We start from the raw sequence: 40,777 nt of genomic DNA, 5'->3' as shown, positions 1-40,777 counted from the left end.
GTAGGACATTTGATTTGTAGCGTTATTTTCATACCTCTATTTTATCAAAAGCCATATTGTTTTTTTCAGCATACTTTTTGAAACACCGCCCAATATTTTAATCATTATTAGACACTGGAATAATGCCTAAACCAAACGATGGTTTTGTCAGTGAGGAGGTCAAAACAACAGAATCCCCCCTTTTTACTCTACCGAACCACAACTTTCGGATTAGAGTTGCCCCACATGGTGTAGACATCTGCCAGCAAAGCGCCATTGTATTCTTCCAAATCACTTTGCTTCACTATTGCGCCCCCTTGTTCGCCAAACAGGACCACTTCATCATTGGCACGAATATCTGGAAAATCAGTAACATCCACCATGGTAGTATTCATCGAGGTGCGCCCGACTACAGGTACTTTATGCCCTCGAATCAGCACATAAGCTTTGTTACTAAAAGCACGTCGATAACCATCTGAATAACCAAGCGGCAAGTTCGCCAATAGTGAATCTCGCTTCAAGGTATACGTTTGGTCATAGCCAACTGTTGTACCTTTCAAATAGGCATTGACTGTTGCCACTTGGGTTTTAAAGGTCATCAGCTTTTTATATTCGACCCGATCTGGAAGGCTGTCACCATAAATCACACCGCCTGCACGTACCATATCTAGGTGTGACTCTGGAACCGTTAAGGTCGCAAAAGAATTTGCGGTATGTAAAGTCAGCGCTTCTCGCTTTAATTTGGCTTTTTTAATTATCCAATCCGTTTGCTGGTTAAAGACAGCCAAACGTTCACGCACATATTTTTCATCTTCCACAGCATAATGCGTCATGATGCCCTCCAACTTTAAATTTGGCAGTTTGGTTATGCGTAGCGCTTGCTGTTTACCTATTGCACTGTCCAGCTCTAAACCGTTTCGATCCATCCCCCCTGCATTTAAACCCAAATGATACGCAAGGGTTAAACCTTGTTGTTTGGCCCATACTGAGAGGCGCTGTGCTTGTTCATAGTTCCCTAACAACTCTTCCATGTTTAAGGAAGCAGCATTTTGGATTTCTTGATCAGTCGCAGCACGTAGTCTTAACAGCCGTCCCTGATAACCAGACTTGCGTACCATCGCGGCTTCGGCATTACTGGTGATACCAACACAGGGTACTTTGAGCTTAATAATACTCGGCATCAACAGTTCAATCCCGTGACCATAAGCATCGGCTTTCATGACCGCGCAAATCTGGCTTTTGTCCTGTAATTGCTGTTGTAAGGTCTGAATATTCTGCTCGAAGGTCTGCACATTAATTTCGACCCATGCATTGGCCAGTGGCGTTACCACTTGTGTCGCTGAAAGATGTGGCGTCAATAACGGTGCGGCAAAACTGCTCTGTATATGTAGTAATCCAGCACCCAACATGCATGCCCAAAGTGTTGCTTTTTTCAAAATAAATCCCTCTGTTTTGCGATAAAAATAAAGGGGGAATATTCCCCCTCTGTTCCTTAATTATTTTCTGGCATTTCATCCTGTTCAATGCGGCGACCATGGGTCAAAATCCAGTTACGCTCTGCATATTTTTTCGTTTTATAGTAATAAGCAATACCCAGTCCAATAAACCAAAGTGGAGAGAACGCCAAAGAAATCATGGTGTCATGATCGAGCGCCAAAATCGCGACCACAAAGATCAAGAACAACAAGGTAAACCATGCCATAAAACGTCCACCTGGCATTTTATACGCCGACTGTTCATGCAGTTCAGGCGCTTTTTTGCGATAAGCCAAGTACGACAAAATAATCATAGCAAAGGTGAAAATACACAAAATCGAAGTGAAGGCTGAAATGATGATAAATGCCGTCATTACATCAGGCACAATGAACAAAATTGAAGTACCTACCACCACACAGAACATCGAGAACATTAAACTCAATACAGGCACTTTGCTTTTCGACAGTCGAGCAAAGCTTTTCGGTGCATCTTTTTCTACCGCTAAACCGAACAACATCCGGCTGGTGGCAAACACCCCACTGTTCGCTGAAGACATGGCAGAGGTGGCCACGACAAAGTTGACAATACTGGCTGCTGCAGGCAAACCAATTAAAGTAAACATTTCAACAAATGGACTTTTGTCTGGAGAAATCTGCGACCAAGAAGTGACTGCGATAATACAAACCAAAGCACCGATATAGAACAATAAAATACGTAATGGAATTGAGTTAATTGCGCGTGGTAAAGCATGATGCGGATCTTTGGTTTCTGCCGCTGTAGTACCCACCAACTCAATACCGACAAAGGCAAATACTGCGATTTGAAAACCAGCTAAGAAGCCCGTTAGACCATAAGGGAACAGCGACTCTTTCTCGACCACATGGGCTAAAGACGCTTTCACACCATCTGGAGAGACAAAACCAATGGTAATCAGATAGACACCGACCAACAGGAACATAATGATCGCTATAATTTTAATTAAAGCAAACCAGAACTCCACTTCACCAAACAGTTTTACCGCAACAAAGTTCAACAAAGTCAAAATGGCAATGGAGGTGAAGGCGGGTATCCATGCGGGGAGATCGGGATACCAAAACTGTGCATAACCTCCAATCACAATCACATCCGCGATTGCGGTGACAATCCAACTGAGCCAGTACGACCAACCTAAAAAGAACCCTGCCCACGGCCCCAAATAAGCCGTTGCAAAGTCTGCAAAAGATTTGTAATTGGTATTAGAAAGCAGTAACTCCCCCATCGCACGCATGACGAAGAAAAAGAAGAAGCCAATAATAAGGTAAGTTAAGATGATCGAAGTACCCGACACAGCGAGTGTCTTGCCCGACCCCATAAAAAGACCTGTACCAATCGCACCACCAATCGCAATCATCTGAATATGACGATTGGTCAGTGAGCGTTGCAGTTGTTCTTCCTCAACTGACTCGTAATGATGTCCACCCAGTAAATCACCTTCTAAAGGCTCTTTTTGTTGATGGGTCTGTTTTCCATTCATCATGTTTTTACTCCAATTTACAACCCAATGGGTGTAAATATGGGACTCAGATTTAGATAATTCCTTATTTCATCTCAGTCCAAAATTAAGCTACATATTATTTTTCAATAACATTAATTTTTATTATTCAGCACCACACTATTTATCTCTTTATGGCGGCAAAATAATACTCACACAGGCTGCAAAACCCATGCCAAATTTAATTATTTAATATTAAAAAACAACAACTTAATAAAAACACAACGCAAAACCATCCATCGATTATAAGTCCCCTTATGATCGAAAGATGAAAATATTGAATTAATATTTTTCTCAATATCCATATATTCAATTCCATTGAAAATTAATTTAACGACTTAAGTTCGATAAACCACCATCATCACATTTAATAAATTGACTGAAATCATCAAGGATGAACCTCAGTTAATATCAGCCCTGCTCTTAATCCCTTTTTCACTTGAGTATTCGGAAATAAAATTCGAACCTGCTCAGGTGCAGTCACATACGGTTTGCCCTGTTGCAGAGCAATCACGGTATCGGTTTCGAACACGGAAAAATTAGGCGCAGAATCTGCCAAATTAAGCTGGAAGTCATCTTCAGTTTTGATGATCGAATCAACGACTCGAAAAGTTTGAATTGCTTGTTTTTGACGTACAGGTAAGGCCTGCTCACTCACCACGGCGCGAAGCACATGATTAATCGCGGCGAAAGCCGCCAAATCATTTTGGCCAAAGGGTTTGGCATGACCAAGTTCGAGTGTCGAACTGGCTGCTTGAAACTGAGCGCTACTAAAGTGCGTAAAGGTACGGCCTACTGCATTGTGATACACCAAGGCATCTAGTTCCGCAGCTTTTAGGCTGTCCAACATCACCGCATCATAGTCATGGATTTGATATGGAAATAAGGCAAAAGTCGGCAACAAAGATGGGCGAATCGCAGTGTGCAAATCGTAATGATAGCGCCTTACTTGAGCTGGACTATCATTAAAAAAAGCGGTGACGATCTGTTCTAAGACTGCCACCCGCTGCGCTTCAACTGTATCGGCAAATTGTTGGTAGGCCCCGCAGAACATGCGGTTCATATCATTTTCAACATAACGTTGCCCTGTGCGAATCGCGATAGGGTTACCTAAAATCAGTAATAATTTAACCTTGGGCTCTAATGCCCCTGCAAACAAATCTTGACTCAGCTGCGCCAACAACTCGATTGGCGCAGTTTCATTGCCATGCACACCCGCGGAAAGCACGACCGCTTTTTCATAAGCCTGTTTCGGTGTAAAAGATAAAACACCTTCAGCCAACCATTCCCAATGAAAATCATGCTGTACGCCATGCACTACAGTCGGGACACGTTGTGCTAAAACATCACCTAGAAAATCTATCATCTGCTTTCCCTGCACGATTGCTTAACGTTGGAAGTGATACACCGAACCTAAGTTCAAAATTTGCGTCAGTTCATCTAATGCAGTACGGCTTTCAATCAGTAATTGCGGATCAGCCAAATCTTGCTGTGCCAATTGGTCGCGGTAGTACTGATCCACCCACGTATTTAAACGGGTAAACAAGGCATCATTCATAAACAGGTTTGGATTGATCGCATTCAGCTCTGCTTCATTCGCTGCTACACGTAAACGTAAACATGCAGGTCCACCGCCATTGCGCATACTTTCACGCAGGTCAAACACCTTAATGTCATCAATCGGTGTGCCCATTTGGATCATGTCGTTTAAATAACCCCATACTGCTGGGTTTTGACGCGATTCTTCAGGCACCACAATGCTCATCCCGCCATCGGCACGCGTGAGCAATTGACTATTGAACAAATAAGTATTCACCGCATCTTTCACAGAAACACGCAGATCAGGCACTTCAATGGACACAAACTCTTGACCCAAACGCGCCATTTTTTCGCGAATTTCTGACAACGCTTCAGATTGATTCAAAAATGCATGCTGATGGTGGAACAGTACGTTTTGGTTACTCACCGCAATCACGTCGTTGTGGAAGACGCCTTGATCAATCACATCGGGATGCTGCTGGACAAACACTGTTTGTTCCGCTTTGAGCTGATGTAAACGTGCCACTGCTTCACTCGCCTCACGCGACTGGCGTGCAGGATAATGTTTCGGACCGATACCACCACCGAGGAACTGCTGACCATAGACAAACACTTGCACGCTGGCTTGATCATAAGCACCGCCTAAACGGTTATGGTTTGCCGCACCTTCATCACCGAACAATGCCACTGGCGGTAAAGCTTCGTGATGGGCAAAGTGACGCTCATCGTTAAACATGGCTGCCATAACACGTGATGTCGTTTCATGCTCAATCGAACGGTGGAATTTGTTGTTCAAATTTGCCGCAGTAAAATGCACACGACCATCTGCACTGTCCGCCGACGGTGAAACCGTTGCCGCATTGGCAGTCCACATACACGATGCAGAACTCAACGCTGACAATAACGCAGGCGAAGTTCGCATGGCTTGTTCAATGACACTGTGATCATCCCCACGGAAACCCAATTTGCGCAAAGTCGGGACATGTGGGCGTTCTTGCGGTGCAAATACACCTTGCTTTAAGCCCATGTCGGCCAAAGCTTTCATCTTTAACAGACCTTGCTTGGCAGCCAACTTCGGGTTGGAAAGATTATTTTGGTTTTTGGTTGATGCTTCGTTTCCGAATGACAATCCCGCATAGTGATGCGTTGGACCGACTAAACCATCAAAATTAATTTCATAGCCTGACATTTCTAAACTCCCTTTTGTCGACTTACAGCACAATGCCTGGCGATAATTTTTCAGGTAAACTTACCTGCTGACTTTCCAGTGATGCCATTGGCCATGCGCAGTAATCTGCGGCATAGAAGGCACTGGCACGATGGTTTCCTGATGCACCAACACCACCAAAGGGTGCAGCACTTGACGCGCCTGTTAATGGTTTATTCCAGTTCACAATACCTGCACGTGCTTCAATCAATAAGCGATCAAACAGTTCACGGTCAGGTGAAACTAGACCCACCGACAAACCGAATCGAGTGCCATTCGCTAGTGCCAAAGCTTCATCGAAATGGTCATAACGATAGATACAGCTCAATGGGCCAAAATATTCTTCATCTGGCACATTGTTAACGCCTGTGACTTCCAATAGACCCGGACTTAATAAACTACTGTTGGCATCTGCTTGAGTGACAGGTAATAACACCTGAGCACCTAAATCGATCAGGCGTTGTTGCGCTTGTAAAATTTGCTGTGCGGCATGTAGTGAAATCACACCGCCCATAAACGGTTGTGGCTGAGCATCCCACTGACCCACAACCAAATTACGGCTGATTTCAACCAAACGTTGAATGAAGGCATCACCTACAGCACCATTTTTAATAATTAAACGGCGTGCACAAGTACAGCGCTGACCCGCTGAAATAAAGGCAGATTGAACGGTTAAATTCACCACGGCATCAATGTCAGTAATCTCATCGATAATTAATGCGTTGTTACCGCCCATTTCTAGCGCGAGAATTTTTTCTGGAGCACCAGCCAATTGTTTATGCAGGTGGTAACCGGTATTGGCACTGCCTGTGAACAACAAGCCATCAATTTCATGCGACTGCGCAAGTGCCTCACCTGTGCTACGACCACCTTGTACCAAGTTCAACACACCCGCAGGCAAGCCTGCTTCTTGCCATAATTTGACTGTTTCTTCTGCGGTCCATGGCGTCAACTCACTTGGTTTAAAGACCAAAGTGTTTCCTGCAATCAGCGCAGGAACGATGTGACCATTCGGTAAGTGACCTGGGAAGTTATACGGGCCGAATACAGCCAACACACCATGCGGACGGTGACGTAAAGACGCTGCACCATCTGGCATTTCCGTCAGACTTTCACCTGTACGCTCGTGATAAGCACGTACCGAAATTGCCACTTTGCCAATCATCGACTGAACTTCAGTCAACGTTTCCCAAATCGGTTTACTGGTTTCACGACTAATAATCGTTGCAAGCTGTTGTTTGTTTTGTTCTAACAAGCTGGCAAATCGTTGAATAATTTCAAGGCGCTCAGCTAAAGGGCGGCGTGCCCAAGCGGCAAATGCTGCACGTGCAGACTGACAAGCCTGTTCAACTTGCTCAGCTGTTGCTTCTGCACCATGCCAAATTGTGTCTTGCGTAACTGGATCGAGTTTGTCCCATGCTGTACCTTGCGCTGGAGACCATGTCCCGTTTATATATAAATTCCCTTGTGACATTATTTTTGCTCCATCTTATCTAAAGGCAGCATACGAATGCTTTGCCCTACTTGCACACCAAGGGCATGCGCTTGTTCTACCGTTAAACTTAAACTGTCTGTCTCAGCCGCATGCTGAATTAAAATCGCGCGATAGTCTTGATAGCGATCATTCGCCACCAAATAACGCCCTGCACCTTCTGGTACGCTATCGACAATTTTGACGGCACAAGTGTGACTTTCTTTGACGGCACGCAGGCTACTGACTTCCGCTTCAAGCGTCGGGCCTGCATCAAAAATATCGACATAACCTTGGTAACACAGCCCTTCCGACTCCAACACACGAGAGGCAGGAACAGTCTGAGGATGCACCTGTGCAATCACTTGTTGCGCGGCCATCGGCAGTAAGTCGATATACACAGGAAAACGTGGCATCAACTCTGCAATAAAGACTTTTTGCCCAATACCGCTGAGATAATCCGCAGTCGAGAAATCCATATTGAAAAAGTGATGGCCTAAGGCATCCCAAAATGGCGAACGACCATTTTCATCCGAATAACCACGCATTTCCGCAATCAGCTTATTTTGAAAAGCCTGTTTGAAAGCTGCGATAAACAGAAAACGGATCTTCGACAGCAGTTTTCCATTTTGGTCTTTGCGATACTCTGGGTCTAAAAACAACGTGCAGAGTTCGCTACAACCGGTATGGTCATTGCTTAAAAACAGCGTATTTAAGGTTTTATAAACATTCAGAGTTTGTGAGGCATGGACTTGTTTGCCCACATGGTAGTTATAGAAAGGCTCAGTTAAACCCACTGAAACTTCAATTGCACTCACGCCAACCACACGTTGTAACTGGGTGTCTTCTAGGACAAATAAATAACCCTGTTCACTCGGTGCAGCTAGCCCCGCTAAGGTCTTTTGCGTGCGTGCAATACGAGCCGATAAGATCTCTTTATTTTGGGGTAAAGAAGTCAGGCCAATGCCAGACTTCCCCGCCAGAATGTAGATATCATCTAAATCTCGATGCTCTGCATGTCTAACAATCATCATAACCAGTGGCCTATCACGCGCCAACAAAGCGCGCGAGCGCACGTTCAAAGCGTTGTAAACCTGCTTCGATATCTGCTTCTGGAATAATTAATGATGGCGTGAAACGAACGACATTTGGACCTGCAACCAGTGCCAATAAGCCTTCTTCGCCCGCTAAAGTCACGATGTCTTTGGCTTTACCTGCATATTCAGCTTTCAGTACACAGCCAATTAATAAACCTTGACCACGGACTTCTTCAAATAGACCATAGCGTGCATTTAACTGATTTAAACCGTTGGCAAAAATTTGCGCACGTGTACGTACACCATTCAACACTTCTGGGGTATTGATCAAACCAAATACGGCATTGGCGACAGCAGACGCCAATGGGTTACCACCATAAGTCGTACCATGGTCACCCACCACAAACATGTTGGCAAACTTATCTGTTGTGATCATGGCACCAATGGGGAAACCGCCGCCGAGTGCTTTGGCTGTGGTTAAAATGTCTGGGGTCACATCCGTATTCATATACGCATATAAAGCACCTGTACGACCAACACCTGTTTGTACTTCATCAAAAATAAGTACCGCACCATGTTGGTCACACAGTTCACGTAAGCCTTTTAAAAATTCAGGGCTTGCCGTAATGACACCACCTTCACCTTGAATCGGCTCAACAATCACCGCACACGTATCTGCATCAATCCCTTCACGTACTGCGTCTAAATCATTGAATGGTAAGTGGTGAATACCTTCTGGAAGCGGTGCAAAGTCTTGTGAATATTTTGGTTGACCACCTGCCGTAACAGTAAATAAAGTACGACCGTGGAAAGCATTTTTAAATGCAATAATTTTATTTTTGCGTGCAGAGCCTGAAAGTAGGCCCACTTTGCGTGCAAGTTTCAAAGCCGCTTCATTGGCTTCTGCACCAGAGTTACAGAAGAACACTTTATCTGCAAAGGTGTTATCAACTAATTGTTTTGCAAGCTCAAGTACAGGCTCATTGGTATAACCATTGCCAATGTGCCAAAGCTTTTGACCTTGTTCGACCAAAGCTTTCACCGCCACAGGGTGAGCATGTCCAAGCGCATTGACCGCAATACCGCCTGCAAAATCGATATATTCCTTACCTTGCTGATCCCATAAACGAGAACCTTCGCCACGCACAGGAATAAACTGAGCGGGTGCAAAAACTGGCACCATGTACTGATTAAAATCTTGGCGATTTGGTTGACTATTCTGGTTCATGGTTTGTTCGTCCTTAATAAATCTGATGTTATTCTTTCTAATAATATGGTGTGCCCCGAAGGGCACGGAACTTCCCCTTAACCTGGGAAAATTCCTCGTTCTTTACGTGCTTTTAAGATACGTTTACACGCCAAGATGTATGCTGCTGTACGTAGGCTGCACTGCTTTTCGCTTGCAGTGAACCAAACGTCTTCAACTGCTGACATCATGAGTTTGTCTAAACGTTGGTTAATTTCTTCTTCTGTCCAGAAGTAGCTCGCCATGTCTTGAACCCATTCGAAGTAACTCACAGTTACACCGCCTGCGTTACACAGTACGTCAGGTACAATCGTGATTTTACGTTCTAACAGAATGTCTTCTGCGTCTGGATACGTTGGACCATTCGCACCTTCCAAGACTAATTTTGCAGTCAATTTTTGCGCACGCTCAGGCGTAATCTGACCTTCTAAAGCCGCTGGAATTAAAATATCCATTTCAACCGACCAGAACGCTTCATCTTCAATTAAAGTGGCATCTGGGAAACCTGCTACACCTTTATGAATCGCAACGTAGTCTTGTAACTGCTTAACGTCCATACCTTCAGCATTAAAGATCGTGCCTGTATGGTCTTGTACACACACCACTTTCGCATTGGCTTTATGGAATAAGTAACCCGCTTCGCTACCCACGTTACCGAAACCTTGGATCGCTACACAGCTGCCTTCAAGTGCGAGATTGATTTTCTTAGCAACTTCTAAACCAGTCACAAATACGCCACGACCTGTTGCACGCACACGGCCTAAAGAACCACCCAAGTGCACAGGCTTACCGGTTACTACACCTGTTACGGTATGACCTTTGATACTTGAATAGGTATCCATCATCCAACCCATGATGTCTGGATTGGTGCCTACATCTGGAGCTGGAATATCGACTTGTGGGCCAATCACTAGGCTAATTTCGCTAGTAAAACGGCGAGTTAATCGTTCAAGTTCACGTGGAGACAATTTGCGAGGGTCTACACGAACGCCTCCTTTGGCGCCGCCATACGGTAAGTTCAATACCGCAGTTTTAATCGTCATCCACGCTGAGAGTGCCATGACTTCATTGAGTTCTACATCTGGATGATAACGAATACCACCTTTACCCGGTCCACGCGACAAATTGTGCTGTACACGATAACCTTCGAAGTGCTGGATCGAACCATCGTCCATCACGATTGGTACATCAACAATCAAAGCGCGCTTAGGACGCTTTAAAGTATTGATGAATGGAACTAAGTCGTCTTCCAGATATGGCGCAACACGGTTAATCTGTGCAAGATAGGTCTGCCAAGCGCCACTATTGTCCATTTCATATGACAAAGACATGATGTTTCCCTTTGAAAATTTGGTGAATCAAATCCATTAAATAGATATGAGACATTACCCGTAGAACACATCGCCTCAGCTCGATGTAACGTTCATGTGAATACTGCTCAATATGCATAGTATGAAAAATCAAACTGCGCCGAAAAAGTTGTAATTTTGATTAAAATGAATTAAATTTCATCAAATTGATAATAGGAAAAATCAAAATGAATGATACGGACAGTCAAATCCTCGGCTTACTGCAAGACAATGCACGTATCTCGATTACCGAGATTGCAAATAAGCTTCGTATCTCTCGAAATACGGTACAAAAGCGTATTGAATATTTGGAAACCAGTGGCGTCATTACAGGCTATACAGTGCGGATTAAACCGGGGACTGAGAAAAATAGTATCCGTGCTTGGATGAATATTATGGTCGAAGGCACCAAGACCAGTGCGGTGGTCAAAGAGCTCCGAATCGACCCTGCCGTGCATACCTTGCATAGCACCAATGGTAAGTGGGATCTGTTGGTAGAATTGAAGTCTGACAGTTTAGAAAACTTTGACCGAATTTTAGAACGAATTCGAAATATTTCAGGAATTTACAATACTGAAACCAGCATTTTACTGTCAACCTATAAAGTTTAAAGTCGAGAAAGACAATCTGGAAAATTTATACTTCTCTCTAACCTGCTTCCTTTAAAAGCGAAAAGACACTGTAAATTAGATCCTGAACTGAAACTCTACAACCAAGAGATCAACAAAAGAAGAATTGGGATTGAACATGTATTTGGCAGCCTAAAAACGTTCAAAATCCTTGCAGAACGCTATCGAAATAGAGGTAAAAGACTAGGTTTGAGATTCAATTTAATTGCTGGAATCTATAATCTAGAATTGAGTAAAAAATGATTTATGAAAGAGGTTCATAATTCACCTATTTTGCTTTTTGAATTTTATCAATATAAAAATCAATATCTTTTTCTTTATAGCCTAAAAGATGCCCGATTTCTCGTTCTAAATCTATATTTATTTTTGTGATATTTAATTGTTTATTAATTAATTCTAATAATCTATAAGCATTATCTTTTTCATTATGTATATAAAAAATATATACATCAATCTCTAAGTCTTTCAGTCTAGATTTAATCTTACTAAAAATTAAATTTATCTCACCATTACCACAAGGTTCTCTGAATTCTTCTGGAAAAAAATCAAATAATGCAATTTTTTTTTGATTTACTTTCATTAACTCAAGTTCTATTTCTTCGTGTGGTCCAAGTTTAGGATTGCTAGTCATATATTTGTCTCTAGAATAAAAGATAGGAGTAAGACTTAAACTCCTATCTTTGTTAAATTACTATTGTAGCTTAACGTAACAATGCTGACAGTAGTATGGTGAGGCAGAGTTTTCCTAAGTTGCTAAAATTTAGGTTACAACTTGGGTATGAGATCTGCCTAATTCTGTAAATTTATTTAATACGGCCACACGTGCATGAATCTCATTGACTTGGCTTTGAAAGTTTCTCGCACTGAGTTTATCCACCAATAATTTGATGCAATGCATCTTGGTTTCAACCAAACTGCGCCGATGGTAACCTGACCATTTTTTCCATATTATTCTTCCTAAATGCTTAACTGTTCGAAGTAATTCATTTCGCTCTCGCGAATGAACTTTTGTATCTTTCCAAGGTCTCGCATTTTTCCTAGGTGTAATCACTGCATGCGCTTGCCGATCTGCAATGACCTGACGGCATTGTTTTGTGTCATAAGCCCCATCTGTATAGACTGAATCAATCTGTTCATCCAATGGGATTTGATTTAGTAAATCACCAAGGACTTGCGAATCACTCACATTGTTGGTCGTGAGTTGAACTGATCGTATTTGTAGGGTTTCAGCATCTATACCAATATGAAGTTTTCGCCATTGGCGACGATATTCAGGCTGATGTTTCTTGCGTTTCCATTCACCTTCACCTAAAAACTTTAAACCAGTAGAGTCGACAAGTAGATGTAGTCCATCACTACTTTTTTGATAGCCAATTACAAGATCAATATGCTTTTGTCTTCTGCAAATGGTGGAATAATCTGGCGCTGTCCAATCTAAACCACAAAGCTTAATGAGGCTTTTCACAAAGCCAGTGACCATACGTAAAGAGAGTCGAAATAAGGATTTAATCATTAAACAGCATTGGATGGCTGTATCTGAATAAGTTTGATTTCGACCATGTTTACCTTTGGGTTGAGCGTACCATTGAGTCTTGGGATCAAACCAAATCGAAATGTTTCCTCGATTAATTAAGGCTTGATTGTATTTGGACCAGTTGATTGTACGGTAGATATTAGGTGCAGGCTTCTTCATTCGGAAATTATATTGCTGAATTAGACCTTACGAACAGCTTTGTGCAACAAAGCCCATCTTCACTGAAGAGTATTTTATTGAAAAATATAAGAATGAAAATAAAATTATTTATATTTTTTACATTTCCTATATTTATTTTAATATTTTATTCCTATATTTGTTATGCTTTAACAATAATTTAAAAACAGAAATTTAATTTTATCAGGTTAATTATACATTATATTTACAATCCTCATGATCAAACCAATTTTTGAATCACACAATAGTCTAAAATGAATCCCCCTCCTCCAATAATACACCCATAAAAAATCAGCCATGAATGGGCAAGGCTGATTTTTAAACTGATGGTTTCTGGACTGACTTAAACAGATAAGTCCACGCACAAATATTTCATTTCAAGATATTCGTCGATACCAAATTTAGAGCCTTCACGACCTAAGCCAGACTGCTTCACACCACCAAAGGGAGCCACTTCATTTGAAATCGCACCCGTGTTGATGCCGACCATACCGTACTCAAGCGCTTCACCAACACGCCACTGACGTGCGGTATTTTGCGTAAATAGGTAAGTTGCCAAACCAAACTCAGTGTCATTGGCCATTTGTACTGCTTCTTCTTCCGTTTTAAAACGGAATAGCGGTGCCAATGGACCAAAGGTTTCTTCTTTTGCCACTTTCATCTCTTGTGTCACTTCGGTTAAAAGTGTCGGTTCAAAGAAAGTACCACCTAGGCTTGAGCGTTGACCACCGGTTTTAACCTGCGCACCTTTGCTAATGGCATCGGCAATATGCGACTGTACTTTTTCAATCGCGGCTTCATCGATCAGCGGCCCTTGGGTTGAAGTCTCAACTCGGCCATCACCCACTTTTAAGTTCGCGACAGCAACTGCCAGTTTTTCAACCAAAGCATCGTAAATACCGTCTTGTACATAAATACGGTTGGCACATACACAGGTCTGTCCGCTATTTCGGAACTTGCTGGCCATAATGCCTTGTACAGCTTGCTCAAGATTGGCATCGTCAAACACCAACACAGGTGCATTACCGCCTAACTCTAAAGACAGTTTTTTGATGGTTGGCGCACACTGTTGCATCAAGATACGACCAACTTGCGTTGAACCTGTGAAACTCAACTTTTTCACCGTGTCGCTTTCGCACAATGTTTTGCCCACTTCGCTTGAATCACCACTGATGTGTAATAACACGTCTTGTGGCAAACCCGCTCGTAATGCTAACACTTCTAAAGCATAAGCCGTTAAAGGCGTTTGCTCAGCAGGTTTCACAATCATCGAACACCCTGCTGCAATTGCAGGTGCGGCCTTACGTGTGATCATTGCTGCGGGGAAGTTCCACGGCGTAATTGCTGCCGTAACACCAATCGCCTGTTTGATCACCAACAAACGTTGGTTCGGCAGTGTGGGTGTTAAAACTTCACCATCGATACGGCGTGCTTGTTCAGCAAACCAACGAATAAATGAAGCAGCATAGCCAATTTCACCTCGTGCTTCCGCTAAAGGCTTACCTTGTTCAGCAGTCAAAATCTGAGCCAATGACTCTTTATTTTCCTGCATCAAATCAAACCAAGCCCAAAGTACATCAGCGCGTTGTAGAGCTGTTTGCGCTTTCCACGCAGTTTGTGCCTTTTGAGAACGAGCAATCACTTGCTCAACTGACGCGCGGTCATGGGATTTCACCCACGCCAAAGTGTCATGTGTTGCCGCATCTTTGACTTCGATGTAACCACCATTTTCAGGCACATCAAAACGAATATCTGGATGCTGTAATAAATCTTTATATTGCGCTTGAAGCATAGTCATTACTCTTCAATTATGCTGCAGCAGAAAGTGCAAAACCTTGTTTTAAAATGTTTAAGCCAGCACGGAATTGTTCTGCAGGAATCGTTAAAGGATATAAGAAACGGATCACATTACCATAACGACCACAGGTCAAAATAAGCAAGCCATTTTGCATTGCATAGTTTTGAATTGCTTTCGCTTGATCCGCCGTTTCCAACTCAATCGCGACCATTGAACCCAACGCACGAATTTCTTGGACCGTAGACGAAGACTGTTTTAGTTCATTCAGAACTTCAACCAACTCTGCGCCCAATACATTTGCACGTTCGCAAAGACCTTCTTCTTCAATCACGTCTAGTACGGCATGTGCAGAAGCTACAGCCACTGGATTACCTGCATAAGTACCACCTAGACCACCTGGGTTCGGTGCATCCATCACTTCAGCACGGCCAACCACACCAGAGATTGGGAAACCACCACCAAGACTTTTCGCCATAGTGATTAAATCCGCTTTGGTTTCATAATGATCCATAGCAAATAACTTACCAGTACGTGCAAAGCCTGTCTGTACTTCATCTGCAATAATCAAAATACCGTGTTGATCACATAGCGCACGTAAACGTGTTAAGAATTCAGCAGGAACAACGTTGAAACCGCCTTCACCTTGAACAGGTTCAAGGACAATAGCAGCGACATCATGTGCCGCAATATCTTCTGCAAAAATGTCTTCAATGCTTTCAATCGCAGCATCGACAGTAATGCCTTTTGACTCTACTGGGTAGCGTGCATGGAAAACACCTGAAGGCATCACACCAAAGTCACGTTTGTACGGTGCAGTTTTACCCGTCATTGCCATCGTCATAAATGAACGACCGTGGAAACCGTTACCAAAAGTCACAATACCGTGACGACCTGTGTAAGAACGTGCAATTTTCACTGCATTTTCTACAGCTTCAGCACCAGTAGAGAAAAATGTTGTTTTCGCTTCACCAGCAATTGGCGCACGTGCATTAATACGTTCAGCCAAAGAAACATAAATTTCGTACGGTACAACTTGGTATGCTGTATGGGTGAATTTAGTCAATTGTTCAGTAACAGCAGCAATAATTTTAGGATGACGGTGACCTGTGTTCAGTACTGCAATACCACCCGCGAAGTCAGTATATTGATTCCCTTCAGCATCCCAAATGGTGGAATTTTCTGCTTTCTCCGCATACCATTGACACATGACACCAACGCCACGAGGAGTCGCTTTTAGTTTACGTGCGTTCAGTGCAGAGTGTTTACTGTCCATTTTGTATCCTCATTCTTGATTCATACATTTATAAAATTTCAGCGTCCCGATCATGCTTTTTGCTGATTTACAAAGGACGTGGTGTTTATTGCATTTTGCGCTTTTATTGGCACTAGACGAGAGCCACTTTTCATCAGACAGATGGAGCCAATTCACCCTACCCCTTTATAATTATTTTCCACATAAAATATTTATTTGATAAAAATAAATAACTTAAAAAATATAAATTTTAAAAGGGCATACTTATTCTAGAGGGCCATTACGGTATTCAACCGAATCACCAAAAATGCTAAAGAAGCCCAAAATTCAGCAAATGACTGTGCCAACCTAGAAACCATTTATGTCCTTCTTTAGGCTTTTCTAATTGTATTTTCAAGCCGTTGTATTCGATTATGTAAATCATCTAAAAAAACTTTTGCTTTGGATGCGACTTGTGTATATTTCCAGCCCCTTAGTCTCGGGCATTTGCTCCCAACGTCTACAAGCGAAATGCTTTACAACGGCTGCCTGACGAGATAATTTGCATTTATGGTAATCGCTCACGAAAAGCCATTTTAATATTGTAGGAGAGAGCCAATTGCGTAGCTTGCTTGGAGATTATTTACTGCAACGATTACAGCAAGATATTGACGGAACCCTACAATTGCGGTTGTTTCGCTGCTTACGCAACGCCATTATTGACAGTGTGCTCGCGCCCAAAACCCGCCTACCTGCATCGCGTGACTTAGCCAAAGAAATTAAAGTCTCACGCAATACCGTACTCAGTGCATATGAACAATTACAAGCGCAGGGCTATGTTGAAGCACGTACAGGCCAAGGCACTTGGGTGGCTGAAAAACTGCCTGAATCCTTTTTGGTCAAAGCTGAAAATACCAATAGTCAAGCTCAAGAAAAAAAGACCCAGCAGAATTATAATTTGTCGCAACGCGGTTCCTATCTCATCGGCTATTCAGCTGCATCGCCATACCAATGGGGCGCGTTTGTGCCCGGTGCACCCGATGTCACAGAGTTTCCGCACCATATTTTTAGCCGTATTCAAACCCGCCTCAGCCGTGAACCCGAAATTAATAGTCTTATTTATAGCAATGCGGGCGGTTGTTTAGAGCTGCGCCAAGAACTAGCGGAATACCTCAAAATTGCGCGTTCGGTGCAATGCGATGCAGACCAAATCATTATTACTGAAGGGACACATCAGGCGATCGATTTGGTTTCACGGACCTTAAGTGACCCAGGCGATGAAGTTTGGATTGAAGATCCTGCTTACTGGGGGGCACGTAATATTTTACGCATTAATGGCGTGAATCTACGCTCCTTACCTGTCGATCAAGAAGGCATTATTCCTGACCTAGACCCAAAAACCCCGCCTAAACTGATTTTTGTGACGCCTTCACATCAGTACCCTTTAGGCTCGCACTTAAGTTTAGAACGTCGTAAACAACTGATTGCCATTGCGCGCCAGCATAAAAGTTGGATTGTGGAAGATGACTATGACAGTGAGTTTCGCTTCTCGGGTCAGCCATTCCCTTCTTTGCAAGGTTTGGAGCCTGATGCACCTGTCATTTATATGGGAACCTTCAGTAAAACCATCTACCCTGCTTTGCGCATTGGCTATTTGGTGGTCCCTAAAAAGTTGTTTTCACCATTGCGTATTGTGGCGTCGGAGTTATATCGGGGTGGGCATTTACTGGATCAAAAGGTCTTGGCGGAGTTTATCCGTGAGAGCCATTATGAAGCACATATTCGTCGTATGCGTTTACTCTATAGCAAGCGTCACGCCTTTTTAATCGATCTGATTACACGTCATCTTGGGGCAGATTTCCTGCATGAATACAATACCGCTGCTGGTTTACATTTGATTTTAAAGCTGCCGAGCAACATGGATGATGTGTTGATTGCCAGCAATGCACTTGATCAAGGCGTAAAAGTTCGAGCGCTGTCACAATACTATACCAAGCATTATTCGACACGGCAGAAAGGACTACTATTGGGCTTTGCCTGTGTCCGTGAACAAGAAATATTGGTGGCTTTTGGTGTGTTACTCAAATGTCTGCGAAATGCAGGAGTTCGTACGCTGAGTTGATTATTCTTATAAATTAGATACTTAAGTTTTTTTTACAACCATTCGACTTACGACTAAAGCCGCAGTTACAAAGCTGAGTTTTGCTGCTTCATTCTATAAATTATTGAGATGAGAGTAAACATTGGCTCCCCAGCTTTTCACATTTTAGCTGCAATTGGCTCCTTCCAAATGCTAAAAAATGGCTCTCGTTTACTGAGAACAAAAAAGAGAGATTAGGTGCATACATAAACAACATGTAACCGTTTTGTAGCCAAAGTGTGATTTTTAACGCTTTGGCAGAAATATCAGATTTATTCATTTTTGCCTTAATAATGATAAAGCCTCTGATCATTCGGTTACAGTTTTAAAGGATGAGTAGTCCGAAAAAGGCTTCGCCCATTTTGAAACTACCTCCTTAAGATTAAGGAAAATTATATGGAAGCACCTAAACAAAGCGCTGTGCCGGATGCATCTCAAGGCTTAAAAAATGGACTTAAGTCGCGTCATCTCACCATGATCTCGATTGCGGGTGTCATTGGTGGTTCACTGTTCATCGGCTCGGGAAATGTTATCTATTCGGCAGGCCCTGCTGCAGTTTTGGCCTATGCGTTTGGTGGATTACTCATTCTGTTAATCATGCGTATGCTAGGTGAAATGGCCGTTCTCAATCCAGACAGTGGGTCGTTTTCAACCTATGCTGATCGTGCCATTGGTCGTTGGGCTGGTTTTACCATTGGCTGGCTGTATTGGTGTTCTTGGGCTTTGCTGATGGGCTGGGAAGCCTATGTCGCAGGTAAAATTCTCAATAGCTGGTTTCCCTTTATCCCAATCTGGGGGTACATGTTGGTAGTAATTGTGTCCTTAGTTTTGGTCAACTTACAAAATGTCAAAAACTATGGTGAATTTGAATTTTGGTTTGCACTCATCAAAGTAATTGCGATTGTGATTTTCTTAGTGATTGGTAGCTTGGCTATCATGCATTTATGGCCATGGGGTCAAGCAACTGCATCAGGAATCACGCATTTAACTGCGGACGGCTTCATGCCAAACGGTTTCTCGGCAGTGATCACCGCCTTACTTGGGGTTATGTTTGCCTACATTGGTGCTGAAATTGTTACGGTTGCGGCGGCAGAATCAGAAAATCCTGCCCGTGAAATCCGTAAAGCGTCTAACTCTGTGGTTTGGCGAATTATGTTGTTCTATGTCGGTTCAATGTTTATTACCGTATGCCTAATTCCACATAACAATCCACTATTAAAAGATCCAACGTGGGGAACCTATAGTGTGACTTTGTCAGCACTTGGCATTCCAGAAGCAAAACACATTGTTAACTTTGTAGTCCTGACCTCGGTATGTAGCTGCTTTAACTCGGCACTTTATACCTGCTCGCGAATGTTATTTTCACTGTCAAAACGTGGCGACGCACCAAAAAGCTTTGGTTCAATCAACCGTAATGGTAGTCCGTGGATGGGCGTTCTGGTCTCGTCATTATTTGCTCTGGTCGCAACGTACCTTACTGCAACTGAAAGTATGAATGTCTATGACATCTTCATGTTAGCAACAGGTACAGCAGCATTGTATGTCTACCTGACCATTGCCTTCTCACAATTACGTATGCGTAAGAAATTAGAAGCCGAAGGACAAGTGATTGACTTTAAAATGTGGTTATTCCCTTGGCTCACTTATCTTGCCATCGCATTTATCATTGGCGCGCTCATTACCATGCTTGTGGAAGGCACCTACTTCAAAGAAGTGACTTACACCAGTTTACTTGCTCTGTTTATTGTTGGATTGGGCATCTGTGCACAGAAGTTTAACTGGGGAAAGCATGCTCAAGATAAACCTATGAACACTCAAGCCGATTTGAGCAATAACCTTTAATTTTAAAATAATGTGGTAATGATCTAAGGTCATACCAAGTTAAACCGATGGCTTTCAAGTGAGAGCCATCGGTTTTTTAATGATAAGAAATGACCGCTTAGATGAAACTCAAAATCTTAATTGAGATCTTTAATTACCACGTTTTTATGGTACGCCTCGACAGGCTGCCCCACGATTACACGGTTCTTCAGTGCCCCTTCACGCCAACTTGAACGGTAAATGCCCATTTGGAAATAAGGCGACCACTTTTGATGGTAATTATTGACCCCACTGATGTTGGCTACTTCTTTTCCATTGTGTTTCACCACCACTTTCCCGGGAATCAGTTGATTGTTTGCATCAAGTTTTGACCATTGGATATCAAAATTCCAATCATTCCACTGGTTATAAGCCACAGGCACATCTAAGACATAACGCTTCAAAAGCGTTTCTGGAACCGCCAATGGCGAGCTCATTGGCTTCAACTCATATAAATGTAACTGCCATTCAGGTTTTAGACCTGAAAGCACCAAGGCTATTGGAGGATTCAAATCCTTTCCATTTAGGTTAAAACCATGCCACTGCGCCAGTATTGTTCCATACTGAAATGCTGGCCATGTTGAGGGAATATAATGAGAAAAAGAATAGTTGTAATGCCCCCAACCAAATTGCTTTCGTTGTATTTCCGCGCGATAACATTGACCATCATCAGGCACGACAAATTTGGCAACATTCTGCCCAGTACCAGCTGGATCTTTAACTATCGTTGCTGAACTACGATTTTCAAAGTGGAGAGCCATTGCATTCCACGTCGACAGATCATTGCTGTATTTATCGACACGAATCGTCCCCGTCTCAAAGCCATCACGAAAAATGACCTTACCCTTTTCTTCTGTATTGTCGACCAATACATCATCCTCTTTAGGATTTGGTATCACATCTGATGGATTGACAACTTGTTCTGTATTTCTTGCAAAGACTTGTAGTTTGACCGTAGTGGTTTGACTGTCTTGTTGACCATCATTCACCACTAAACTCAGTTCATAATCTCCTGTACGGTCTGGAATAAAATGAAATGTTTTATCCGTGCTAGCACCCAGACTGGGAAAGCTATTTTCTGGCTTTTTAACAACCGCCCAACGATAGCTCAATGTGGTCGTGCCATCATCGGTACTTTCAGAACCATCTAAAAGTATACTATCCCCGACCATAGCACTGTTTTGCGTTAACTGAATTACGGCTACAGGCATTTCATTTTGAACACCTTTTACCGTTGCTGTTGTTGACTGCTGATCCTAACCGCCCCCGCAAGCACTCATCCCCAAAACTGTAACTAAAACTAAAAAACATCTAATTTTTTTTCATGTAAATGCACTCTATTTATACCCACCCAAAATCTGCCATGTACCTCATCTCCCCCATTTCTCGTTGAGAATTGAAAGCAATAGAACATGGCCAAATTCAACTTTTAAAACCCTAATGAGGTTCATTTGAAACAATGAAACGTACTACTTTAGTTATTGATAAATGATCAATTTCCCCCAAAATCAAGCATTCAGCACAGCCTGCTCATCTTATAACATTATGAAAATCCAGCTCTTCTTTTTTTATGGCTGAATACCTCAAAAAATGATTATTAGTAATGAATATTTTAAAAAAGCTAAAAAATAGCAGCAAGGAGAAATAAAATATTAATCACACAAAATGCCCACTTTTTAACGTAATTGGCATTTTTTTTCAGTCTTTTATCTATATTTTTTTAACTTACAATTAGTTAAATTAACTTGCATTGATAATCATTAGCCCAACCTAGCATGACCACTTTTTTAACTATAAGATGATATTTTTACTCTAGGGATGAGAAGATGAATAAAAAGCCAACAATTATTTTAGTACATGGATTTTGGGGCGGCGCTGCCCATTGGTCTAAAGTCATTACTGACCTATCTCACCGAGGTTACGAAGCCCTCCGTGCCGTTGAACTGCCTCTCACCTCTTTGGCTGATGATGTTGAGCGAACCCGTAAAATGATCACACAAGTACAAGGAGATGTACTTTTAGTTGGCCACTCCTATGAGGGGCGGTCATTACCGAAGTCGGTAATCAGCCCAATGTTGTTGGTCTAGTCTATATTGCAGCTTTTGCACCCGATACTGGTGAAAGTCCAGGTGGCATTACGCAACAACATTTACCCGTTGGTGCCCCCAACTTAGAACCCGACAGTGACGGATACCTTTGGGTCAAAGCCGATAAATACCATGAAAGCTTCTGTCAGGACTTAACGAATGATGAAGGACTGGTCATGGGCATCACCCAGAAAGCCCCTGTTGCGAGTACTTTTGGCGATACCATTTCAAACCCAGCATGGAAAAACAAACCATCTTGGTACCAAATTTCAACTGAAGACCGCATGATTCACCCTGAAAACCAAGCTATGATGTCTTCACGCTTAAATGCTCAAAAAGTCATTTCTTTAGATGCCAGTCATGCTTCACTCGCGTCTCAACCCAAAGCCGTTGCTGATTTAATTGATGAAGCCGCAACTTTCCTTGCGCGTTAAACTATCTATATTGAAGGGAGTCTACAGACTCCCTTTTTTAGAGCTATTTTAAGTATCAAACGACTTTCAAATCACAATAGATAGCGCAATATCATTATCCTGTAGGTGTAAATATTCGCACATACTCGGTTCGATGGCTGTCAGCTAGACTTCAGCTTTTACTACTGACCTTATCATTCATAATGAAGCTCCCTCGTTAAAAGTTTTATTCAAACTACGCTATTTCAAACAAGGTGTTATGCAAATTTTGAATAACATTTTTTAACTAACTCAGCATCAAAACTTTCTGTATATTTTAATTAAGCAATAAGAATGAATAGATCATAAAAACAGTTCAAAAAATATAACAGACTAAGTGCAATTTTCTATTTTGTTATATTTTTTCTCTCCAATTCTTGTACCTACATCTTCTAGACATCCTGATGCAAGATCATCATCAGTATTTTAAGTAGGTAGTTTTTAATGAAACGATCTATGCTTTTTTATCATTCCGATCTAGACAGCAACTGGGTATCGAACCGCCGATATTCCTGCCAGCCATGGAGGATGCAATGAGCCTCGGATTAACCGCACTTGAGTTGGCAAGAATTCAATTTGCCTTTACTGTTTCCTTTCATATTATTTTTCCTGCAACCTCTATTGGTTTAGCCTGCTTTCTTGCCATGCTGGAATGGAAGTGGCTGCGCACCCAAAATCCAATTTATAAAGACTTATTTAAGTACTGGATTAAGATTTTTGCTGTGGCATTTGCTATGGGGGTTGTTTCGGGCATTGTCATGGCCTACCAGTTCGGCACCAACTGGAGTGAATTTTCACGCATCGCAGGCAGCGTCACAGGGCCACTGCTCACGTATGAAGTCATGAGCGCCTTCTTTTTAGAAGCCGGTTTCTTGGGCATTATGCTATTTGGTTGGGGACGGGTCAGCCCCAAAGCCCACTTTTTTGCCACTTTAATGGTCGCTATCGGTACCTGTATTTCCATGTTCTGGATTTTATCCTCCAACAGTTGGATGCAGACACCTCAAGGCTTTGCCATCGAGAATGGCATTATTGTCCCCACAGACTGGTGGGCAATTGTGTTTAACCCATCCTTCCCCTACCGATTTGCCCATATGGCAGCAGCGGCCTTCCTAGTCTCATCACTTTTAGTGGTCGGCACCGCAGCATGGCATTTGCTGAAAGGTCGTCGTGATGAATTGGTGAAAAAATCTTTTTCCATGGGCTTATGGATGGTCCTGGTCACGTCTTGCTTACAAGTTGTGATTGGGGACAACCACGGTTTAAATACCTTAAAACATCAACCTGCAAAATTGGCAGCCATTGAAGGCCATTGGGAAACCAATCGTGATCATGGCATGCCTTTATTACTGTTCGCTTTACCGAATATGGAAACAGAGTCGAATGATCTTGAGATTGGTATTCCCAATCTGGGCAGTTTGATTCTGACGCATTCCCTAGAGGGTCAGGTCACTGGTTTAAAAGACTTCGCAGCTGAAGACCGTCCGAATGCACTGATTGTATTTTGGAGTTTCCGGGTCATGGTTGGCTTGGGCATGTTAATGGTTTTACTCTCGTTAACGGCGCTGTGGCTACGTAAAAAAGGCTCTCTATACGAAAGCAGTTGGTTTCATAAATTTGCCATCATTATGGGACCTACAGGATATATCGCGCTCCTAGCAGGTTGGGTCACTACAGAAGTTGGCCGTCAGCCTTGGGTCGTGTATGGTGTGATTCGAACTAAAGACGGTTTATCGCATACAGTCACAGCAGATCAAGTCGGCTTGAGCCTGATTATTTTTGTTCTGGTCTATACCGTCGTCTTTGGCGCGGGTATTTACTACATGCTGCGCTTGATCAAATTAGGCCCTGCTTTTTCTACGCCTTTAGATGCCGTGCACGATACTGGTCCCGGGCATTTTAAAACCCCTTTACGTCCACTCAGTGCTGTTGAAGAGTCTATCGAGACCACTGATCCTTCTGCTCAAAATAGTAAGGAGAAACCACATGATTGATCTCGCTTTGGTTTGGGTCGGTATTATCGGGCTCGGGGTACTCATCTATGTGGTTATGGATGGTTTCGACTTAGGCATTGGCATTCTGTTTCCCTTTGTGAACGGAACGCAAGAACGTGATGTGATGATGAATACCGTCGCGCCCGTTTGGGACGGTAATGAAACATGGATGGTCCTAGGTGGTGCTGGCTTATTCGCTGCATTTCCTTTGGTCTATTCAACCGTTTTATCGGCACTATATTTACCCATTATCTTTATGGTGGTTGCCTTAATTTTCCGCGGTGTGGCCTTCGAGTTCCGCTTTAAAGCCACGCGCACCAAATACCTCTGGGATCTCGCATTTATCTGGGGCTCTATCTTATCGAGCTTTTTCCAAGGCGTGATTTTAGGGGCTTATATCCAAGGTATTCAGACCACCAATGGTATTTACAGCGGCGGTGGATGGGACTGGTTCACACCATTTACATGTTTTACTGGTCTAGGGGTCGTGGTCATGTACGCCACTTTAGGGTGTGGCTGGCTCATTTGGAAAACCGAAAAAGAGATACAGCAACGGATGTTTCATCTCATGCCTAGGCTGATTATTGCTTTACTCATTATCTTCGGTGCCGTGAGTTTATATACGCCGCTGACCCATCCTGAAATTGCACAGCGTTGGTTCTCTCTGCCGAATCTATACTATTTTAGTCCCGTGCCAATTTTAGTCTTACTGTTTGTTGGCTTGATTCTATCCGCGTGCAAAAAGCAGCATGAACTAAAACCGTTTATCTATACTTTGGCTTTAGTCTTTTTAGCTTTTACTGGCTTCGTCATCAGCTTATGGCCCAATATTATTCCGCCATCGGTCACTATTTGGCAGGCCGCTGCACCTGAGTCAAGTTTAAAGTTTACTTTGGTGGGAGCTGCAATTTTAATCCCAATCATCATTGCCTATACCTTCTTGTCCTATTGGGTGTTCCGTGACAAAGTACGTATAGGGGATCAGGGTTATCATTAATTGAGGAGATAGACATGAAAAAATTTGTTGATCGACTCAGCCCACGATTATGGTTTATTTTATTGTGGTGCTTTGGCTTTATTTCTCTCGCACTGATTGCGGGTTTCTTTAAGCTGTTGCTGAGTTTTGCTTACTAAAGCCAGCCAAGCATTTTTTATGAATTAGGCACGGGACTTTCAATACATGTCCTGTGCCTTTTAATTGCAGCGAACCCATATGTATAAATCAGAAAAACTTGCGCTCAGCCTGAAACATTTGATTGAAAGTGGTTTTTGGAAAGCCCACGATAAACTGCCCTCACTTCGTCAACAAGCTGAAACATCGGGTTTTAGCCTAATGACGGTGATGAATGCCTATCAGGAACTCGAAGCGCAAGGGCTGATTTATTCACAAGAAAAACTCGGTTACTTTGTGACAGGCGATGGACGCTCAGAAAGCAACTCCAATAGTGTCATTCTCAACGAAAAAATTGAAATCAACTCTAAAATTTTCAGATATTTAAAATCGATCCAATCTGAACAAATGGTTCCCTTTGGCATTGCCTTTCCCAACAGTCAACTACTCTACTCTGCCAAACTGATGCAAACGTTAGGACAACGTGCCAAACACCGTCTTAGTTATGAACAGATGCCAAGTTTACCTCCCGGGAACTTTGAGCTGCGGAAACTGATTGCGCAGCGCTACTGTATGCAAGGGATTCCAACAGACCCGTCCGATATCGTAATTACCTCGGGCGGATTAGATGCTTTAAACCTCTCCTTACAAGCCATGACCCAACCGGGTGACTATATTTTACTTCAAAAAACAATATTTTATGGTGCATGGCAAGCGGCTGAACATTTGGGCCTGAAAGTCATTAGTATTCCTGAACATGAAGAACACGGTATTGACCTTGAGGCTTTTAAAGATGCGATTGAGCGTTATCCAATTAAAGTCTGTTTGTTGATGCTCAACAGTCACAACCCAATTGGTTTTACGGTCAGTGATGACATCAAATACCAACTGGCAAAGCTACTGCATGAGCGCGATATTTATTTAATTGAAGACGATGTTTATGAAGAGCTTTATTTTGATCATAAAAAGCCGCTGTCGATGAAATACTTTGATCAGAAAAATTTGGTTTTACACTGCTCTTCTTTTTCAAAAACTTTAGGTGCGGGTTTTCGGATTGGTTGGGTCTATGCGGGTAAGTTTTCAGAACATATTCAGCATTTACAACTGATGAGCACGCTTTCCGTCAATTCATTTATTCAAAATGCCTTGGTCGATTATTTATCGCATCGACACTATGAAAAGCACTTAAAAACTTTGCGTAACACCTTAAAACGTCTCAAAAATCAGTATTACACTTATTTATCTGAACATTTGTCTGAAGATTATCAAATTCATTATTATCCATCGGGCTATTTTCTTTGGATTACTTTGCCCGAGCAGATCAATGGAAATTTGATTTATGAGCAGCTTTTAGAGAAAAATATCAGCATTGCGCCCGGTTCATTATTTTATCAAACGGACAATGTCCCACATCATATTCGAATCAATTGTTCATTTGAAATCAATGAGCGTATTCAAAATGCCTTAGATGCCTTGATCCAATGTATTTACCCAGAAGCCTTTGAGTAAAAGTTGAATGGTTTAAATCCAGACTGATTTAAAGCATCTTTTGATTTGAAGAGACCCACTCCCTCACACTGCAAATATCACCATCCCAGAGATAAAATGACATGATCAGATCGGATCATGTCATTCCTCTCAAGCTAGGTATAAGATTTCTCAGCACTCATATTTTGAAAATAGGTGCGATAGATATAGACACAGCCAAGTGAAAAACCAGCCATCAGGCCAGATGCCATAGGTAAATGCATCACACTGTCTTGTGGAAAGACAAAAACCAAAAATGGAAAGGCGTATACCGCAGGAATGCGTATATCAAAGAGCTTGAGCAAAAGAAACATCAAGGGCATATATATGAGAGTAAGCAGTATCCAATCTTGAATCCACAACTGCATAAGCACGGCCATTGAAATCGACAGTGTCAACACAGCAACCTGCTTAAGGCACATTTTCAACGAATACATCATCATATTTAATGATTCATACACCACCACTGTAATCGGCGGAATCAGTGCCATCGCTTCAACCTTGAAAATAGCGGCGAGTGCAAAACCGATTAAGGTAATACTGGCATATACACCTATTTTTCGTCGATCAAAATTGCCTTTTCTCTCCACACCTTGGTTCAGTTTAAAGAGCACTACACCCAACATTAGGATAAAACTAGTGGCAAAAATCGAAATCAAAAACGATATTTCATAGGCTTGGGTCACAATAGGCAAGAAACCCGTGGCCAGTGCAGGCGGCAATATATAGTTAAACATCCGCATCACAAGTAACATGGCACAGAGAACCAAAACCAGTTTGAACAGATATGAAATTAAACGCATTTCATCGGAAGTCATATCACCCGGCGCCACACCCACACCCGCCCGTTTTAAGCTGATCGTAACGATGCGGTAGCCCGCGACTTTATGTGCATGGGTATTGATATTGAACCAGTGTTTAAACTTCGGATACTGTTGGAACAACGCCTCAAAATTTTCCGCATCTAAAGCTTCATAGGCAAACGGTCGAAATACGGCATCCATTTGCGCTAAAACACTAGGCTGAATTTTGAGCAGTGTTTGAGTATGTGCAAACTCAGCTTCAACTTTTTCCGCGAAGCCCGCTGGAGTGAGGGCTTTCACTAAAATTTTAATACGCGCTTTGTATTTATTATCACGGCGACCATGCAAGTTATAGACGCGCATGATGGCATCTAAATAGGCAATTAAGTCTTCACGGGCTAAAAATGGCTTAATCACATGTCCCGCTAAAGGTGTACGTCCAAGACCGCCGCCGACTTTAATTTGATAACCTAACTCCCCCGCTTCATTTTCCACCAGATAAACACCAACATCATGGAAAGTTGTGGCAGCACGGTCTTGTTCAGGGTGTGCACAGACCGCAATTTTAAATTTACGCGGAAGGAATGAAAACTCAGGATGGAAGGTACTCCACTGGCGAATCAGTTCACAGGTAGGACGTGGGTCTGTGAGCTCGCCTTCAACGACACCTGCATACTGGTCTGTGGTAGTGTTTCGAATACAGTTGCCACTGGTCTGAATAGAATGCATGTGTACCGTAGCGAGTTCCTGCAAAATATCAGGAACATCTGCAAGCTGCGGCCAATTCAGTTGAATATTTTGACGTGTTGAAATGTGCGCATAACCACGGTCATACTTCTGTGCAACCTCAGCCACCTTCCGCAATTGCACTGAGTTCATTAAGCCATAAGGCACTGCCAAACGTAGCATGGGAGCATAGCGTTGAACATATAAACCATTTTGTAAGCGTAAGGGACGATATTCTTCTTCAGTCAGTTTCCCCTCTAAATAACGCTGGGTTTGGTCGCGAAACTGTGCGACACGTTCATTTAATAAATTTTGATCAAAGTCTGTATATAAAAACATGGGGATGACCTAGGTATATGCATCAATATGAAAGAAAAGCTGTCTTGAATGGCGCATCAAAAATGCAATTTAGGCGAAAAAAGTCGCCTGCTTTCGGGACACGCCATGTTGTAAACAGGTCTGCATATACTCGGCATAGACCGATAACTTTTCATAAATATGCTCGGCATAGAACATATCTTCAACCAACTGGATCGCTTGCTGCTGGTTATAACTACCATAACTCAACAATAACTGCGCATTCAATGTGGCGAATTTTTCACATAAATCGATATATTGCTGATCTTTGTTTTTAAAAAACAATTTCCGCATATTCCATTCACCGCTGTCGATAATGGCATCTTGCGGATGGAGAGAAATATAGTTAATTTTGACTTTTAAAAACTGTTCCAGCTCTGCAAGTTTTTGTGTATTGAGCACCAATGATGTCACCAAAAAAATCTGAGAGACATCAGTTCGACATAGTGCTTTGATCAATGAAAAATAGAAAAAATCGACATCATTAAATACGCTATCACTCAAATCTAAATAAACATTGAGTGCCTCAAGCACATCATCTATTTTTAGGTTTTGTTTTTGCTCTGCTTGATAGTAACGATTGAGGATATTGAGTACGGTTGGCGTTGCAGGGCTGCTATAAATCACAGGATGGTTCAAATTTGCCAAGATAAAAGGCGCAAATAAAAATGCGACCTCCGCGTGTTCTGCTTGAATGGCAGACTGCACGATATACTGAACTTTAGCGCTTGAAAAATCTCGTAAAACTTTAGCACGCAGCAAAGTCGCTTCTAAGTTTAAATACTGCTGCGCAAGTAGATGTTGCAGTTGATCCGAAAGACCCTGCCCCTCAACCAATTCAGAAATTGTATTTAGTTGCTGTGTTATAAACATTACGCCACCATCAAGATTGTGATCCCTTCTTGAGTCAAATTTTCAGCTAGTTTAGTGTGAATGAGTAGCTACAGTAAGGCTTGAAAAAACTATAACAGCGTGCCACCTTTTCAAGTTTTATGGGCACAAAACCATAAAAATTAGAAAAATAAATTCGCTATTTAAATAGAAGCCAATCCCATCATGACGTTATTTTGAGTGCCTAAAAATTCAGCAATTACTCTTCATTTTCCTATTTCAAGCAGCCCCTTTAGCCATTGAATATAAGGTGGAATCTAGAAAGGAGAATAAAAGTTATGGCTGACAAGACACCTCTAAAGTTGTTTTGATCCGTTCTAACACAACAGTGGTTTTAAACCATTGCACATTGACATTATGATGAAAAAGCTGATCACATAAGGCTTGAAACCGACTCATACTTGACACCAAGAGTACCAACATAAAATCCGCCTCACCTGTTACGTAATAGCACTGCTGTATTTCTGGAATTGAAAAACTTGCTTTCAACTCCTCAAGGTCAGTCACGTGGGTTTGATTGACACGAACCTCGACAAAAATCGTAATCACTTGTCCCAATTTGTCTGGATCAAGCACCGCGGTATTGCCAATAATATAGCCACTGTCTCTTAATTTTTGAATGCGACGTTGTACCGAGGCCGTTGATAAATGCACTAAATCGGCCAACTCTCGAAGTGGCGTTAAGCAATCTTTTTGCAAATGCTCCAATAAAGCGAAATCAAATTTATCCAATTGCATGAGCAGCTTCCTGCGAGAAATTTTCTCATTCAAACTAATGATTACAAGCCATTTTATCAAGAGTATTGCAATAAAATATCATCCATTCATCCTGTTTTAGAACCGCCTATGTCTACGCATTCCAATACAGCACTTGGCATTAGCTTAAATGTCACGGCCTCGGTATTATTTGCTTTAATGTTTGCCTATACCTCACTTTTGGGCACGTTGGCGGGTACAGAAATATACGGCTGGCGCATTGTATTGACTATTCCATGTCTAACACTTTTTATTTGGCTCAAAGGCAATTGGTCTCAGGTGGTTGTTATTTATCGCCGTTTCTACCAAGAGCGCTTTTTCTTTTTAACGCGAATTTTATCTTCGTTTTTAATTGGGATTCAGTTGTGGCTATTTATGTGGGCACCCAGTCATGGCTATGGACTGGATGTTTCACTCGGTTATTTTATGATGCCGATTAGCATGGTGATTGTCGGTCGCATCGCATTTAAGGAGCGAATGTCACGCTTTCAGCAACTGTCCTGTATTTTTGCAGTGCTGGGGATCTTGAATCTCTTAGCCATTTCTCAAACACTGAGTTGGCCCACTCTGCTGATTTGCTTAGGTTATCCAATCTATTTTTGGCTCAGACAAAAAACGGAGACGAATAATATAGGCGGACTTTGGTTTGACATGATGTTGAGCCTCCCTGTTTGTATTTTCTTTATCATGCAAGGCAGTATCGTCACAGAAAGCCTATCTGAAAGCGCACATACGCTTTGGCTCATTTCAGGACTTGGACTAATCAGTGCGCTGGCTTTAGCATTTCAGTCCTTGTCTGCCCCGCATTTAAACTTAAGCCTGTTTGGACTGTTGGTTTATGTTGAACCGATATTGTTAGTGGCCGTTTCAATCGCCTTAGGGGAAAGCATTACTTCAGCAGAATGGCCAACCTATATCGCCATTTGGCTCGCAGTTTTTACCCTCATGCTTGAAGGATTACGCAGCTTTAAAAAGAATCGTAAACTTGCAGCATAGGCATTTTTTATGCATATTTTCCTCTAGATCGCTTAAATTTAGCCATCTAGACATGCTTTGGTGCTGAATCGAGAACTGACTTTCTGATCGTATTTAAATGGCTATTTGACTCCATGAGTTACGTGCTGACAATTTATATTTAAAACGACATAGAGTGAATTACAGTGAACCTTTTAAATGATAATGCTGCCTCACAATACTATTCAATAAACTAGAAAAGTTGATTGCAGGTTGGCTATGCAAATCCGCCTTGAACGCAATACCGAGTCCAATCGTAGCGGTCTTATTCTTCAGGTATTTATATTTAATCCCTTCAATTTTGAGCTGTTGAGTAGACTCAGGCACCAAAGAAATGCCCAAATTTGCCGCAACCAACGATAAAATTGAAACAATCTGAGGGGCTTGCTGTCCAATTTTAGGCGTGAAGCCATGCTGTTGGCAGCTATTTAAAATCGCGGCATACAGCCCTGCACTCACCTCTGGTGGTGAGACAATAAAGCTTTCATGCTTAAATTCTGCCAAATCTACTACCTCATCTTCTGCTGGATATTGAATCGGCAAGGCAGCAATCAATTTTTCATCGATCAAATTACGAATCGTAATGGCTTTAGGATACTGTGCAGGTGGTCGCACAATCGCAATATCTAATTCATTATTCAATAAACTTTCAATCAAAATCAAAGAATTGGCTTCTTTAAATACCAAATTCACCTGAGGGTATTGCTGTTGAAATGCTTGAATGGCGGTAGGAATTAAAGAGTTTAGAATTGAGGTGCCTGTAAAGCCAAGCCGCAGTTCTCCCAATTCACCATTTGCCGTACTTTGGGTCAATTTCACCGCATTTTTCAGTTGGTTCTGAACGGGCAAGACCATTTTAAGAAAAGTTTCCCCTGCTGGTGTCAGAGCTACACCATGAGAGTATCGATAAAAAAGTTCAACACCGATTTGCCTTTCCAACTTTTTAATTTGCATACTCAACGGCGGCTGACTTATGCCAAGACGCAAAGCTGCTTTAGAGAAACTTTGCTCTTCCGCGATAGCAATAAAATATTGAATATTGCGCAGCTCCATATATTAAAGCTATACCATTATTGAGTTATATATATTATACATATACAAGTATAGTTCTTAAAATAAAGCTTCTCTCCATTTTAAATCAGCCAAGTCATGAAACTGAGCTCTTCATTAGACGCAGATTGGTCTACCCCTCAACAGCCGATTCCGCAGACCATCAGCCAAGGTACAGTTGAGTATAAAAGAGCGGGCATGGCGCTGTTTTTGTTGGGCTTTGCCAGTTTTTCACTGATCTATTGCGTACAACCCTTACTGCCCAACTTAAGTCAGAGTTTCCATATTGTACCCAGTGCAAGTGCGCTAGCACTGTCGTTAACCACAGGCTTTTTGGCTATGTCGATCGTGCTATCCAGTGCCTTTTCACAAACATTGGGCAGAAAAGGTCTGATGTTTTTCTCTATGCTTTTGGCTTCTATACTCAATGTGGTATGCGCGGTTTCACCGAGTTGGCATGTGCTCATGGTTTCAAGAAGTTTAGAAGGTTTTGTTCTAGGTGGAGTTCCCGCTGTTGCAATGGCTTGGATTGCAGAAGAAATTAGTCCCAAAAACTTAAGTAAAACCATGGGGCTGTATATTGCAGGCACAGCATTTGGCGGCATGATGGGACGTGTTGGCATGGGCATTTTGACCGAGTTTTTCTCATGGCGTATTTCCATGGCCATTCTTGGCGGCATCTGTCTGTTCTGTGCGTTTGGTTTTTTGAAACTCTTACCCAATTCACGAAATTTCATTGCCCAGCAAGGTCTCTCTTTTAAGTTCCATCTACATGCATGGTATGCACACTTGAGTCATATCCGCCTGCTAAAAATCTATGGGATTGGCTTTTTACTCACCAGTGTATTTGTCACGCTGTTTAATTATGTGACCTTCAGACTGTTTGCAGCACCCTATCATTTAAGCCAAACTCAGATTAGCCTCATTTTTTTATCTTATAGTTTGGGTATTATTTCCTCTTCGATTGCAGGCAATATTGCAGACCGAATAGGCAAAAAGCAGGTAATGATTTTGGGCTTTTTGTGCATGCTTTTAGGTGTACTACTCACTCTTTCTGCCTCGTTGTTTTTGATTATTCTCGGGATTGGCTGTGTGACCACTGGCTTTTTTATTGCCCATGCCATTGCTAGCAGTCGAGTTGGAGAACTCGCGACATCCAATAAAGGTCATGCCACTTCCTTGTATCTGCTTTTTTATTATTTAGGTTCAAGCATTGTAGGTGCGTATGGTGGAAATATCTGGCAAAGCCATGGCTGGAATGGCATCGTTATATTAAATATTTTTCTGATTCTAATTGCACTCATCGTTATTTTTTCAATAAAACCGCTTCATTCTCCACCTGTTACCCATTAGGAACATCTACATCATGCAACAACACTTATTTGTCTATGGCACCTTAGGGCCAAACAAACCCAATGCTCATATTTTAGAAGTGATTGCTGGTACATGGAGCAAAGGTTCTGTGAAAGGTTTGCTTAAGGAAGCGGGTTGGGGTGCAGAACTTGGCTTTCCTGGGCTAATGCTAAGCCCAGATGGACCACCTGTTGATGGATATATATTTAGTTCAGAGCAATTAGATACGCTGTGGAACAGCTTAGATGAGTTTGAAGGAAGTGAATATCAGCGTGTTTTAACTGAAGTCACTTTAGAAAATGGGCAAATACAACAGGCTTATGTTTATGCGTTGAATCATCTTGCATAAACCCAACCTCACATACAATGCTAAACCAAAAATCAGATACATTAAATTGCAGCATTAAGGTTTGATCTTAGTGTTTTAAAAAGTCAGCTGAACCCAACTGACTTTTTAAATATAAACTAAATTTACTCTTTATAATTTTGCGTACTGTAGTGTTCGACAGGCAAACGCGTTAACACTTTTTGCCCTTTAGCACCCGGCATACCTTCTACATACTGTAAAAAGGCTTCAGCATAATCTAGACCCACATCGACTCGACGTGCCCCAGTAATGCCCTTTAAGCTGGTATAAAAGTCTTGCCCATCAGCAAGGAAATTAATAGTAATCACTTGATAGGTTTGATTTACATTTAAAGGCAAATACTGACCATCAGCATTTCGCACCTGTAAGTTCGATACACGCTGGCCTTTGGCTTGGGTTAAATCGACATCCCACTTTAAGCCCCCTGTATATGGATAACTGCCTGTGTTGTTCAAAGCTACAGCATCAATCGCATCTTCTAAAGTTGACTTAATTTCCTGCCCTGTGGCTTGTAATTGCACCAATGTATTTTTAAAAGGTAACACCGTATAAATTTTCTCAACCGTAATATCGCCTTGGGGTACATCAACCCTGACCCCACCACCGTTTTGAATGGAAATATCTGCATTAAAATACTTTTTGCCTTGCTGTAAAAAGGCTTCTGCTACCAACTGTTGCACATCTCCACCATGTTGATTGGTAAAGTCGGCTTTATTACAAATATCACCGAGGCTTGAGCGTGAGGTATCTTTGGTTGTTCCAGGAACGCGACGTAAGCAAAGATTGCTTTCAGCCCTTCCCACAATTTCTTTGCCCAATAGATTTTTAGCCACTTTATACGGTTCTAAAATACTTAAAGCCATCGTATCAGGCTGTACAATCCGTAAAGCATTGCTATTTTCCACATCTTGCCTAATATGCGCGATTTCAGTTGTATTCAGTAAAACGGCATCTTTTGCGGTACGTTTAAAATCATCACCAATCAATACATTGGCCTTACCTGCGCAAGCATCAACTTTACCATTGGCATCAAAGTTGACTTTTAACTGCCCCACCACATAAGCATATTGCCATGCTTGCACTACACAAACTTGATCACCCTCTTTATTTTTCAATAAAGTGGGATAATCACCTTCAGGGGTGATGCCATAGTTCTTCAATTTTGCATCGGCCAATAAAGTATGCGAGTCCCCACCAACAATTACATCAACGCCAGATAACTGCGTAGCCAGTTCTTTTTCTGCACCATAACCCAAATGAGACTGCACGATAATTTTATTAATCCCTTGTTGCTTTAGTTCATCAATATATTTTTGTGCAGTGGTGACTTCATCCTTAAACAAGGTATCTGAGTTTGGACGTGATGCATTTTTAGTTTTATTAGCAATGATTAAGCCAATCAATGCAATTTTTTGGCCTTCTTTTTCCATAATGGTATAAGGTCTAACGAGATCAGTTCGATACAGCGGCGAACCTACACCAAACTCAACATTTGCACTGAGTACTTGAGTTTTCGTTTTACAACTGCCTTTGTTGTTTAAGAAACCTATAAATTTTTGTAGACCCGTATCTGTATTATCAAATTCATGATTGCCTAAAGTCAGTGTATCAAAACACACCGTATTCATTAGATCTGCTTCGGCCTCACCCTCTTTCAAGGTGAAATAGAGATCACCTGTAATGGCATCTCCCGAGTGAATTTTGATTGCATTTTTTTCACGATTGGCCAACTCATTGATCAACGCAGTCACCCGCGCAAAACCACCTTTCGCAACTTGGATTTCTTCACGCTTCCCTGCAGAGGTTTCTAACATTAATTTGAGCGTCTCTTCATCTAAATGTGAGTGGCTATCGTTAATGTGGATGAGATTCACCTCAAGTGCTTTATTCTGCTCAACGGGCGCAGTATTGTCTTTGTTATCATCATTACACCCTACAAGTAATGCACTGAAAAATAATAAACCACAGGTCAGACCTGAAGTTTTAACGGGCTTATTTCGAATAATCACAGCTGTCCCCAATGTTTATTTATTAAACAACCATCATGCAAGGACACCATTTAAAATTCGTGACACGCGTAGAATATTCTTGCCAATATCTGCATATTTTGATCTTTATACGATTTTTTTATTCTTATGTAACGCTAATTTTACCAAGTGATTAAATATGACTCATTTATCCGATCATTATGTAATATAGATCATAGTAATCAACGTTATATTTCCCTATATTAGTCATATAACTATTGATAATGATCCTAGTCTCATGGAGACAAAAAATCATGAAACTTTTTAAATATTCTTTTGCAATTTTAGCCGTCATTTCTGTTTCGGCTTACACCATGAGTGACCGCCAATCCTCACAGTTCCAAGTGAAAATGCAAGTTACTGAAATCTGTGATATTGGAACAGGAACCACGTCGGATATCGATTTTGGTACAGTGACTCGTAATGCACAGAATGTGCAAGCGACAGGAAGTCTAAATGTTTATTGTACCAATGGAACACCCTATAACATTGCGTTAAACAGCAACGGCAGCTTAAAACATAACAATGATGTTTCTATACAAATTCCTTATCAGCTATACCAAGATGCCGCGATGAGTAAAGAATGGGGAAATATTGCAGACAATCGTTTGTCTAAACAAGGCACAGGACAAACGCAAAATATTACCATTTGGGGGAAAGTACCGAATGCCAATGTTCCTGCGGGTCAATATAGTGACAAAGTGACTGCAACCATTACCTATTAAAACACTCCAATACTTTCAAGCTTAATAGGTTAGAGTTACCGTGATTGTGTCAGAGTATTGGCCAACACTACTGATCGGTTGCACTGGAACAGCTGCATATACTGGGATAGTTTGACTATCTACCGCATAAAAAACATTGCCTTGCCAAGTTTGAGAACGGCTAGCGTCTCGGTATAAGTTATATCGAATATAGTCGCCCAAAACATTTCGCATTCTTCTTTGTTGGCCTTGGGCATTGATGCCATTATCCAGACTGACTTGCATACTGGCCCCCGTTGGACAAGCCAATTGAATCGAACCATAACCCATTAATGGATTATTCAAATGCTCGACTGCTCCAAAGTCAATGTCCGTTGCAGACTGAATCAAACAGCTATTTTCATAATTAGAGTTAACAATTAGGTTGTTATTTCCTGTATTTGAATTTGCAAAAACTTCTTCATTGCTTGGTGTTACGGTACCATAACGAAACGCAGAATAAAGTTTCAAATTTACACTATTCGTCGTATAACTTCGTGCAGGAACTACTTGCCCAGCGAGAACCTGACCATATATTTTAATTGGCGTACTTGGATTTCCTTGCCCAGCCTCTACCTGAAAAGTTTGGCACTGGGCTTGATTTCTACGATCTGATCCTGGAATTTTATATGCTCGTGCAGCATCATAGTACAAATGATACTTCAGTAAAGTTTCAGGATTATAGCTAATCATACTGCGAGGATCATTGCCTGAAGGGCCTGTACTGTCAATCACTAAACACATTTTATACGTGATTGGTTGACTCCAATTAGAGTTACAAGTGACCGTTACATCCGTCGAAACCATCGAAGAACCTTGGGCATTCGATGTACCTAAACTTAGAGTAGCGCCACCAATCCAGCAGCTTTCTGCATGCGCAGGCGAATAGATCAACCCACAACTAAAGAGCAACAAGCCAATACAAACCAAATACTGGCTAGAATAGTTCATTTTAAACCAGTGACTGTAGTTTACTGACATACGATTTCCCCCAAATCACTATAACCATTCAAAGTTTCAATATCGGGTAACTTCACGCGACACTGATTGAGTTGATCGCCTATATATAGCGTATTACTTTTTACATTATCTAAATACACCATACCCTCATGCGCTACAATCGTCGTCGGTTGCTGTTGCGGTGTCGGATTTTCTTGCCAAACTGAAGTGCCAACACTTAAATTTTTCCCTAAGGAATCGACCGCTTGAAATTGAACGGTTTTCACTTGATACATCGGGAAACGAATAAATACCCCACTCGACTGTCGAGGTACTGCATCTTGCTGTGTAGTTTCAATTTTTAAGTTGATAGGTAAATCTAAAGTATCTACCGCTACACTGTTGTGTTGATATGGATTTAAATGGTCAAGTAATAAATAGCCTTTCCGATTTGTCTTACCTATTAAACGGTTTTCCAAACGTACAGGTACATCTGCAACTTGATCTGTTGAGACAATTGCAAATGAGCCATTACCTAATCGTTTAGGCAGGAATGTATCTTTTAGAATGACCAAGCCACCATTTACAGAAGCATAGGCACTGGTACTATTTTGTTGATCTGATGCGGTATGTTGCACATTCAACTGTGCTAAGCCATAACGTCCCAAATAATCAAGTTGTCCCTGAAACTGTGAGTATTGTTCAGTCTGGTTCGCTAAAGCTTGCCAGCCTAAACCACCTTGGTCTTGGTCCACTGCATGTAGGACATTGAGTCCAACTTGGTTTTGATCATTGCTACGCTGTGCTGTCATGGTTGCAGAATTGCGTTTTGCCCACGGAAAATTAAAAGACAAGTAATAGCTATTTTCTTTATTTAAAAGGTCACGGCTATAGCTTAAGCCCAAGTTCATGCGTCGCGGTAAAATATAAGACCAGTTGAGTAAAACAAAACGACTACTGGCTTGATCAACATACTCCTGCTGAATATAACTCCCACCAAACTGACCAAGCTGGGTATTAAACCCCATATAAAATTGATCAGACTGACTGGCAAATGTCGCATCATTCAGACTTGCAATATCATTGAATTGTCCAAATTGACGTAAACCATTGTAGTTTAAACTGATTAGCGCAGAGTTCCAGCTATAGCCTAAACCTAGTAACTGCCCTTGTTGCTCGGACGTATGGCTATAAGCATAAGAAAGGTTAATTTGCCCTGCGCGTTTACCTAATTGATAAACCGTGCCTAAACCTATTTGTTGCAGCTGTTCTGTCAGTTCAGCATGTGTCTCGACCGTAAACGTATTGCTCATGCCGTAACGATAACTACCATTAAAGGCTAGATCATCGGCATAATCAAAAGAAGAGATACCATAGTTCAGCTTCGGATAGCCCAAATTCAAAGACCAATCATTTAGCCCCTGTGCCAGTAAATGATTGGCGCGATACAAAGAAAAATTTTGGACTTGCTGCTGACCATTAATATCGGTAATGACCATTTGAGCATTACCTGCACCTGTAATACTCGGTATCGTTTGTATATCGAACTGTCCTGGTACCACATTTTGCGAGGATTGCTTAATGCCGTTAATAATCAGGTCAATTTGTGAAGGCAAAGCCACCTGACCTTTAAAACTCATTAATGGCGTTGTCACCATATAAGGCTGTAATGCAAAATTTTTAGAGATGCTTAAACCACTTAAACGTGTAGACCGTGTCCATGTAAGCGCATCAGTTTGAGCATCCCCCAGACGTAATCGAAGCAGTTGATCTGGAAAGTCTTTTTCCCAATAAGTATCAAGTATTTGGCTATCTGTAAAAGTATGATCCCGATATTGATAGTTTCCTGACAGACTCAACACTCCATCAAACAAGCCAAAATAACGTAATTCATTCCAGCCATTAAAGGAAAACGTATCATCCGTTTGTTGAGCAAATGCTGTGTAATTAAGCAATGCTCCTTTTGTTTCTTGTAATGGGTTGATACTAGCCGCAGGTAACGCTTGATAGCCGTATTGGTTCTGTCCAGCCAACAACTCTATCGGGACTTGTATCGATATTTGCTGATTTAGATCATCATACTGATAACTCAAACCATTGATTTGATCTAGGGCAATATAATTTACCTGATCAATGATAGTTTTCGGTGCATTCGTGTGGATGGCAAAATTATCTAAAGATGACTGATCAATATACAGCTGCTGACCCTGTTGCAGGAAGTGACCAATTTGAGACTGAACGGACTGATTCAGCTCTACATCCAAATACAAATCTTGTTGAACTTCGTTCACCAACTCTGGGGAATTCGACACTGCAAAAGCTGAAGGTGCTACCGCGATGATTACTCCTGCACATAGTAAGTCACCAATTCGAACA

General features: G+C 41.8%; 31 protein-coding genes and 2 pseudogenes (1 of these 33 running past the window's edge). 13 read left to right on the top strand and 20 right to left on the bottom strand.

Translation table 11 applies throughout. The features are described 5' to 3' along the window. Positions 1 to 188: 188 nt before the first annotated feature. From alr to AXW61_RS16555, 8 genes are all read right to left on the bottom strand, one after another. The gene (gene alr / locus AXW61_RS16590) at positions 189 to 1,415 is read right to left on the bottom strand and encodes an alanine racemase (RefSeq protein WP_062035373.1); all 1,227 of its coding nucleotides are present in this window, start codon (positions 1,413 to 1,415) and stop codon (positions 189 to 191) included. A gap of 56 nt (positions 1,416 to 1,471) precedes the next feature. Continuing rightward, entirely contained in the window at positions 1,472 to 2,971 is a 1,500-nt protein-coding gene (locus tag AXW61_RS16585) for an amino acid permease (protein WP_004981418.1), read from the bottom strand. Between the two features lie 403 nt (positions 2,972 to 3,374). Then, positions 3,375 to 4,352 carry a succinylglutamate desuccinylase gene (gene astE / locus AXW61_RS16580; RefSeq protein ID WP_062035371.1) on the bottom strand — a complete coding sequence of 326 codons (978 nt, stop codon included), beginning with the start codon at positions 4,350 to 4,352 and terminating at the stop codon, positions 3,375 to 3,377. Positions 4,353 to 4,373: 21 nt separating this feature from the next. After that, on the bottom strand, positions 4,374 to 5,714 hold the full coding sequence (gene astB / locus AXW61_RS16575) for an N-succinylarginine dihydrolase (protein ID WP_062035369.1): 1,341 nt from the start codon (positions 5,712 to 5,714) through the stop codon (positions 4,374 to 4,376). Positions 5,715 to 5,736: 22 nt separating this feature from the next. After that, positions 5,737 to 7,206: a succinylglutamate-semialdehyde dehydrogenase gene (gene astD / locus AXW61_RS16570; RefSeq protein WP_062035367.1), complete on the bottom strand. Its 1,470-nt coding sequence runs from the start codon at positions 7,204 to 7,206 to the stop codon at positions 5,737 to 5,739. Continuing rightward, on the bottom strand, positions 7,206 to 8,237 hold the full coding sequence (astA, locus tag AXW61_RS16565) for an arginine N-succinyltransferase (RefSeq protein ID WP_062035366.1): 1,032 nt from the start codon (positions 8,235 to 8,237) through the stop codon (positions 7,206 to 7,208). The genes astD and astA overlap by 1 nt, the downstream gene beginning before the upstream one ends. Positions 8,238 to 8,250: 13 nt before the next feature. Further along, positions 8,251 to 9,468, bottom strand: a complete 1,218-nt coding sequence (locus tag AXW61_RS16560; RefSeq protein ID WP_062035364.1) for an aspartate aminotransferase family protein — start codon at positions 9,466 to 9,468, stop codon at positions 8,251 to 8,253. A 77-nt stretch (positions 9,469 to 9,545) separates the two neighbouring features. After that, positions 9,546 to 10,820 carry a Glu/Leu/Phe/Val dehydrogenase gene (locus tag AXW61_RS16555; protein WP_171254099.1) on the bottom strand — a complete coding sequence of 425 codons (1,275 nt, stop codon included), beginning with the start codon at positions 10,818 to 10,820 and terminating at the stop codon, positions 9,546 to 9,548. Between the two features lie 203 nt (positions 10,821 to 11,023). Between AXW61_RS16555 and AXW61_RS16550 the strand changes: the two genes are divergently transcribed. Continuing rightward, on the top strand, positions 11,024 to 11,446 hold the full coding sequence (locus tag AXW61_RS16550; RefSeq protein WP_004981435.1) for an Lrp/AsnC family transcriptional regulator: 423 nt from the start codon (positions 11,024 to 11,026) through the stop codon (positions 11,444 to 11,446). Between the two features lie 27 nt (positions 11,447 to 11,473). Then, positions 11,474 to 11,707 carry a transposase family protein gene (locus tag AXW61_RS17430; RefSeq protein WP_255210000.1) on the top strand — a complete coding sequence of 78 codons (234 nt, stop codon included), beginning with the start codon at positions 11,474 to 11,476 and terminating at the stop codon, positions 11,705 to 11,707. 25 nt (positions 11,708 to 11,732) lie between these two features. On the opposite strand, the gene AXW61_RS16545 is transcribed toward AXW61_RS17430, so the two are convergent. The 4 genes from AXW61_RS16545 to gabT form a co-directional block, all read right to left on the bottom strand. Then, entirely contained in the window at positions 11,733 to 12,095 is a 363-nt protein-coding gene (locus AXW61_RS16545; RefSeq protein ID WP_062035360.1) for a hypothetical protein, read from the bottom strand. A gap of 129 nt (positions 12,096 to 12,224) precedes the next feature. Then, entirely contained in the window at positions 12,225 to 13,157 is a 933-nt protein-coding gene (locus tag AXW61_RS16540; RefSeq protein ID WP_062035358.1) for an IS5-like element ISAlw1 family transposase, read from the bottom strand. Between the two features lie 361 nt (positions 13,158 to 13,518). Further along, complete coding sequence (locus AXW61_RS16535; RefSeq protein WP_005400031.1) at positions 13,519 to 14,967, bottom strand: NAD-dependent succinate-semialdehyde dehydrogenase; 1,449 nt, start codon at positions 14,965 to 14,967, stop codon at positions 13,519 to 13,521. A gap of 16 nt (positions 14,968 to 14,983) precedes the next feature. Continuing rightward, complete coding sequence (gabT, locus tag AXW61_RS16530) at positions 14,984 to 16,246, bottom strand: 4-aminobutyrate--2-oxoglutarate transaminase (protein WP_062035356.1); 1,263 nt, start codon at positions 16,244 to 16,246, stop codon at positions 14,984 to 14,986. A 577-nt stretch (positions 16,247 to 16,823) separates the two neighbouring features. Between gabT and AXW61_RS16525 the strand changes: the two genes are divergently transcribed. Both AXW61_RS16525 and AXW61_RS16520 read left to right on the top strand, forming a co-directional pair. Further along, on the top strand, positions 16,824 to 18,326 hold the full coding sequence (locus AXW61_RS16525) for a PLP-dependent aminotransferase family protein (RefSeq protein WP_062035354.1): 1,503 nt from the start codon (positions 16,824 to 16,826) through the stop codon (positions 18,324 to 18,326). Between the two features lie 414 nt (positions 18,327 to 18,740). Further along, positions 18,741 to 20,186 (top strand): amino acid permease, encoded by a 1,446-nt coding sequence (locus AXW61_RS16520; RefSeq protein ID WP_062035352.1) that lies wholly within the window; start codon positions 18,741 to 18,743, stop codon positions 20,184 to 20,186. Between the two features lie 116 nt (positions 20,187 to 20,302). Here the strand turns inward: AXW61_RS16520 and AXW61_RS16515 are convergent, their stop codons facing one another. Then, positions 20,303 to 21,415, bottom strand: coding sequence for a heparin lyase I family protein (locus AXW61_RS16515; RefSeq protein WP_240487481.1), 1,113 nt, complete (start codon positions 21,413 to 21,415; stop codon positions 20,303 to 20,305). A gap of 615 nt (positions 21,416 to 22,030) precedes the next feature. Between AXW61_RS16515 and AXW61_RS16510 the strand changes: the two are divergent. The 5 genes and pseudogenes from AXW61_RS16510 (at position 22,031) to AXW61_RS16495 (ending at position 27,357) form a co-directional block, all read left to right on the top strand. After that, positions 22,031 to 22,725 (top strand): annotated as a pseudogene (locus AXW61_RS16510) (alpha/beta hydrolase). A gap of 551 nt (positions 22,726 to 23,276) precedes the next feature. Continuing rightward, on the top strand, positions 23,277 to 24,737 hold the full coding sequence (locus AXW61_RS16505) for a cytochrome ubiquinol oxidase subunit I (protein ID WP_062035350.1): 1,461 nt from the start codon (positions 23,277 to 23,279) through the stop codon (positions 24,735 to 24,737). Beyond that, positions 24,730 to 25,734: a cytochrome d ubiquinol oxidase subunit II gene (gene cydB, locus AXW61_RS16500; protein WP_062035348.1), complete on the top strand. Its 1,005-nt coding sequence runs from the start codon at positions 24,730 to 24,732 to the stop codon at positions 25,732 to 25,734. The genes AXW61_RS16505 and cydB overlap by 8 nt, the downstream gene beginning before the upstream one ends. A 14-nt stretch (positions 25,735 to 25,748) precedes the next feature. After that, positions 25,749 to 25,871: a hypothetical protein gene (locus tag AXW61_RS17580; protein ID WP_004694789.1), complete on the top strand. Its 123-nt coding sequence runs from the start codon at positions 25,749 to 25,751 to the stop codon at positions 25,869 to 25,871. Positions 25,872 to 25,950: 79 nt separating this feature from the next. Beyond that, on the top strand, positions 25,951 to 27,357 hold the full coding sequence (locus AXW61_RS16495; protein WP_062035346.1) for a PLP-dependent aminotransferase family protein: 1,407 nt from the start codon (positions 25,951 to 25,953) through the stop codon (positions 27,355 to 27,357). Positions 27,358 to 28,157: 800 nt separating this feature from the next. Here AXW61_RS16495 and AXW61_RS17715 read toward each other — a convergent pair. The 3 genes and pseudogenes from AXW61_RS17715 to AXW61_RS16480 form a co-directional block, all read right to left on the bottom strand. Beyond that, positions 28,158 to 29,243: pseudogene (locus AXW61_RS17715) on the bottom strand (nitrite/sulfite reductase); the annotation flags it as partial. 69 nt (positions 29,244 to 29,312) lie between these two features. Beyond that, complete coding sequence (locus AXW61_RS16485; protein ID WP_062035344.1) at positions 29,313 to 30,134, bottom strand: hypothetical protein; 822 nt, start codon at positions 30,132 to 30,134, stop codon at positions 29,313 to 29,315. A gap of 294 nt (positions 30,135 to 30,428) precedes the next feature. Then, the gene (locus tag AXW61_RS16480; protein ID WP_062035342.1) at positions 30,429 to 30,890 is read right to left on the bottom strand and encodes an Lrp/AsnC family transcriptional regulator; all 462 of its coding nucleotides are present in this window, start codon (positions 30,888 to 30,890) and stop codon (positions 30,429 to 30,431) included. 108 nt (positions 30,891 to 30,998) lie between these two features. Here AXW61_RS16480 and rarD point away from each other — a divergent pair, with 108 nt between their 5' ends. After that, a complete protein-coding gene (gene rarD, locus AXW61_RS16475) occupies positions 30,999 to 31,904 on the top strand; it encodes an EamA family transporter RarD (protein ID WP_058952246.1) in 906 nt (301 codons plus the stop codon). Between the two features lie 159 nt (positions 31,905 to 32,063). Here the strand turns inward: rarD and AXW61_RS16470 are convergent, their stop codons facing one another. Next, a complete protein-coding gene (locus AXW61_RS16470; RefSeq protein WP_058952247.1) occupies positions 32,064 to 32,975 on the bottom strand; it encodes a LysR family transcriptional regulator in 912 nt (303 codons plus the stop codon). Positions 32,976 to 33,071: 96 nt separating this feature from the next. On the opposite strand from AXW61_RS16470, the gene AXW61_RS16465 reads away from it, so the two are divergent. Further along, complete coding sequence (locus AXW61_RS16465) at positions 33,072 to 34,325, top strand: MFS transporter (protein ID WP_062035340.1); 1,254 nt, start codon at positions 33,072 to 33,074, stop codon at positions 34,323 to 34,325. 13 nt (positions 34,326 to 34,338) lie between these two features. Next, positions 34,339 to 34,674: a gamma-glutamylcyclotransferase family protein gene (locus tag AXW61_RS16460; protein WP_062035338.1), complete on the top strand. Its 336-nt coding sequence runs from the start codon at positions 34,339 to 34,341 to the stop codon at positions 34,672 to 34,674. A 122-nt stretch (positions 34,675 to 34,796) separates the two neighbouring features. On the opposite strand, the gene AXW61_RS16455 is transcribed toward AXW61_RS16460, so the two are convergent. Next, the gene (locus AXW61_RS16455) at positions 34,797 to 36,701 is read right to left on the bottom strand and encodes a 5'-nucleotidase C-terminal domain-containing protein (protein ID WP_062035336.1); all 1,905 of its coding nucleotides are present in this window, start codon (positions 36,699 to 36,701) and stop codon (positions 34,797 to 34,799) included. A gap of 272 nt (positions 36,702 to 36,973) precedes the next feature. Here AXW61_RS16455 and AXW61_RS16450 point away from each other — a divergent pair, with 272 nt between their 5' ends. Further along, positions 36,974 to 37,444, top strand: coding sequence for a spore coat U domain-containing protein (locus AXW61_RS16450; RefSeq protein ID WP_062035335.1), 471 nt, complete (start codon positions 36,974 to 36,976; stop codon positions 37,442 to 37,444). A 21-nt stretch (positions 37,445 to 37,465) separates the two neighbouring features. On the opposite strand, the gene AXW61_RS16445 is transcribed toward AXW61_RS16450, so the two are convergent. Together AXW61_RS16445 and AXW61_RS16440 are read right to left on the bottom strand one after the other, a co-directional pair. Then, complete coding sequence (locus AXW61_RS16445; RefSeq protein WP_062035334.1) at positions 37,466 to 38,443, bottom strand: spore coat U domain-containing protein; 978 nt, start codon at positions 38,441 to 38,443, stop codon at positions 37,466 to 37,468. Then, positions 38,434 to 40,777, bottom strand: partial view of a fimbria/pilus outer membrane usher protein gene (locus tag AXW61_RS16440; RefSeq protein WP_062035332.1) — the 3' portion only. The gene runs 5 nt beyond the window's last position; only the last 2,344 of its 2,349 coding nucleotides appear in the window; the start codon falls outside the window, past its right edge; its stop codon occupies positions 38,434 to 38,436. The genes AXW61_RS16445 and AXW61_RS16440 overlap by 10 nt, the downstream gene beginning before the upstream one ends.

It is taken from the genome of Acinetobacter sp. BMW17, assembly GCF_001592855.1.
In the GTDB taxonomy this organism is placed as follows: Bacteria; Pseudomonadota; Gammaproteobacteria; order Pseudomonadales; family Moraxellaceae; genus Acinetobacter; species Acinetobacter johnsonii.
Note: the sequence above shows the minus strand (reverse complement) of the source record. Positions and strands in the feature narration are given on the sequence as shown.

Bases quoted from the DNA above. Each gene is read 5' to 3' on its own strand.
- AXW61_RS16550 (WP_004981435.1), top strand. From the start codon at position 11,024: ATGAATGATACGGACAGTCAAATCCTCGGCTTACTGCAAGACAATGCA.
- AXW61_RS16520 (WP_062035352.1), top strand. From the start codon at position 18,741: ATGGAAGCACCTAAACAAAGCGCTGTGCCGGATGCATCTCAAGGCTTA.
- rarD (WP_058952246.1), top strand. From the start codon at position 30,999: ATGTCTACGCATTCCAATACAGCACTTGGCATTAGCTTAAATGTCACG.
- astD (WP_062035367.1), bottom strand. From the start codon at position 7,206: ATGTCACAAGGGAATTTATATATAAACGGGACATGGTCTCCAGCGCAA.
- AXW61_RS16460 (WP_062035338.1), top strand. From the start codon at position 34,339: ATGCAACAACACTTATTTGTCTATGGCACCTTAGGGCCAAACAAACCC.
- AXW61_RS16470 (WP_058952247.1), bottom strand. From the start codon at position 32,975: ATGGAGCTGCGCAATATTCAATATTTTATTGCTATCGCGGAAGAGCAA.
- AXW61_RS16495 (WP_062035346.1), top strand. From the start codon at position 25,951: ATGTATAAATCAGAAAAACTTGCGCTCAGCCTGAAACATTTGATTGAA.
- AXW61_RS16485 (WP_062035344.1), bottom strand. From the start codon at position 30,134: ATGTTTATAACACAGCAACTAAATACAATTTCTGAATTGGTTGAGGGG.
- AXW61_RS16535 (WP_005400031.1), bottom strand. From the start codon at position 14,967: ATGCTTCAAGCGCAATATAAAGATTTATTACAGCATCCAGATATTCGT.
- AXW61_RS16445 (WP_062035334.1), bottom strand. From the start codon at position 38,443: ATGTCAGTAAACTACAGTCACTGGTTTAAAATGAACTATTCTAGCCAG.
- astA (WP_062035366.1), bottom strand. From the start codon at position 8,237: ATGATGATTGTTAGACATGCAGAGCATCGAGATTTAGATGATATCTAC.
- AXW61_RS16505 (WP_062035350.1), top strand. From the start codon at position 23,277: ATGAGCCTCGGATTAACCGCACTTGAGTTGGCAAGAATTCAATTTGCC.
- AXW61_RS16465 (WP_062035340.1), top strand. From the start codon at position 33,072: ATGAAACTGAGCTCTTCATTAGACGCAGATTGGTCTACCCCTCAACAG.
- cydB (WP_062035348.1), top strand. From the start codon at position 24,730: ATGATTGATCTCGCTTTGGTTTGGGTCGGTATTATCGGGCTCGGGGTA.
- gabT (WP_062035356.1), bottom strand. From the start codon at position 16,246: ATGGACAGTAAACACTCTGCACTGAACGCACGTAAACTAAAAGCGACT.
- AXW61_RS16585 (WP_004981418.1), bottom strand. From the start codon at position 2,971: ATGATGAATGGAAAACAGACCCATCAACAAAAAGAGCCTTTAGAAGGT.
- astE (WP_062035371.1), bottom strand. From the start codon at position 4,352: ATGATAGATTTTCTAGGTGATGTTTTAGCACAACGTGTCCCGACTGTA.
- AXW61_RS16545 (WP_062035360.1), bottom strand. From the start codon at position 12,095: ATGACTAGCAATCCTAAACTTGGACCACACGAAGAAATAGAACTTGAG.
- AXW61_RS16450 (WP_062035335.1), top strand. From the start codon at position 36,974: ATGAAACTTTTTAAATATTCTTTTGCAATTTTAGCCGTCATTTCTGTT.
- AXW61_RS16560 (WP_062035364.1), bottom strand. From the start codon at position 9,468: ATGAACCAGAATAGTCAACCAAATCGCCAAGATTTTAATCAGTACATG.
- astB (WP_062035369.1), bottom strand. From the start codon at position 5,714: ATGTCAGGCTATGAAATTAATTTTGATGGTTTAGTCGGTCCAACGCAT.
- AXW61_RS17580 (WP_004694789.1), top strand. From the start codon at position 25,749: ATGAAAAAATTTGTTGATCGACTCAGCCCACGATTATGGTTTATTTTA.
- AXW61_RS16540 (WP_062035358.1), bottom strand. From the start codon at position 13,157: ATGAAGAAGCCTGCACCTAATATCTACCGTACAATCAACTGGTCCAAA.
- AXW61_RS16515 (WP_240487481.1), bottom strand. From the start codon at position 21,415: ATGCCTGTAGCCGTAATTCAGTTAACGCAAAACAGTGCTATGGTCGGG.
- AXW61_RS16480 (WP_062035342.1), bottom strand. From the start codon at position 30,890: ATGCAATTGGATAAATTTGATTTCGCTTTATTGGAGCATTTGCAAAAA.